At 41.5% G+C, this 46,922-nt stretch carries 36 protein-coding genes and 2 pseudogenes; 15 read left to right on the top strand and 23 right to left on the bottom strand.

The genetic code is table 11. From position 1 onward, the window contains the following. Positions 1–690 precede the first annotated feature (690 nt). Complete coding sequence (locus HWQ40_RS19060; RefSeq protein ID WP_292780407.1) at positions 691–1,062, top strand: DUF2237 domain-containing protein; 372 nt, start codon at positions 691–693, stop codon at positions 1,060–1,062. Between the two features lie 106 nt (positions 1,063–1,168). On the opposite strand, the gene HWQ40_RS19055 is transcribed toward HWQ40_RS19060, so the two are convergent. From HWQ40_RS19055 to HWQ40_RS19030, 6 genes are all read right to left on the bottom strand, one after another. Further along, entirely contained in the window at positions 1,169–3,316 is a 2,148-nt protein-coding gene (locus HWQ40_RS19055) for a response regulator (protein WP_292780405.1), read from the bottom strand. 4 nt (positions 3,317–3,320) lie between these two features. Beyond that, the gene (locus tag HWQ40_RS19050; protein ID WP_292780403.1) at positions 3,321–3,893 is read right to left on the bottom strand and encodes a chemotaxis protein CheB; all 573 of its coding nucleotides are present in this window, start codon (positions 3,891–3,893) and stop codon (positions 3,321–3,323) included. Between the two features lie 64 nt (positions 3,894–3,957). Further along, the gene (locus tag HWQ40_RS19045) at positions 3,958–4,821 is read right to left on the bottom strand and encodes a metal ABC transporter permease (protein ID WP_292780401.1); all 864 of its coding nucleotides are present in this window, start codon (positions 4,819–4,821) and stop codon (positions 3,958–3,960) included. A gap of 45 nt (positions 4,822–4,866) precedes the next feature. Next, positions 4,867–5,646: a metal ABC transporter ATP-binding protein gene (locus HWQ40_RS19040; RefSeq protein WP_292780399.1), complete on the bottom strand. Its 780-nt coding sequence runs from the start codon at positions 5,644–5,646 to the stop codon at positions 4,867–4,869. Positions 5,647–5,796: 150 nt separating this feature from the next. Then, positions 5,797–6,798, bottom strand: a complete 1,002-nt coding sequence (locus HWQ40_RS19035; RefSeq protein ID WP_292780396.1) for a metal ABC transporter substrate-binding protein — start codon at positions 6,796–6,798, stop codon at positions 5,797–5,799. Positions 6,799–7,486: 688 nt separating this feature from the next. Further along, positions 7,487–7,627: a hypothetical protein gene (locus tag HWQ40_RS19030; RefSeq protein ID WP_292780394.1), complete on the bottom strand. Its 141-nt coding sequence runs from the start codon at positions 7,625–7,627 to the stop codon at positions 7,487–7,489. Here HWQ40_RS19030 and HWQ40_RS19025 point away from each other — a divergent pair. The 5 genes from HWQ40_RS19025 (at position 7,609) to HWQ40_RS19005 (ending at position 12,105) form a co-directional block, all read left to right on the top strand. After that, entirely contained in the window at positions 7,609–8,109 is a 501-nt protein-coding gene (locus HWQ40_RS19025; protein WP_292780392.1) for a DUF2231 domain-containing protein, read from the top strand. The two genes, HWQ40_RS19030 and HWQ40_RS19025, sit on opposite strands and share 19 nt — an antisense overlap. Beyond that, entirely contained in the window at positions 8,106–8,723 is a 618-nt protein-coding gene (locus HWQ40_RS19020; protein ID WP_292780411.1) for a DUF2231 domain-containing protein, read from the top strand. Before HWQ40_RS19025 ends, HWQ40_RS19020 begins: the two co-directional genes overlap by 4 nt. A gap of 95 nt (positions 8,724–8,818) precedes the next feature. Then, positions 8,819–9,733 (top strand): cytochrome c oxidase subunit II, encoded by a 915-nt coding sequence (locus HWQ40_RS19015; protein ID WP_292780409.1) that lies wholly within the window; start codon positions 8,819–8,821, stop codon positions 9,731–9,733. A gap of 13 nt (positions 9,734–9,746) precedes the next feature. Beyond that, a complete protein-coding gene (gene ctaD, locus HWQ40_RS19010) occupies positions 9,747–11,408 on the top strand; it encodes a cytochrome c oxidase subunit I (RefSeq protein WP_292780389.1) in 1,662 nt (553 codons plus the stop codon). Between the two features lie 94 nt (positions 11,409–11,502). After that, positions 11,503–12,105, top strand: coding sequence for a heme-copper oxidase subunit III (locus tag HWQ40_RS19005; RefSeq protein WP_292780386.1), 603 nt, complete (start codon positions 11,503–11,505; stop codon positions 12,103–12,105). Positions 12,106–12,219: 114 nt separating this feature from the next. On the opposite strand, the gene HWQ40_RS19000 is transcribed toward HWQ40_RS19005, so the two are convergent. The 3 genes from HWQ40_RS19000 to HWQ40_RS18990 form a co-directional block, all read right to left on the bottom strand. Next, on the bottom strand, positions 12,220–12,816 hold the full coding sequence (locus HWQ40_RS19000; protein WP_292780383.1) for a hypothetical protein: 597 nt from the start codon (positions 12,814–12,816) through the stop codon (positions 12,220–12,222). 202 nt (positions 12,817–13,018) lie between these two features. After that, a complete protein-coding gene (locus HWQ40_RS18995) occupies positions 13,019–14,371 on the bottom strand; it encodes an OB-fold nucleic acid binding domain-containing protein (RefSeq protein ID WP_292780380.1) in 1,353 nt (450 codons plus the stop codon). A gap of 226 nt (positions 14,372–14,597) precedes the next feature. Continuing rightward, positions 14,598–14,723 carry a hypothetical protein gene (locus HWQ40_RS18990; RefSeq protein ID WP_292780377.1) on the bottom strand — a complete coding sequence of 42 codons (126 nt, stop codon included), beginning with the start codon at positions 14,721–14,723 and terminating at the stop codon, positions 14,598–14,600. Here HWQ40_RS18990 and gatA point away from each other — a divergent pair. Beyond that, on the top strand, positions 14,722–16,182 hold the full coding sequence (gene gatA, locus HWQ40_RS18985; protein WP_292780374.1) for an Asp-tRNA(Asn)/Glu-tRNA(Gln) amidotransferase subunit GatA: 1,461 nt from the start codon (positions 14,722–14,724) through the stop codon (positions 16,180–16,182). The genes HWQ40_RS18990 and gatA overlap by 2 nt on opposite strands. 259 nt (positions 16,183–16,441) lie before the next feature. Here gatA and HWQ40_RS18980 read toward each other — a convergent pair whose 3' ends face one another. Together HWQ40_RS18980 and HWQ40_RS18975 are read right to left on the bottom strand one after the other, a co-directional pair. Next, positions 16,442–16,906: a helix-turn-helix domain-containing protein gene (locus HWQ40_RS18980; protein ID WP_292780371.1), complete on the bottom strand. Its 465-nt coding sequence runs from the start codon at positions 16,904–16,906 to the stop codon at positions 16,442–16,444. Between the two features lie 294 nt (positions 16,907–17,200). Further along, entirely contained in the window at positions 17,201–22,672 is a 5,472-nt protein-coding gene (locus HWQ40_RS18975) for a Calx-beta domain-containing protein (protein ID WP_292780367.1), read from the bottom strand. A 516-nt stretch (positions 22,673–23,188) separates the two neighbouring features. Between HWQ40_RS18975 and HWQ40_RS18965 the strand changes: the two genes are divergently transcribed. Beyond that, positions 23,189–24,316 carry an acyltransferase family protein gene (locus HWQ40_RS18965; RefSeq protein WP_292780365.1) on the top strand — a complete coding sequence of 376 codons (1,128 nt, stop codon included), beginning with the start codon at positions 23,189–23,191 and terminating at the stop codon, positions 24,314–24,316. Between the two features lie 279 nt (positions 24,317–24,595). Then, positions 24,596–25,294 (top strand): CAP domain-containing protein, encoded by a 699-nt coding sequence (locus HWQ40_RS18960; protein WP_292780363.1) that lies wholly within the window; start codon positions 24,596–24,598, stop codon positions 25,292–25,294. A gap of 189 nt (positions 25,295–25,483) precedes the next feature. Here HWQ40_RS18960 and HWQ40_RS18955 read toward each other — a convergent pair whose 3' ends face one another. From HWQ40_RS18955 to HWQ40_RS18930, 6 genes and pseudogenes are all read right to left on the bottom strand, one after another. After that, positions 25,484–26,866, bottom strand: a complete 1,383-nt coding sequence (locus HWQ40_RS18955) for a carotenoid oxygenase family protein (protein ID WP_292780362.1) — start codon at positions 26,864–26,866, stop codon at positions 25,484–25,486. 368 nt (positions 26,867–27,234) lie between these two features. Next, positions 27,235–27,783, bottom strand: coding sequence for a hypothetical protein (locus HWQ40_RS18950; protein ID WP_292780360.1), 549 nt, complete (start codon positions 27,781–27,783; stop codon positions 27,235–27,237). Beyond that, positions 27,743–28,201, bottom strand: a pseudogene (locus tag HWQ40_RS18945) (efflux RND transporter permease subunit); the annotation flags it as partial. The gene HWQ40_RS18950 and the pseudogene HWQ40_RS18945, both read right to left, overlap by 41 nt. Positions 28,202–28,226: 25 nt before the next feature. Next, positions 28,227–29,813: an efflux RND transporter periplasmic adaptor subunit gene (locus HWQ40_RS18940; protein ID WP_292780358.1), complete on the bottom strand. Its 1,587-nt coding sequence runs from the start codon at positions 29,811–29,813 to the stop codon at positions 28,227–28,229. Positions 29,814–30,989: 1,176 nt separating this feature from the next. Further along, entirely contained in the window at positions 30,990–32,288 is a 1,299-nt protein-coding gene (locus HWQ40_RS18935) for a glycosyltransferase family 4 protein (RefSeq protein ID WP_292780355.1), read from the bottom strand. A gap of 747 nt (positions 32,289–33,035) precedes the next feature. Then, positions 33,036–33,614 (bottom strand): PEP-CTERM sorting domain-containing protein, encoded by a 579-nt coding sequence (locus tag HWQ40_RS18930; protein ID WP_292780352.1) that lies wholly within the window; start codon positions 33,612–33,614, stop codon positions 33,036–33,038. Positions 33,615–34,068: 454 nt separating this feature from the next. Here HWQ40_RS18930 and glyS point away from each other — a divergent pair, with 454 nt between their 5' ends. Beyond that, positions 34,069–36,222 carry a glycine--tRNA ligase subunit beta gene (gene glyS / locus HWQ40_RS18925; protein WP_292780349.1) on the top strand — a complete coding sequence of 718 codons (2,154 nt, stop codon included), beginning with the start codon at positions 34,069–34,071 and terminating at the stop codon, positions 36,220–36,222. Between the two features lie 84 nt (positions 36,223–36,306). Next, complete coding sequence (gene murD, locus HWQ40_RS18920) at positions 36,307–37,833, top strand: UDP-N-acetylmuramoyl-L-alanine--D-glutamate ligase (RefSeq protein ID WP_292780346.1); 1,527 nt, start codon at positions 36,307–36,309, stop codon at positions 37,831–37,833. Between the two features lie 139 nt (positions 37,834–37,972). On the opposite strand, the gene HWQ40_RS18915 is transcribed toward murD, so the two are convergent. The 4 genes from HWQ40_RS18915 to HWQ40_RS18900 form a co-directional block, all read right to left on the bottom strand. Continuing rightward, entirely contained in the window at positions 37,973–38,197 is a 225-nt protein-coding gene (locus tag HWQ40_RS18915; RefSeq protein ID WP_292780344.1) for a type II toxin-antitoxin system HicB family antitoxin, read from the bottom strand. A gap of 37 nt (positions 38,198–38,234) precedes the next feature. Then, positions 38,235–38,384, bottom strand: coding sequence for a type II toxin-antitoxin system HicA family toxin (locus HWQ40_RS18910; RefSeq protein ID WP_334985354.1), 150 nt, complete (start codon positions 38,382–38,384; stop codon positions 38,235–38,237). 125 nt (positions 38,385–38,509) lie between these two features. Beyond that, positions 38,510–39,118 (bottom strand): hypothetical protein, encoded by a 609-nt coding sequence (locus HWQ40_RS18905; protein ID WP_292780342.1) that lies wholly within the window; start codon positions 39,116–39,118, stop codon positions 38,510–38,512. Positions 39,119–39,294: 176 nt separating this feature from the next. Next, the gene (locus HWQ40_RS18900) at positions 39,295–39,882 is read right to left on the bottom strand and encodes a thylakoid membrane photosystem I accumulation factor (protein WP_292780339.1); all 588 of its coding nucleotides are present in this window, start codon (positions 39,880–39,882) and stop codon (positions 39,295–39,297) included. Positions 39,883–40,169: 287 nt separating this feature from the next. Here HWQ40_RS18900 and HWQ40_RS18895 point away from each other — a divergent pair, with 287 nt between their 5' ends. After that, positions 40,170–41,507, top strand: coding sequence for a Mur ligase family protein (locus tag HWQ40_RS18895; RefSeq protein WP_292780336.1), 1,338 nt, complete (start codon positions 40,170–40,172; stop codon positions 41,505–41,507). Between the two features lie 172 nt (positions 41,508–41,679). Continuing rightward, entirely contained in the window at positions 41,680–42,498 is an 819-nt protein-coding gene (locus HWQ40_RS18890) for a type 1 glutamine amidotransferase (RefSeq protein WP_292780334.1), read from the top strand. A gap of 235 nt (positions 42,499–42,733) precedes the next feature. Here the strand turns inward: HWQ40_RS18890 and HWQ40_RS18885 are convergent, their stop codons facing one another. Beyond that, the gene (locus tag HWQ40_RS18885) at positions 42,734–44,347 is read right to left on the bottom strand and encodes an NAD(P)H-quinone oxidoreductase subunit 4 (RefSeq protein ID WP_292780332.1); all 1,614 of its coding nucleotides are present in this window, start codon (positions 44,345–44,347) and stop codon (positions 42,734–42,736) included. A gap of 790 nt (positions 44,348–45,137) precedes the next feature. Here HWQ40_RS18885 and HWQ40_RS18880 point away from each other — a divergent pair. Then, a pseudogene (locus tag HWQ40_RS18880) lies at positions 45,138–46,186 on the top strand (transposase). 10 nt (positions 46,187–46,196) lie between these two features. Here HWQ40_RS18880 and HWQ40_RS18875 read toward each other — a convergent pair. Next, complete coding sequence (locus HWQ40_RS18875; RefSeq protein WP_292780329.1) at positions 46,197–46,394, bottom strand: type II toxin-antitoxin system HicB family antitoxin; 198 nt, start codon at positions 46,392–46,394, stop codon at positions 46,197–46,199. 286 nt (positions 46,395–46,680) lie between these two features. Here HWQ40_RS18875 and HWQ40_RS18870 point away from each other — a divergent pair, with 286 nt between their 5' ends. Continuing rightward, entirely contained in the window at positions 46,681–46,896 is a 216-nt protein-coding gene (locus HWQ40_RS18870; RefSeq protein WP_292780326.1) for a hypothetical protein, read from the top strand. Positions 46,897–46,922 lie beyond the last annotated feature (26 nt).

The following is a 46,922-nucleotide window of genomic DNA, read 5'->3' as shown; positions in this document are numbered from 1 at the left end:
TCAAGTTTTATTACTTCACTAAACCTGATACAAGTTATTAGTTTTGCTTATTTAAAAGCAAACAACAAAGTAGGAATACGCCGATGTTATGTTTTGTATGACATTACATATCTGGTTATATGGTTCTTTAGAATGTGTGTCTAATTTATGTCTATGATTGCTCAACGGGAGTAACCCTCTGTTCACGCAGGCTTTCGTAGAAAAGGGAACAAGAAATTCTGATGGTTGAAAGCCACTTCTTTTTGCAACAACTGGCTTCTGTATTACACCAAATTAAAAAGGGCTATAAGTATTATTTACTTACTTATCTGGGAATAATAGCTTTGTATATTACCGCTATTCTAAAAAAAATCAACCCTCAGCTTACCACTGAGGGCTTTTTTTTGTTTGGCAAAATGGCATATCTGTAAACTAGAGGGTTGTTATGGTATTGGAGTAGGATACATTCCATGCGAAAAGTACTGACTTGCATTACCCCTGGTAGTTAGCCAGGGGTTTTTATTTAAACTAAGAGCGATCGCTCTTAGATATTCTGCTGAGAAATTTATTTTTAGCGATTTTGAGATAAGTAATTTTAAAATTCTCTGCATTTGGGAATTTAATTAGCGATCGCGATTTTAATTCAACCAGGGAATTGACAATAAATATAAGCTTATATCAAGTGGAAAAATCAAGTACAACGAATTAACGATGACAGACGCTAAAAATGTAATCGATGGAAACCTAGAGGTTTGCTGTACTTCTCCTGTGACTGGGTTTTACCGCGACGGTTTTTGTCGTACAGGTGGTCAGGATTTCGGGTCGCATGTCGTATGTGCCCAAGTGACGTCAGAATTCCTGGAGTTCACCAAATCGCAGGGGAACGACCTAAGCACACCTGTTCCTGATTTTAATTTTCCTGGATTGAAGCCTAGCGATCGCTGGTGTTTGTGTGCTTCTCGTTGGCAAGAAGCTCTAGAAGCTGGCGTTGCTCCACCTGTAATACTTTCAGCAACCCATGCTAGAGCTTTGGAAGTAGTTTCTCTAGACGAACTCAAAAAACATGCCCTAACTTCATCTTGATTGGGCATTGGGCATAAGTCTGGGGGAACAGAGGGGAAAACTACTGTAACTTCTCCTCTGCTCCCCTGCCCCCCTGCTTTCCCCACTCCCCACTCCATAGTCCAAATCAACTCACTGGAACTTCCAGAGGCAGTTCTAATACATTGGCAACCGCAACAATCAATTTATTGGGGTCAATTGGCTTAGATAAATGCTGCTGAAATCCTGCTGCAAGGGCTTCCAAGCGGTCTTCCTCTCGCGTGTATGCTGTTAAAGCGATCGCGGGGATGCGTCCGCCTTTTTCTGGTTCTAAAGAGCGCAGTTTCCTAATAAGTGTATAACCATCTTGCTCTGACATGCCGATGTCGCTAATCAGGATATCTGGTTTTGCTTGTTCAAGTACTACTAGCGCTTCATCAACTGATGCTACCGCAGTGGCAAAAGCCCCATATTCCTCAAACATAAAACTGAGAAAGTTACGGGTATCTGCTTCATCATCTACAACTAAAACTCTTAATCCCGCAAGGGGCGTAGATGCTACAGAGGAGGAAATTTTTCCTGTTGCTTCTCTATTTACCCTATTGTCTTGTAAGAGTGGTAGTCTTACAGTAAAGGTTGCTCCTTGTCCAGTACCTAAACTTTGGGCAAAAATTGTCCCCTTGTGTAGTTCTACTAGATGACGGACGATCGCTAATCCTAGTCCTAGTCCATTGTGCGATCGCGTTGTGGTGCTGTCTGCTTGCCGGAACCGCTCAAATACTTTGGGTAAAAACTCGGAACTGATGCCAATGCCTGTATCGATAACTTGAATTTGGGCATACTGGGATTTTGAACTTTGAATTTTGGATTGTAGATTACTGCTTTCATCAGTATTTGAAGAGTCTAAATTTTCACTATGAGATTCAAATCCAAAATCGTTCGACTGAGCGCTTACACCGAAGTCTGAAATCGAAAATCCAAAATGCTTTGACAGCCTGACTTCTACCCTACCACCTTTTGGGGTAAACTTGATAGCATTAGTTAGTAGGTTCCAGACAATTTGCTGTAAACGGGCTGGATCGCCATAAACTGACCCTATCGAAGTATCGAGGACAGTATTTAATTGAATATCTTTTGGCTCTGCTAGGGGACGCACTGCCTCTAAAGCTGCCTCCATCACCGAGATTAGATTCACTGCCGATACGTTTAACCGTAACTGACCACGGATAATCCGGGATACGTCCAAAATATCCTCAATTAGTTGCATCTGAGATATGGCGTTACGTTCGATCGCCTCCAAAGCGCGGTAAGTGGCTTTTTCGTCAAGTTTCTTGGTGCGGAGGATTTTTGACCAGCCCAGCATTGAGGTTAGAGGCGTGCGGAGTTCGTGGGAGAGAACAGCTAGAAACTCATCTTTCATCCGATTCGCAGCTTCTGCTTCCTGTCTTGCGGTTTGTTCGCGAATCACTTGAGCGCGGACTTCTTCTGCTTGCTTGCGTTCGGTAATATCTTCAAGAGTGCCTACATAACCCAACAAGTCTCCTTGACTGGAAAGCATCGGTGATGAGCGAACTTGAACCCAACGAATGTTACCGTGAGCAGCTTGAAAGCGAAATTCTTCTGAGTATTCTCGACCTTCACAAATGTAAGCAGACCAACTAGCGATCGCTCGTTCTTTGTCTTCTGGATGAACAGATTCCAGCCATCTCTTTTCTAAACTCTCTGACGCTTTCAAGCCACAAATTGCCTGATAGCGGGGATTAGTATATTTACAGTCGCCTTCAGTATCAGTTTCAAAAATACCAACGGGTGAGCAGGTACTTAGTGATCGGAATCGTTCTTCACTTTGCCTGAGTTCGGTATTCACAGCTACCAGTTGCGCTGTTTGTTGCTTGACAGCTTCTGTTTTCTTAAATAGTTCTACAAATACTGTGACTTTAGAAGTCAAAATATTGGGGTCTAGTGGTTTGAGCAAATAATCAACTGCACCCAAGGCATAGCCTTTAAACAGCATTTGGTCGCTGGTGCTAAAGGCAGTGAGAAAGATAATTGGAGTGTGACGCGATCGCCCGCGATTGCGAATTAAGGTAGCAGTTTCAAAGCCATCCATCCCTGGCATTTGCACATCCAGCAAAATCACCGCAAAGTCTTGATGCAGCAGACACCTCAAAGCTTCTTCCCCGGAAGTAGCTCTCACGAGATTCTCCCCTAGTTTTTCTAGGATTGCCTCTAGTGCCAGCAAGTTTTCTAGTTTATCATCTACTAGGAGGATGTTGACTTTGGGTTCCATCTGCATCGGTTTATTTCTGTGATAATTGACAAAGCTTGACCATCTGGGAAGCAATGTTTGAGAGTGTCAAAATCCAGTCTACTGTAATAGCAGAAATTGCTGCCTCTGGCATAATGTCGCTCTCCGCTGTGGCAGGTTCTTGTACAATGGTAATTCCTCCCCGCGCTTTTATTTTCTTAAGACCTTGCATACCATCTTGGTTTGCTCCTGTCAATATTACACCAATAACTTCCTCTATGTAGACATCGGCTGCCGACTCAAATAGCACATCAATAGATGGTCTAGCATAAGAAACAGGCTCATCAGTCGAAAGAGCAAAGTGACCTGGTTCAACCAGTAAATGATAATCTGCTGGGGCTATGTAGATATGTCCCGGTAGTATTTCGTCCTTGTCTTCCACTTCTCGAATTTTCAACAAACTGGATTCTTGTAATAAATCCTGGAGTGTGTTGCTAGACTCTTTGTGACGGTGTTGCACGATCGCGATCGGTACAGGGAAGTCTGCTGGTAAATTACCCAGGACAATTTTCAATGCTGATAATCCGCCTAAAGAAGTACCAATTACCACAATTTTAAACGACACTTGTTTCGCCCTCACACCTGCAGAATGTGGGTTATGTAAATGCAAAAGCTCTTTCATACTGAATTCAGTCAGTGTTTTCCTGCTTCTTTGCTCTTACCAGTAATCCATGTTTAGGTGCAAAAATCATTGCTATGACAAACAACAAGGTTTGTAACACAACTATGCAACCCCCTGTTGCACCATCGATATGATAGCTGATGTAAGTCCCCATAACACTAGAAAATACGCCCGATGCCATTGCAATTAGTATCATGTGGTCGAAACGGTCTGTTAATAAATAAGCCGTTGCTCCCGGAGTAACTAACATCGCTACAACCAGAATAATTCCTACTGTCTGGAGTCCGGCGACAGCAGTTAGCGATAGTAATGATAGTAAAATATAGTGTAGCACTCCTGTATTCAAGCCGATAGAACGTGCATGAGTGGGGTCAAAACAAAATAATAGTAGGTCTTTGCGTAAAACAGCTATTGTTACTAAGGTAATTACACTAATAATCACAGTTTGGATAATGTCTTCATTAGAAATACCTAAGACATTTCCAAACAAAATATGCGTCAAGTCTACGCTGCTTGGAGTTTTGGAAACTAGTACCAAACCCAAAGCAAAAAATCCTGTAAATACAAGTCCGATGACAGTATCTTCTTTAATTCTCGTCTTCGCTTTAATATAACCGATCGCAATAACTGAACCCACTCCAAAGACAAAAGCGCCTACAGCAAAAGGGATATTTAAAACATAAGCAATTACTACCCCAGGCATTACCGCATGGGAAACAGCATCTCCCATCAATGCCCAACCTTTGAGGGTCATAAAACAAGATAAAACAGAACAGACCACCCCAACTAAGGCACTTACACAAATTGCCTTCACCATGAATTCATGCTGTAGGGGTGTGGTTAACCAGTCTAATAATCCGAGAGTATTCATATTTTTATAACTCTAATCCAAGCAATATCAATTAAAAAATCTCAATCAATCAGATTCATTTTGATTTCCACGGATTATCTGACTTTTGCTGAGAGAGAAATCTCCAAGAGAACCGCCAAAAGTGCGTGATAGATTTTCTTCTGTGAATACTTCGGATGTATCACCATAAGCTAAAATAGTCCGGTTAATGAGTACTACTTGGTCACAGAAAGTAGTGATAGAGGCTAAATCATGGGTAGAAATTAAAATTGTATGACCTTCTTCTCGCAATTCCAATAATAAGTCAATCATGGCTTTTTCTGTTTTGATATCTACCCCAGTGAAAGGTTCATCTAATAGTAAAACTGCTCCCTGTTGTGCTAAAGCACGGGCGAGAAAGGCACGTTTTTTCTGTCCACCAGAGAGTTCTCCAATTTGGCGATCGCGCATTGACCACATTTGCACCCTTTCCAAACTTTCTCTCACCACTCTTTGATCTTTCGCCGACGGAATTCGCAGTATATTCATGTATCCATAGCGCCCCATCATCACCACATCATGGACACTTACTGGAAAATTCCAGTCTACCTCTTCCGACTGTGGTACATAAGCAACTAAGCTTTTTTTCTGTACAGTTTTTATCGGGAAGCCATTAATCAAAACCCGCCCTGTAACTGGCTTCAAAAAACCCATAATCGCTTTAAATAGGGTTGATTTACCACTACCATTCATCCCCACTAAACCACTAATTGAACCTGCTTTAATTTGCAAATAAGCACCGTGTAAAGCAACTTTGCCGTGGTAAGCAACTGTCAAATTTTCGACATCAATACTAATAGATTTCACTAAAAATCACCTCTAAGATTAATCATTAGTTTGTAGTGAGCGGCTCCAGCATTTTTTGCGAACACGTAACGTTTTCCAGAGAATAAAACAGGACTAAAGTCCTTACTACAAGCTAATTTTAAATAATTAAATTTATTCTTGCATACTTGCTCACTTTTCCTCTAATCCCTGAGTTAGAGTATTAATATTAAGTTCTAGTAACTTGAGATAAGTTGGTGCTGGCCCATTTGCTGGAGATAGGGAATCAACGTAAAACACTCCACCAAACCTTGCTCCCGATTCTTTAGCTACCTGACGTTGCGCTCCATCGTTGATTGTACTTTCACAGAAAACTACAGGTATTTTATTTTTTTTAACTATATCAATGACTTTTTCTAGCTGTTTGGGAGTAGCTTGTTGTTCAGAGTTGACTGCCCAGAGATAAGCTTCTTTCAAACCATAATCGCGGGTAACGTATGAAAATGCGCCTTCACAGCTTACCATGTAACGCTTGTCTGCTGGAACTACCGACACGGCTTTTCGCAGTTTCTCATCAACTTCCTTAATCTTTTGACTGTATGCTTTGGCATTGGTGTTATAAGTCTCTGCATTCGCTGAGTCCAAATTAACTAATGCCTTACGAATATTCTCTACGTAAATCAAGGCATTTTGTGGTGACATCCAAGCATGGGGATTAGGTTTCCCTTTGTAGGCATCCTCCGTAATTTCTACAGGTTTAATTCCCTCACTTAAGGTAACGTGAGGTACATTAGGAACGCTGTTATACAATTTCTGTGCCCAACGCTCTAAATTCAGACCATTATTCAAAATTAGGTCTGCTTTTTGCGCCCTCACCAAATCGCTAGGAGTTGGTTCGTAACCATGAATTTCCGCCCCTGGTTTGGTGAGAGATTCAACAATCGCCTTGTCTCCTGCCACGTTTTGCGCCATATCTGCAATGACTGTAAAGGTTGTAAGAACTACTTTTTTACCTTTTTTATCTAGGTTAGTGGTGGCACTTGTGGCTGGGTTTGCACTTAACTGTGGTTGAGAATTGGAGGTTGACGGGCTACACCCACCCAAACATAGCCCCAATAGCAGCCCAGACGCTATAACTAATTTTTGCCCGTACTGCGGTAGTTGCATCTGAAAGTTATTGATATTGAATCTCATTATAACAATTTCATAATCTTCTCACTTTTGTCTCACTTTAGCAGAAGTAAGATAAAAATGAAATAATTATGAAAATAATATTAGAGGAAAAAAGTGAACCTATTGCAATAAACTGTATTTCTGTATTTCTGGGTTCTGATTTAACCTGGATTCGCCTTGATTCCTTCCTTTTCTCATTTTACGGCACTTTTTAAGTGGTTCAAATATTTTTGTTGTTTGCATCACAAACCAATATTTTCTTATTGTGAAATACCTTACAGACAAATCTTATGTTTGGAATTTTTTATATTTCAAATAATGCAAAAATCAATACATTGTAAAAATATTTTTTTGTTAGATAACTAACTTTTAAAAGTTTAATATTTATTTTTTTGACAATTCATAAAAATTTACTTAAGCTAAAAGATAGATTAAGCAAATCAACAAACGACAGCGATTTTATTTAGCTACACCAAGAATTGCTGTTACAGACTATTGGCATAAGGAAATGAATCAAAACCAAAATTATTTCATGTAGGCAATTTAACCAGATTTGGCTATAAAAAGCTAAGACATGATTAAGCGTATTGAACCGCGCAGATATTGAACAGAATCCGGTCAATTATGGATGGATACTTGTGGTGATGTTAGTGAGTGTCCATCAATTATTGAAGTTTGACTAGCGATTTTAGATTTTTGGTTAGGTCTTCTAGTTTATATCTCGTCTGGGACGGAATAAATCTAAAAGACGCTTGCTAAGACTGCGCGATCGCCAATCCAAAATCCAAAATTGATTGACCAAAGTGCGGTAGATATGTCCAGGAGAAGACAATGCTTGAGTATTTGACATCTTTGAACGACCACAATTTGCCCTATCCAGATACGATTCATCCCATCGTTGTCCACTTCGTAATTGCGATGGTGTTGTTTTCCTTCTTCTGCGATGTAATTGGCTATTTTACTGGCAAATCCGGTCTTTTTGAGGTGAGTTGGTGGAATATGTTGGTTGCCACGATCGCCATCTTCGTTGCGATTATTTTTGGTCAGTTTGAAGCGGGATTAGCACAGCCTTACAGCCTAGCGAAATCGGTGCTGAATTTACATACGCTAATTGGTTGGTCGCTTTCAGGAATTATTACAGCGATTACAGCTTGGCGCTATGTAATTCGTGCCCGTAATCCGCAAAAAGTACCGATTTATTATTTGGGAGCCGGACTAGTTTTAACCTTGATAGTTGGCTTGCAAGTATATCTCGGAGATCAACTTGTTTGGGTGTATGGATTGCATACCGTGCCAGTGGTGGAAGCAGTAAAGGATGGTTTGTTGCGATGAAATCAGAATTGATTGACCAATTGAGCGGCTCTCTAGGCGCAAACGGATTACCTTACACAATTCCCATTCATCCCAACTTAGTCCATCTGACAATAGGTTTGTTCATCATTGCAATGACCTTTGATATTGTTGGTGTTCTGTTCCCCTTTGAAAAATGGGTCTTCAAATTTTTGGCAATTACTGTCGAACGCGACAACTTATTTGCTGTTGGCTGGTACAACATGTTAGCTGCCAGCATCATCACATTTTTCACGGTGGGAGCAGGCTTTTACGAAATGCTATTGGCAGCACCACCAGCTGATATGAAGAGTGCCTGGGGATTACAGGCAATGGAAACTATGCTTTGGCATGGTGTGGGTGGTGTGTTCTTATTAGCGCTGATTGTTAGCATGACCATCTGGAGAGCATGGCAGCGCTTCGTTTGGGGGAAACAAGAATATAAACAGACAGATAGAGAAGTGCAATGGATCTATCTGTTCGCAGGCATAGCAATCATGTTCATTCTGTACATCCACGGCACACTAGGAGCGCAACTAGCCGCCGAGTTTGGCGTACATAATACCGCAGATAATTTGCTGCGATTAGGTCAAGACCTCAACACAACACTCAAATAAGTCATTTGTCAATTGTCTTTTGTCATTTGTTTAAAGTTACTAACCCAATGACTAATGCTCAATACCCAATGCCCAATAACCAATGACCAATGACCATGAAAATCCAGAAGATTTTAAATATTTTGACGCTGCTTACAGGCGCGATCGCAGTGACTTCCACCAGTCTCTGGATTGGCAAGCAGGTTTACTCCTGGCTTCCCCCCCAAGCAGCAGCCGAATCCCTACTAATTGATGATTTGATTAGCTTCTTAGTAACCCTCGGTGCTTTCATCTTCTTGGGAGTAACAAGTACTCTGATGTATTCTGTAATCTTCCATCGGGCAGTCAAAGATGACTTCACTGACGGCCCCCCAATTGAAGGTAATGTCACCTTGGAAGTTGTCTGGACAGCAATCCCAATTCTGTTAGTGTTTTGGATTGCAGGCTACAGCTACCAAGTTTATGAACAAATGGGAATTCAAGGCCCATCGGAATTAGTTCATTTGCATAATCCGCTGAGAATGGAATCGGCTCATGCAGCACCAGCTAACGCTTTAGCAGAACCTGTAGAAAAAATCGACGTACTAGCTAAACAGTGGGCGTGGGTTTTTCATTATCCTGAAAGAGATATTACCAGTACCGAATTGCATTTACCTAGCGATCGCCGGGTACGTTTAGCGCTGCGATCGCAAGACGTTTTGCACGGCTTCTACATTCCTGCATTCCGCCTCAAGCAGGATATTATTCCCAACCATGCGATCGACTTTGAATTTACTCCCATCCGTCCCGGCAAATACCGATTGACCGATTCTCAATATAGCGGTACATACTTTGCGACGATGCAGGCGAATGTAGTCGTCGAATCTCCTGAAGATTATCAGCAGTGGCTAGCACAAGCTGCAATCCAAAAGCCATCCCTAGCAAATAATCAAGCGGCTTCTGAGTATGCCCAAACATCCAATCAATCAGTCCAAACTGGTTGGGTCACAGTTCCACCTGCTGCACCTCCTCTAGTCAATTCACCTGGTTGAAAGGAAAGTAATCATGACTAATGTTCCTATTGAAGGTATCCTTCTCCCTAATGAGAAGCCTAACCACGAATCTCCGAGTAACTGGAAAGAATACTTCAGCTTTAGTACCGACCATAAAGTTATTGGTATCCAGTATCTCGTTACCTCATTTTTCTTCTTTCTCGTCGGCGGTATCTTTGCAATGGTGATGCGGGGAGAACTGCTAACACCCGAATCAGATTTAGTCGATCGCACTGTCTATAACGGCATGTTCACCATGCACGGCACCGTGATGCTGTTCTTGTGGACATTTCCCTCACTGGTTGGTTTTGCTAATTATTTAGTGCCCCTGATGATTGGGGCGCGAGATATGGCATTTCCCCGCCTCAACGCCGTCGCCTTTTGGATGGTGCCAGTAGTTGGGATTTTGATGATGGGTAGCTTCTTTGTTCCTGGTGGCCCTGCCCAAGCGGGTTGGTGGTCTTACCCGCCAGTTAGTCTCCAGAATCCCACAGGTAACTTAATTAATGGTCAAGTTATCTGGCTCTTAGCGGTGGCAATATCCGGCGTATCTTCAATTATGGGCGCAGTGAACTTTGTCACCACAATTGTCAAGATGCGGGCCCCCGGAATGGGCTTCTTTCGGATGCCCTTGTTTGTCTGGGGAGTGTTTAGCGCCCAGATTATCCAACTATTCGGATTACCTGCACTGACAGCTGGTGCAGTAATGCTGTTACTCGACCTCACAGTTGGCACCGCCTTTTTTGACCCCGCCAAGGGTGGGAATCCAGTTATGTTCCAGCATTACTTCTGGTTCTACTCCCACCCCGCCGTTTACGTGATTATTTTGCCTGTCTTTGCGATTTTCTCAGAAATCTTCCCAGTTTATTCACGTAAACCTCTATTTGGTTACAAAGTAGTTGCTATTTCATCCATCTTGATTGCAGGAGTGAGCGGCATTGTTTGGGTACACCACATGTACGTCAGTGGTACATCAGGATGGATGCGGTTGATTTTCATGCTGACAACGATGTTTGTATCTGTCCCCACAGGAATTAAAGTATTTGCCTGGGTAGCAACTATTTGGGGCGGTAAACTGCGGCTAAATACCCCCATGCTATTTGCCTTGGGCGGATTAGTCATGTTTGTCTTCGCTGGTATCACAGGCATCATGCTTTCCTCCGTGCCGGTTGATGTCCACGTTAACAATACCTACTTTGTGGTGGGACACTTCCACTACGTCCTCTACGGCACCGTGACGATGGGCTTATTTGCTGCCATCTATCACTGGTTCCCCAAAATGACTGGGCGGATGTACTCCGAAAGCTGGGGTAAAATCCACTTCTGGTTAGCCTTCATCGGCACCAACCTCAACTTTTTGCCCATGCACCCATTAGGATTGCAAGGGATGTTACGCCGAGTCGCTTCCTACGCCCCAGAGTATCAATTCTGGAATATCATCGCTAGCCTCGGCGGATTTCTCTTAGGAATGTCCACCTTGCCTTTCATATTCAACATGGTGATTTCTTGGATGCAAGGCGAGAAAGCACCCGCTAACCCTTGGCGAGCAATCGGACTAGAGTGGCTAGTTTCTTCACCCCCCCCAGTAGAAAACTTTGAAGAAACTCCCATCATCATCTCCGAACCCTACGGCTACGGCAAATCAGAACCCTTAACATCCAACCTCCCAGAATAAACGCAAACTATCGGGAAGACGCAAAAACCCTCCGCGTACCTCTGCGCTTCCCTCCGCGTTCCTTTGCGTTTCAAACTCCCCCTCAAAAACCAAAATGGACAGCTATATCAATTCCCATGAATTGCCCCATACAAGCGCAGAACACAGCCACGACGAAGAAGGCAACAAAATGTTTGGCTTCATCGTCTTCCTCCTGTCAGAAAGCGTCATCTTCTTAAGTTTTTTCGCTGGATATGCCATCTACAAAACAACAACACCTAACTGGCTACCAGTTGGTGTTTCTGGACTAGAAATAAAAGAACCAGCAATCAACACAGTAATTCTTGTTGCTAGTAGCTTTGTAATTTACTTAGCAGAACGTGCCCTGCAACGCCATGACTTAGTGAAATTTCGCCTATTTCTCTTGGCAACAATGGCAATGGGAACTTACTTTTTAGTTGGTCAAGCGATTGAATGGAACGGCCTCGCCTTTGGTTTCACCTCCGGGGTATTTGGTAGTACATTCTATCTGCTTACAGGCTTCCACGGTTTGCACGTTTTCACAGGTATTTTGTTGCAGTTGATAATTTTGGTACGTTCTTTCCTACCTGGCAATTACGATACAGGTCACTACGGCGTAAATGCAACCTCATTGTTTTGGCACTTCGTCGATGTTATCTGGATTATTTTGTTTGTCCTGATCTATGTTTGGCAGTAAAGATTGATGGGAAGGAAAACCCAGATAATTTCTCTGGGTTGGTGTATGTGGCATTGTTAATTACTTTTATGCCCCATACACCATTTACTGTAATAACTATATTTGGGTCTTAGTTCAACCTTTCAAATTCAACCTTTCCTCAAACTTTGACCCATCTTGATGAGATAAAAATTTTTCACTACTGTGATAGCTTCTTCGCCATTGTTCAAGCTTATCTATAGATATTGATTTAGATGTGACATTCACACCATTTCCTCGCCAAGCAACTTCTGCATCTGTTGTGAAAACCCCGCACTCTAATTGATCTAGCCTCATATTCCAATATTCGCTAAATCGACCTTTTAAAGTAATAACTTGCTCAAATACCTTGTTTCTATGCTTATTTCTTCTTTTTCGTTCTGTTGCTCCAGTTGCTTCTGTATCAATAAACTTAGTTTCAATTAAAAACAGACTACCTTTAAAAGTCAGGAAGACAAAATCACACTTCCCTAAATCTGTGTAATCTGAAATTGGAGACTTTTCAAATAACAGCAATTCAGCGCACGAGGGAAACAATTCTTTAATATTCAGAAATAAATAAGCTTGCAATAGAAGTTCCTTATCATAAGGAAATAATATCACTCCTTCAAAAAATTTTTGAATGTCCTCGTGAGTTTGGGGTTGAATTTTTTTACAGTATGAAACAAATCTATGTAGCTCGTTGACGATCATCAAGTTCTAACTCCTTCCCCCGGTCGCAGCCTTAAGGGTATTAGCATAAAAAGATACCACTCCCTCAAGGAAATTATCATCCGCATAAGTAACTAAAAAAACGATTAAAATCCTAAATACTTAAGGCAATTTACTGTTGACAGTTCAATCAAATGAATTTTTAAGTTGCTTTTCAGTATTGGTGGATTTTTCACTCCTGGCCTCAGCTACCAGTCAGCGATTTTATATGAGCATGAAAACTGGCGTTTTGTAAGGCTTGAACAGTTATTCGAGAATCTTGTACACAAAATTGCCAACCCAAGCGAACAAGCTTACGAGAAGTTTCAGTTTGGATAATTCCAATCACTGGCATTTTTGCCTTTTCTTTGTCTACTGAGTGGTCTTGTAAAATTGTTTTCAAGTGATGTAAGTAATCGATATTACCTGCTTGCTGGGGATTTAACTCCACCATCACCATTTGTACTGTTTCCACTGGTTCTGCATCTTCGAGAATAAATTGAGTTTGCTCGTCACGTCGATCTACTTTTCCCCAAATAATCAATCTCGTATCAACTTGGAGTATGGAACTAATGCGTTCATAAGTTTTAGGAAAAACTATAGCTTCTGATTGTGTAGTTAGGTCTTCTATTTGCAAGATTGCCATCTGATCGCCTTTTTTTGTCACCACTTTTTTCACGTTATTTAACATGACAACTGCACAAAGCCTCGTTTCTTCTCTTTGATCTGCTAGTTGCGAAAGGTTAATTGGTGTCAAAAGTGGTGCTATTTGTCGTAAGGATTTCAGGGGATGATCTGATACATAAAAGCCTAGTAATTCTTTCTCCTTTTGTAATTTTTCCTGGGCAGTAAAATCCATTATAGGTTTAGATTTTGGAGCAGTTTCAAAGGCATTACTTGCTCTTTTATTCTGAGTCGAAGAAAAGCCGTCGCCCAATAAATCAAATAGATTCCCTTGACCACTAGCTCTATCTTTCGCGCGAGATTGTGCCCAATCATACACTAATTCTGAGTCGTTAATTAACTGTTGGCGGTTGGGTTCAATTTTGTCAAAGGCTCCACAATAAATCAGCGACTCTAGAGTGCGGCGGTTAACTGCACGCAAATCCACGCGATCGCAAAAATCAGCGAGTGTTTTAAACTCTCCTGTCTCATTTCTCGCCTCCAAAATACAGGCGATCGCATTTTGTCCCACGTTACGCACCGCCGAAAATCCAAACAGAATCTTGCCTGCCGTTGGCGTAAAATCAACACCAGAACGATTAATATCTGGCGGATCTATGGAAATCCCCATATTTGTACAGTTAGTAATGTATCTCTGTACCTTATCGGTATCACCACTGTTAGCCGTTAACAGCGCTGCCATATATTCCAATGGGTAATTAGCTTTTAAATATGCTGTTTGATAAGTTACATAACCATAGGCTGTGGAATGGGATTTATTGAAACAATTAGCAGCTATTAAGCCATTTTTAATTGCAAAATTATGGTCACGCTCAACCCCAATGTCATAAACATTTTGTTTGCCTAAATATTTACGTGTGGCTATTTTTATCATCCTACCTTACCTCGAAAAATTTTGTGGAATTGATAAAATTATAATTTTTGTAGTATTAAGAAGGTTGTAATACAAAATTATATCATTAGAAAACACTGCTATACTCTTACACAAAAGTAGCCAATATATATGAAAACTTTGGCAAACTATTCAATAGATGGTTGATAGCCATGTATTTGCTGTTTTTCAAAACTTATTAAACACATTTCAATACATATTAATCCGCTTATTCAGATGAATGGGGAATGGCAAGCAGAGGAGAATAAGCCATGCCCAAAGCCCAATAATCAATACCCAATTTTGACCAATATGTACTAGAATCAATGACTTGAGTCACAAAGAGAGCAATCATGGCATCCATCCGCGAGTTGCACCAACAGCTGGTTAAAAAAGAACGTTCTGCCGTTGAAATTACCCAAGAAGCTTTAGAGCGCATTCAAGCGTTAGAGCCGAAATTGCACAGCTTTTTATGTGTGACGGCAGATCGGGCATTAGAGCAGGCGGGTGCTGTGGATACCAAAATTGCTGCCGGAGAAGAAATTGGGCTGCTAGCGGGCATTCCTGTGGGTATCAAGGACAATATGTGTACCAAGGGGATTCCTACCACCTGCGCCTCCCGGATTTTGGAAAATTTCGTGCCGCCTTATGAATCAACAGCGACGCAAAAACTGGCAGATGCTGGGGCAGTAATGGTAGGCAAAACCAACTTGGATGAGTTTGCAATGGGTAGTTCCACAGAAAACTCTGCCTATCAAGTCACGGCTAATCCTTGGGATTTGTCACGAGTTCCAGGTGGTTCTTCGGGGGGTTCGGCGGCGGCGGTGGCGGCTCAAGAATGTGTAGTTGCTCTCGGTTCTGATACTGGTGGTTCGATTCGGCAACCTGCATCTTTCTGCGGTGTGGTGGGAATGAAACCTACTTATGGTTTGGTTTCTCGTTATGGTTTGGTGGCTTACGCTTCATCTTTGGATCAAATTGGCCCATTTGGAAATACGGTAGAAGATGCCGCAATATTATTAAGTGCGATCGCAGGTTACGATCCCAAAGATTCTACCAGCCTGAAGGTTGCCATTCCCAACTATGCTGCTAGCTTAAAACCAAACTTCAAACCCAGAGGTCAGCTAAGAATTGGTATCATTAAAGAAACTTTTGGTGAAGGTTTAGACTCTGTAGTGGAACAAGCTGTTACCAAAGCAGTAGATCAACTACAAAGTCTAGGAGCGGAAATTCATATAATTTCTTGTCCCCGCTTTCGCTATGGCTTACCCACCTACTACATCATCGCCCCATCAGAAGCATCAGCAAACCTAGCTCGTTACGATGGCGTTAAATATGGGTATCGCGCTCCTGATGCAGATAACCTGCTATCAATGTACACTCGTACCCGTGCAGCCGGTTTCGGTACAGAAGTCAAACGCCGGATTATGATTGGCACTTACGCCCTCTCGGCTGGCTATTATGACGCCTACTACCTGAAAGCGCAAAAAGTCCGCACCTTGATTAAGCAAGACTTTGAAAAGGCTTTTGGCGCGGTTGATGTGTTAGTTTGTCCCACATCTCCCACTACAGCATTCAAAGCAGGGGAAAAAACTACTGACCCTTTGAGTATGTATTTAAATGACTTGATGACTATTCCTGTGAATCTTGCTGGTTTACCTAGTTTAAGTTTGCCATGTGGTTTTGACGAACAAGGGCTACCGATAGGATTACAGCTAATTGGCAATGTGTTGCGAGAAGAGCAACTGTTTCAGGTAGCTTATGCTTATGAACAATCTACTACTTGGCATCTGCGTAAACCGCAAATATCTTGAAAATTGTCATTTGTCATTGGTCATTGGTCATTGGGCAAAACAGTTCTGTTAGCTTTCTTCTCTAGGAGAGGCTGCGCTAACGGGGCGTTTAGTCCGTTCTCTGTTCTGAGTAAAAAAGTGAGATTCCCCACTCAGCACTCAGCACTCCTGAGAGTCATTGGTCATTTGTCATTGGTTATTAATTCTTTTCTTTTACTCGGTAGAGATACTCGGTAGAGACGCGATTAATCGCGTCTCTCCACTCCCTTTATGTTTTTGGTCATTTGTTAGTCTGATTGCTGACTATTGACTGTTGATTATTGTCTTCTGGAGTCAGGGATTCAGCTGTAAGCTGTGGATTAAGTATATGAAGAAGACCAGCAGATGCACCGACCAATAATAAAATATAGGTCAGAATAAGAGGTATGTATGTATTTTGTTTGTTGTCTGAATTATTACGAGCATTTTTGGAGTCTTGACAGACAATATTAGTTACAAGGCTGTACGATAAAGCATTTCCATCCAGCCCTAAAGCATCTCCATAACGACGGATGAATCCTTGAAGAAAAATTGGCTCAGGCAATTCTTCAAATCGATCTTCTTCTAAAGCTTGCAAAATACCTACTCGAAGCATTGTCTGAGAGGCTATTTCTTCTATGCGGATAGATTTTTCTTGTCTTACTTGTCGCAAGCGTGTGGTTATTTCCTTTAGTTGCTCTACTTGAGCTTCATTTAAGAGCGTCACAGTCTTCTCCTGTATGGGCTAATTCTACTATTCATTGAGAAGACTTCAATCCGCATACGTAAATTTACTGAATATTTGATTTTAGGATAAATTTTTTTGATAATGGCTTAATCCTGGATTTTAAAATGCTAGTCCAACTCTATCTAAGTAAAAAATTAGTTACAATTAATACTTTATTTACAATAGAGTTGGTTACAAAAAGTAATAAGCTGCAACTTATAATACAAGTATTTTCCCAACGGCTATCTGGACTGGGATAATTGCAGCGATCGCTAATGTTCTATTCAATAACGATTAGTCATCATTCTTGATTGTGCCAACTCCTTGATTATTATTAAATATGGCATTTGCTGCACCATAGATATTGACAAAAAATGTTTCATTGGGTTCAACTTTATTATCACCTCTGACGCCAATACTAATAACTTTGCTAGTTTCGCCAGGGTTGAAAACAATTGTCCCCAACCCAAAATTGTAATCCGAGTCAGATTCTTTAGCAGTCCCATCACTTGTACTGTAATTTACGACTATCGGTTGATAGAATTCATTAGAGAGGGTGACGACAAAATTAGCATTAGTTGTCATTCCTGTGGTGCCTTCTTTGACTAACACATCTGCAATGCTGATGGCTGGGGGTTGGTCATCATTTATGATAGTAGCCACTCCCAAGCTATCAGTAATCGTGGTGTTTGTAGCACCGAAGAGATTGACAGAAAATGTCTCGTTGGTTTCAGCTTTTTGATCACCTATGACACCAATACTAATAACTTTGCTAGTTTCACCAGGATTGAAAACGATTGTCCCAGAAGCAGAATTGTAATCAGAGTCAGAAACTTTAGCAGTGCCATCAGTAGTGTTGTAATTTACAGTAACCTGCTGTAAACTCGGTGCGGAGAGAGTGACGAGAAAGTTAGCATTAGTTGTTGTGCCTGTGTTACCTTCAGCAATTGAGACATCCGAGATACTGACAGTTGTTGGGTTGTCATCATCAATGATGGTAGCAACTCCTAAACTATCTGCTATCGTCGCATTTGTCTCACCTGAAAGATTGACAGAAAATGTCTCGTTGGCTTCAGTTTGGTTATCGCCGATGACTCCAATACTAAGAGTTTTGCTAGTTTCGCCAGGATTGAAAGTAATCGTCCCTAAAGCCGAATTGTAATCAGAGTCAGCAACTTGAGCAGTACCATCACTCGTGTTGTAATTTACAGTAACTTGTTGATAACTGGCATTGGAGAGAGTAATAATAAAGTTAGCATTATTTGTTGTGCCTGTATTGCCTTCGGTAATTGAAACATCTGAGATGCTGATAGTTGGTTGGTTATCATCGTTGATGATGCTAGCAACTCCTAAGCTATCTGCGATCGCGGCATTTGTAGCACCCAAAAGATTGACGGAAAATGTCTCGTCAGCTTCAAATTTGTTATCGCCTACAACACCAATGCTAAGGGTTTTACTGGTTTCACCAGGATTGAAAGTAATCGTCCCTAAAGCCGAATTGTAATCAGAGTCAGCAATTTGGGCAGTGCCATCACTCGTGTTGAAATTTACAGTAACTTGCTGAGAACTAGGATTAGAAAGACTGATAGTAAAGTTAGCATTAGTTGTTGTACCTGTGTTACCTTCAGTAACTGAAACATCTGAGATAGTGATAGTTGGTTGGTTGTCATCATTGATGATGGTAGCAACTCCTAAACTATCAGTAATTGCGCCATTTGTCGCACCCAAAAGATTGACAGAAAATGTCTCGTCAGTTTCAGTTTTATTATCGCCTATAACACCAATGCTAAGAGTTTTGCTAGTTTCGCCAGGATTGAAAGTAATTGTCCCGGAAGCAGAGTTGTAATCAGAGTCAGCAACTTCAGCAGCACCATCACTGGTGTTGAAATTTACAGTAATCTGTTGAGAACTAGGATTAGAAAGACTGATAGTAAAGTTAGCATTAGTTGTTGTACCTGTGTTACCTTCAGTAACTGAAACATCTGAGATAGTGATAGTTGGTTGGTTGTCATCATTGATGATGGTAGCAACTCCTAAACTATCAGTAATTGCGCCATTTGTCGCACCCAAAAGATTGACAGAAAATGTCTCGTCAGTTTCAGTTTGGTTATCGCCGATGACGCCAATACTAATAACTTTGCTAGTTTCACCAGGATTGAAAGTAATCGTCCCTAAAGCCGAATTGTAATCAGAGTTAGCAACTTGAGCAGTACCATCACTCGTGTTGTAATTTACAGTAACTTGCTGATAACTGGCATTGGAGAGAGTGATAGTAAAGTTAGCATTAGTTGTTGCACCTGTGTTGCCTTCAGTAACTGAAACATCCGAGATACTGATAGTTGGTTGGTTATCATCGTTGATGATGGTAGCAACTCCTAAACTATCTGCGATCGCGGCATTTGTCGCACCCAAAAGATTGACAGAAAATATCTCGTCGGTTTCAAATTTGTTATCGCCTACAACACCAATGCTAAGGGTTTTACTGATTTCGCCAGGATTGAAAGTAATCGTCCCAAAAGCAGAGTTGTAATCAGAGTCAGCAACTTGAGCAGTGCCATTACTAGTGTTATAATTTACAGTAACCTGCTGATAACTAGGATTAGAAAGACTGATAGTAAAGTTAGCGTTAGTTGTTGTACCCGTGTTGTTTTCAGTAACAGAGACATCCGAGATGCTGATAGTTGGTTGGCTATCATCGTTGATGATGTTTACTGTAGCCAAACTGTTAGTAATTGTGGAATTTGCTGGCGCAGTTGTGAGGTTGGGGTTACTCAGGATAACAGTAATATCTTCATTGAGTTCAAATGTGTTGTCACCCAAAACATCGGCTGTAATTGTTTTCGTGGTTTCCCCAACAGCGAAGCTTAAAGTCCCAGATGCAGCACTTCCTCCACCTGTCACTTGAATATTGTTATAGTCACTGCCAAAAATTGCCGCACCGTTAAAAGCATAATTTACGGTACTAGCCACGCCAATACCACCACTGCGAGTAACCGTGAAGCTAACAGCTTGAGTACCGCTATTACCTTCAATTAAAGTTGAAGTGGGAGTGGAAATTGCATACTGAATTGAATCATTAGCAGCAATATTTAGAGTAGTTTCAGTTATTGTCCCCAAATCAGCCCCTGTTAGCGTGCCGAAGTTGAGTACAACTGTTTCTGCATTCTCAGGTAAATCGTCTGGGTTAATAGTAAAAGTAATTAGCTTTGTTAAATTTGAGCCTGTTGCGCCAGCAGCAAAAGAGATGGTAGTGGGGGAAAAAGTGTAATCGTTGCCACTAGTAGCCGTGCTAGTATTTCTGACGACAATAGGAATTGTGACAGCCGTTTCTGGAGAAGCATCTAAGGTAACAGGAATAGTTACTGTAGTGGCGGTACTATCTTCTGTTGCATTGTACGTAGCAGCACCAAAGCTGACTTTTGGAAGCACATATTCAAATGCTCCAATGTCAATTTTCCCGCTTTCAATACGGTTAAAATCCGTGCCACGCTGATCGGTAGTTAAGCCACCGCTGTAAGCCGGATCGCCAGCATTCCTGGCAGGGCTGGAAAAGCTTAGGGCGTGAGTTTGTGTAGAACCACCGTAATCTCCTAACGGTTTGAGTCCGGGATTGGGGTTAATAATATCTGTACCCGTGCCCAGAGTCCCGGATGATTTACCAGCAAGATTGCCAATCAGGTTGTAAGCATTACCATTGAAGTTGATCCCAGAGATATCTGGCCCTTGATTACCTCGGTCAATATTGCCAGCAATGATGCTATTGCTGATACTTACTGTACCGCCAGACCTAAAAATGCCACCACCATTACCTGTGCCATTGTTATCACTATCAGCAGTGTTCTCAAAAATAGTGCTATTACTAACCGTGGCATTGCTGGTGTAGATGCCACCACCAGAATTTTTTGCTGTATTGCTAGAAATAGTGCTATTGCTTATGGTCAGAAGAGTACTGCTGAAGATACCACCGCCGTTATCGTTAGCAGTGTTGCCGGAAAAAGTACTATTGCTAATAGTAGTATTGCTGCTGTAGATGCCGCCGCCCCTGTTACTCGCGGTGTTGCCAGAAAGAGTACTATTGCTGACTGTTGCACTAGTGGTACTGTAGATACCACCGCCGTTACTGTTGGCTGTGTTGCCAGAAATGATGCTATTGCTGACTGTGACACTACTGCTATAAATGCCACCACCACTACTGTTAGCGGTGTTGCCAGAAAGAGTACTATTGCTGACTGTGACATCACTATTACTGTTGATGCCGCCACCGTTGTTATTTCCTGCATTTCCTCCAGTTATCTTCAACCCATCAATTGAGAAGGAGGCAGTGGCATTAAAAACACGAGAAGCATTGTTACCACTAATGGTGAGTTTATTAGCCCCAGTTCCTTGAATGATGACTCCTTCAGTAATACTTAATTGCCCAGAAGTTAGGGTAATAGTGTCGGGGGTAGCATCACCGAATATCCCAGTCGTATCAAAGATGATTGTCTCAATCCCTGGATCGTTATTGGCATTGATAATAGCTTGCCTCAACGAGCCAGCACCGCTATCATTGGTGTTAGTTACTATATAAGTGGTGTTATTTAGTTTGACAGATACATCGTCAATCGCTAAACCATGATCGTTGTTTCCATTATCTATGTCTTCCCAACGCAATATAATCTCTTCACCGTTAGCTATTGGGGTAGCTAGGTTAAATATTACAGGGGTTATGACAGTTTGATTGGCACTTTGATTGCCATTTAGAGCACCTGCGTTTGCAGTTGCAATTGGCCCGGTGAAATCTAGCGATGTCACAGGCGTCCATGTTCCTGTTGTCAAACTTGTGAGAGTTAACCCAGTTTGATAACTGAATTTCAGCTGTTGCTGCGATGTATTACCACCATTACGCCATTGCTCACCCGTGTAACTTACTTGCAACTTAGTAATTGCTGAACCTGTGTTGTTTTGAAGGCGCAACCCATAATAAATAGCTCCTGTAGTACCAGAAGCTACGGAACCAAGTGCCCGATCTGCGTTATTAGCACTACCAAAACTGTACAATCCACCTGTGTTATTACTGCCAGTACCAGTGATGTAATTTGTTCTTGTGGCATACCAGCCTGAAATAGTTGAATCATTAGTCCAAGCAATAGATGTTCCTGAAGCAGCTAATGTGTCGAAGTTTTGAGAGTATGTGCCAGTAAAACTAGCTGGTAAAATAGATTTGTAAGCCTGTATTACTTGTGATTGAAATGCCAGGGAAGTCTCAATTTTCCCCGTCTTCACCTCTAAATCCCAGTCGCCACCTAAAGCTGCACTTCCTGTTTTATTATTGGAAGCGGCAACATCTGCTCCAGTAATTCGGCTAATCTGCTGCACAAATTTTGTGCCTTCACCACTGGCTACGTCACAGCCATAAAGTAGGATGTCAGCTTTCTCAGTTAAAGCACTTGCCCACTTTTGTAACTGATTTTTGTAGCTATCCAGGTTGCTAAGGCTGAAGTTGATTGACCCTAGTTGCAAACTTCCCACACTTCCGTGAGAAACAATGTGAATTGATTGAACTGAATTGGATTCACGTTTTGCGAGAAACTCAGTGATTTGTGCTAAACCGTCTCTATTGGGATCAAGAATAACAACTTCACTGCCGAGTGCGATACCAGACACCAAACTTTGGTAATCTATAACTTTTGGATCTATAAAAACAATATTTGTGCTTGCTTCTAGTAATTTTATAGTAGACTTATTTCTGGTTTTAGGGTAATGATTTTCTGGCAGTTTGATCATAATTATTGTCCTTAAATATAATTTTTTAGCTTTAGTTAGCTTGGTAATATTGAGCGTGCATAACAAAATAGAAAGTGAATGACTATGCATTCGCTTTCATTCCCAAATTAAATCGGTAATTAAACCTTTTATCTAATGAGAAAAAACCGCAATATTTTTAGTTGTTATATAAGCAAGCACGCCTTAAATAAAGTTAGCTATTTTTTAGTTACAGCTTTTGTTTATAGCAATTTATACTAAGTCTAGTGACAAGACAACTGCATTTCCACTTAAATAGCAATAGATTGACTGAAATTTGAGTATATCTAGCTTTATTAACAGTTCTGGTACTACCAATCCTTTTTGGATAGCTAAAACTTTGGTCTGGATGCGATCGCGTACTTCTAATTTGTACAAGATAGTATGGGCAGGAACCTTGATGAAAAACTATATTTAGCAAGTAGACCGATAAATTTTGCTTGATTACCTTCATCAACCGGGGTAACTTAGATACTCATTTAATACAAGATTTCGTCTATGCGCCTGACTTCACTGGATGTTTTTCGTGGCATTACCATTGCTGGAATGATTCTCGTCAATATGGCGGGTGTCGCAGATGATGTATATTCTCCCTTAGCCCACGCCAATTGGCACGGCTGCACGCCAACGGACTTGGTATTTCCCTTCTTTCTCTTCATTATCGGTGTAGCAATGACTTTCTCGCTGTCAAAATACACCGAAGGCAATAAACCAACCTCAGCTGTTTACTGGCGGATATTGCGCCGCGCCGCTATTCTCTTTGCCTTGGGATTGCTACTAAATGGCTTTTGGAATCAGGGTATTTGGACTTTTGATTTGAATAGTATCCGCATTATGGGAGTGTTGCAGCGCATCAGCCTTACTTATCTGCTGGCTTCCCTAGCTGTTCTCAACCTTCCGTGCAAAGGTCAATGGATACTAGCAGCAGTGCTACTCATTGGCTACTGGCTAACGATGATGTATGTAACAGTGCCAGAATATGGTGCGGGAGTTTTGACGCGAGAAGGTAATTTCGGTGCTTATGTTGACCGCCTGATTATTCCCAATGCACATTTATATAAAGGTGATGGTTTCAACTTTATGGGAGATCCAGAAGGACTTTTCAGTACTATTCCCGCCATAGTAAGCGTCCTCGCTGGCTACTTTACTGGTCAATGGATACGCAGTCAACCTGTACAGTCACGTACAAGTATCGGTTTAGGATTATTTGGAGTCGGTTGCTTAATTATCGGTTGGGCGTGGGGGTGGACATTCCCTATTAACAAAAAGCTGTGGACAAGTTCTTATGTAGTATTTACAACAGGTTGGGCGTTACTATTGCTAGCAGCTTGTTATGAACTCATCGAAGTACGGCTGATGCGTCGCTGGAGTAAACCTTTTGAAATTATGGGCTTAAATGCGATCGTTCTTTTCGTTGCATCAGTTTTGTTGATTAAAATTTTAGTCAAAACCACTATTGGCACTGGTAAAGACGCTGCCAGTACCTACAATTGGATTTACCAGAATTTTTTCGCATCTTGGGCGGGTGTGCTGAATGGTTCCCTGTTATTTGCCTTAGTCACCGTGTTGTTGTGGTGGGCTGTTGGTTTTCTGATGTATCGGCAACGCTGGTTTCTGAAAGTATAGCTACGGCTATATAAAAAAGATTTTTGTTGTTATTTACGTTTTCATATTTTCAATGTTACAACAGGTGTCAAGTGATAGATTTGTAACACTTTAGGAACAAAGGCAATTGCAACTTTATCAATATTATTGGCGCGTTAATCTGCGCTTTCTTTAGCAAACTTACTTAAGTCCTGATATCGTTTCTAACGGCAGAAGTGTCTACAGACTTATCTGTGCGTTGAAAATTCTTATTTCTTCTAATTCACTAAATTAATCCATAGAAAAATTGTGAGGTAATCGATGCGTCGCTTGAATTTTTGGGTATTTTTGCCAATTACCTTGATATTGGGCTGCTCAAATCAACTGCTTCAATCTAACCCGTCTGTAGCCAACTCTAACCCAGCAGTACAAACTAGTCCAACTTTATTAGCAAAGGCGAGTTACCTTTCACCGTTGGAACAACAGGTAATTGTTGAAACAAATAAGGTAAGAACAAATCCTAAAGCATACCTTCCAATTCTGGAAAACTATAGAAAGCGCTTTGAGGGGAACCGAGTCAAAATTTCTAATAATACTTATCTGCGAACTCAAGAAGGAGTCAAAGCAGTTGATGAAGCGATCGCATTTATCAAATCAGCACGTCCTGTAGGAGCCTTGAGTGCATCTAAGGGTATGTCTTTAGGAGCAAAAGACCACGTAAAAGACCAAGGCTCAAAAGGTGCTATAGGTCATGATGGTAGCGATGGTAGCAACCCTTTTAGTCGCATCAACCGCTATGGTAAATGGCAAACAACCGCAGGTGAAAATATCAGTTATGGGCCAAACAGCGCTCAAGATATCGTCATGCAGTTAATTATTGATGATGGTGTGCGCGATCGCGGCCATCGAAAAAACATTTTTAACGGTGCTTTTAAAGTCTCTGGTGTTGCTTATGGAACTCATAAATCATATAGAACAATCTGTGTGATTGACTACGCTGGAGGGTATAGGGAAAAATAATTTGAGGAAATTGAGAGAAATATAGCTGGCGATTAGAAATCGCGGCTATACAAACCTAGACGCTTTGCGGCTACTCTTACGAGAACGCTTTCAGCGAACCCGCAGGGTAGTCCGCCTGCGCTGACTCAAAGAATTTGAAACCCGCCTAAGCGGGTTTTGTCTGTGTAAATGCAGTTTCTAACTGCTGAGCTATTCTCCGGCAAACCAAGCACCATGAAACCCATAAGGCACTCGTTGGGGAATTATCACCCGCGCTACAGGTTTAGCCATCACATCTTGGGCATTCACCACTACTAATTCTGAAGTGTTTGAATTCTCATCGTGGACGAAAGTCATCAGCCAACCATCATCCTCAGCCGTTGCACCAGGACGCGGCGCAAATACAGCTTCACCGCTATAGCGCCCCTGTCCAAATTCATGTATTTGGGATTTTCCATTGCTGAAGTCGTATTTGATGATACCTTCAAATAAAGGTACGGGACTGTTTGCCGCTTTGTTAGTGTAGCCATATCGGTTTTGTCGCCCCAATCGGTTTTCGTTGACGCGGGGAAATTCCGAAGCTACATCATCCAACATCTCTTCACGCACTGACCCTGTGCTGAGGTTAAATCGCCAACGATGCAGACGGGGAATATTTGCGTCTGGGTCGGGTTGCGAATCATCAGAACTCAAAACACTTGTAGAACTCATGCGACAGGCAATCAGCACTACTTCGTCTCCCTCTTCGTAAGCGTTGAGAGTATGGAAGACGTAGCAAGCAGGACTTTCAAACCAGCGGATATTACTGTTGTCACCGTGACGTGGTACAATGCCGAAGCGACTGGGGCGATCGCGCTCAAATGCCACTAAAGGTTCTCCCCGTTGCGATCGCTCAGGGTTAAAAGTCAGCGGCAAATCCATGAAAATCGTGTAGTTTTCAGTGATGGCAAAATCGTGCATCATCACCCCTATTGGCAGTTCAATTGGCACTGTTCGCAACAGTTCGCCTTGTGCTGAGACCACACTATATTGCAGATACGGTGGCGCAAACAGAGAATAGCCAAAGAAGATCATTTCCCCTGTAACGGGGTCTACCTTGGGATGGGCTGTGAAGGCAGAAACCAGCTTGCCATTGTAGCTATACTCGCCAATGGTTTCTAATTCAGGCAGTTTAATAGCGTGAGGTTTACCCCCCTCGTTCAGCGCCAACATCTGACCAGCGTGCTGTACTAAAGCAGTATTGGCAGTATTTTTGTAGCGACCGTGGGGGTTATCCATTTGTGGTGGTTCTAACAACCCAGTCCAGATAGCTTTACCCGCTTCTCGTTCTTTTTTCCATCCAACTGTCTGGACGTAGCGGTTACGATAAGTGGCTATGCCGTTGCTAATTTGCACACCATGCAACATCCCATCTCCATCAAACCAGTGATATTGACCGATAGGTGTCCATTGAGGGTTAGGGCCATTCCGCACAAACATCCCTGATAGATCAAGCGGTAATTCACCGATGACTGGCAATTTGTCGGTGGTGATTTCTTTATGGACTGGAGCAAAATTGCCATCGAGATAGGGATTGATTGCTATTGTTACCATTGTCTTGATTTCAGTGTATATTTGTACTATACATTCCAGCTTGTTATCATGCCCACATGTAAATTTTGAGGGCGTTGTGGAATTTTTGCAATCGATCTACAAATTCAATTTTTTCTCTAGTACAGCATGGCGTAAATAAACATACCATTTCAAATGGCGCAAGAGCTTGGAATACAATTATGCGTGACTTTTGACTTTTGACTTCCGCCTTCCGCCTTGCGGTACTAGCTGTTTAATTCGTTTGATTTGTAGGAGTTCCATTCATCTTCATAATAGGGTGTGCTAAAGCAGATATCTAAATATTTATTTAGCGATCGCTTCGGTACTTGCACGTATTAATACAAGGACATTATCTGCTAATCTAACTGCTATAAGTTATTTATTCTAACCGTTGACTTCTGTTTTAGTTTTCCTTTAAGAGTTAAACCAGTGCTGAAAGCACCAAAAGCTACTGTGCCATTATCGTTAATCGGGCCACCACCGACATCAAAGAAGTTTTTATTATCCCTATCGTTAACGATTGATGTAAAGGTAAAATTGCCAGCTTGTGCAGAGTTAACATCTATCGTTACTAGACTTAGGAAAGTAGCAGCTATAGCAGCTAAAATTTTTGGACAACTATTCATGTCAGTATTTACTAACTGCATCACTTTATTTTTGGCCAACTTACTTTTACCATCAAAGTAAAGATATAGTCTATATCCCGACAGGAATAAAACGGCGATGTCTTTAATATCGAGTCCGGCAGTATTTAAGGTACTTGCAGTTAAAAAAACATCCCATAGCAGGAGAGCAAGACCTTGCGCCCTGACGATGAGATAATTTGTTTTTTGCAAGTCCCTAAATTGATTTGCTTCAATCGATAACGAGAGATACTCAATCCTCAGCTTTTGTTGAATATACAGCAGTGCTACCATTTAATGACACTGCTTCTGCTAGTATTTTTTGATGCAGATTTGGTTTGATAAATTGCTCTGGGATCGTCTTAATCACGATATACAAAATTGGCACTACAAACAAACTCAAGAAAGTAGCGATTAACATCCTACCAAAAACTGCTGTTCCCAAAGATTGCCGACTTCCTACACCGACATGCGTGGCAGTAGCCAAGGGAAAAATTCCCAAGAGTGTAGAAAAAGCAGTCATCAAAATTGGGCGTAACCGCTCTTGTGAAGCCTCAATTACTGCTTTGGTCATCGAAAGCCCTTGGTGTCGCAATTGGTTAGCAAATTCCACAATCAAAATCGCGTTCTTACTAGCTAAACCGATCAACATTACTAGACCAATTTGACAGTAAACATCATTTGCAAAACCCCGCATTGATTGAGCAAGAAGCCCCTTGTCCCCTGTCCCTCTTCAGCTAAGGCTTCTGGCTACCAACTTCTTGTGTTTCAGGAGTAATGGGAGCGCCATTGGTTAAGTTAAGAATGCCGGAAACAACAATTTTGTCCCCTACTTTTAGTCCTTTGATAACTTGATAATTATTCCCCTCAATAACTCCTAATTTCACCGGTTTTTGTTGAGCTACTAAAGCTGGCGCTCCAGGTTTAGACTTTTCCTGCGGCGCCTGCGCCACAAATACAAAAGTCTCTCCACCCAAGCGAGATACTGCTGTAACTGGAATTAAAATTCCTGGACGTTCGTTCCAGATCACTTTGGTTTGCACTGACTGAAGATTAACCAGTCGATTTCTCGAATTACCAAAGTTGGCTTTTACCAAAACTGTCTGCGAATCGGAACTAGCGTTTGGGGAGATAAAACTGATCCTACCCGTTGCGATGGGTTTATCTTGGACATCCAGCACTTGCACAGGTAAGCCCAAGCGCAACTTTCTGGCTTCGGCTACGGGAACAGAAATATTCAGTTCTAAAGAGTCGTTTCTGGTTAGTGTAGTGAGTTGATCTGCTTTTTCCACATAATCTCCCACTTTTGCGGGAATATCACCAACAATGCCAGTGAAAGGTGCCAAAACTTTTGTGTATTGCAGTTGGACTTGGGCAGCTTGAACTTGGGCAGCTGCTTGAGTTACTTGCGATCGCGCTTGGGCAATTTCTTCTGGACGAGAACCATTTTCTAGTTGTCTTAAGTTTTGTTTCTGTTGTTCCAAAGCACCACCTAGCTCATTAATACTAGATTTTCTGCTTTGGCGGAGTTGATCTAGGCGTTTTTGGGCTACGACCAGGGCAGCTTCAGCGCTTTGCTGTTCTTTGACATATCCTTCTAAGGTATCTTGGGAAACTGCGCCCTCTTTTCTCAATTGTGCATATCGTTTGGCGCGTGACTGTGCTAGTTCCACATCGGATTTAGCTGACTGAATTTGAGCCTCAGCCTGAGCAATTTCTTCTGGTTGCGATCCCGATTGAGCATCTCTAAAGCGAGCTTGGGCTTGGGCTAACTGCGCTCTAGCTTGGGCAACTTCTTCTTGTCGCGTACCTGCAACGAGTTCAGCAAGACGTGCCTGGGCTTGTTGCAGTGAGCCTCTAGCTTGTAACAATTGAGCTTGGACATTATCACTTTGCAGACTAATAATGACTTGTCCTTGTTGAACGCGGTTGCCCTCTTGGATGAAAATCTCGGTAATTCGTCCTTCAACCTGTGGCTTGATGATTACTGAACGTGGAGCCTCTAAGGAGCCAATAAACTCCGAACTTTCTTGCACGGTTTCAGTTTTCACTGTCGCTAGCTTGACTGGAACTGCTCTAGGTTGACCAGCATTTGCTTCAGCACCACCTGGTGCATTGCTAGCATTACTAGTTTGCCACCAACGCCAACCAAAACCTACACCTGCAATTAATAAGATTATTCCTAACAGTAGGGGCCAACGACGTTTTTGAGGTTGCTTAGGCGATCGCTGTGGCAATTGTTGCGACTCTTGACTAGAATCAGTAACAGCGGGCTGTTCTGTTTCAATCGAAAGGGGAGAGTCAGGGAACTCAGAATGGGACATCTTGGTTTTCTCGTCTTGTGGATTTAGACTTGGGCAATCTACTCTTCGCTAAAAAAGCATTATTTTGATTTGAATAGTTTTTTAGCCCTTTTTTCTCTATGTTGGTAAAAAATATGTCTGGGTATTTGGGCGATCGCTCACGATGTCTAGCACCTAAAATGAACCAATTTTGTTCAGCACATTATGGTTGATTTGTACATTACTTAACTCCGTTCAATTTCTTAAAGTGTAATTTATAATTTTTTGCTAACCAGTATAAACACAGTGCTTTATCTCAGAGAGAAAGCATGGTTCTGTGCCTGTAAAGCGATCGCTTCGGTAATCAGAGCAAGTTAGTAGTTGCTCTTTAGTTCTGGAAATGACGAAATCAATTTACCTCATTGACCCCAGCAACACGAGTAATTTCTCGTGTTGTCGCTGTGGTTAAACCTGCTGTTGCAAATACCTTAGTTGCTAACTAGATCAAGGGTGCATGAGTTTGTGCCGTCTTTGATGCTAAGTTTTCTATAAGTGTTTGCAAGCGCTTGCTTGCATTATAACCAGATAGCAGACAAGATTAGTATTAGTTACAGATGAGTTTATCGCTCTTGAGTAGCACTGAATACTGATCTTAAGGAAGAAAAGAGTCTGGAGCTATGCCAACTCTTGGAGACACTTCTCTACGAACGCGAATAGCGTGTCGGAGACAGAGGCTCCGCCAACGCGTGGCTTGCTTCCCTGTACGGGTACGGTGGGCTACGCCTACGCTGATTAATTCAGCTCTATTAATCATCAAGTTATCCTCACCAAGAACGACGTGCAATCAATCAGTATTCTCTAGATTCCTATTTTTGACCAGTCTCAACTTCCTACAGTTAGTTCACCCGATCGGTTGATCTTTAACTCACCCGAATGGGTGATTTAATTTATCCCAATCAGGGTTTTATCTATGTAGCCAACGAGTGAGAAATCCTCAATCCCCTTCAACCATCCACCTATCCATTACCCGGATCTTTCTTAACAAAAGTGAGAGCGATCGCTCACGTTTTTTCTAACCCTGATTCGTTCGTCGTTTATTCTCAATAAAAATGTATTTTTAGCGAGAATAATAAGGGGAAATTTGTCAAGTATGCTTAACACCTCAGTCTTCAAGATGCTTGCAAAATCTGGGTTTCAACATTGTAAAGAAAGATGTGACTAATGCATAGAACCATCCACAACTGATTTCTTAGAATCGAATTTTGGTAAAATACCTACAGTTGATTTTCGGTTGGTAACAATATGAGAAAAAAGCCACTCATACCGATCGAGAGCTTGCTCTAAGGAATAGTTTTCTTCGGCAAATTGTCTTCCTGTGTTACCTAGCTTCGTCCCTAGAGCCGGATTAGCATATAAATCATGCACCGCAGCAGCCATTGCCTGGGGCGATTCTGGTTCAACAACTATCCCACCACCACTGAGTTCGATCGCTTTAGCAGCAGTACCAGTGGCGGGAACTGAACCCACAATTGGGCGACCACTCGCCAACAACAGTGGTATTTTTGAAGGCATATTGAACGAAATCACATTGTGCTTTTGCACAATTAGCCCGACATCAGATGCTGCTAGCATTTCAGGTAGTTTTTCTCGCGGCTGTAACGGTAGTAGCAAAACATTATCTGCTCCATTTGATAGACAATATTCCTGCAACCTTTGCAATGCTCTTGATTCGCCAACAATGACAAAGACAATATCTTTGATATGACGTAAACAAACGGCTGCTTCTATTACTGTCTCTAAACCTTGCGTTAGAGCAATGTTGCCTGAATAAAGTACTACAAATTTCCCATCTAGTTGATGGTTAGAGATCCAAGAGTTGCTCTGTTTCGGTAACGGGCGAATGAAATTTACATTTACCCAATTGGGAATACAAACGATTTTATTAACAGGGACTCCCTTATTTACTAAATTCTCACGAAATCCATCAGCGATCACACTAATAGTGTGTGCAGTCCGATATGCAAATTTCTCTAAAGCTGCAAGAGTTCGGATCATCCACTTGTTTTTTAATAACCCGATACGCACAGCAGCTTCTGGTAAAATATCTTGCACATTTAGAACTACTGGGCAGTTGTATAACCAGCCCAATGTTGTTGCTGGTAACGTACCTAGTAGCGGCGGTACTGTTAAGATAATCACATCAGGTCGCCCACCTTTAAAGGCTTGGGGTAAGCTTGTGAAAACAAAGCTCAACTCCAGTAACAGCCGATCCACGAGGTTAGGTTTAGACTTAATTCGGACGTAACTTCGTTGAATAGTGACGCCATTTTTTTGTTCAGTAAGATACCATTTATTCTGATACCCATCGTAAATTTCGCGCTGAGGATAGTTGGGCATTCCCGTAATCACTCGCACTTTATGACCTCGCTTTACTAGTCCTTCTGCCAATTCAGTCATTAACGGAGCAATTCCAATTGGCTCTGGATGATAGTTGTAGGAATAAATCAGAATATGCATGAACTATTTGTGAATTTTGTGAAGATAGCATGAGACGATCGGATTACTTATTAATAGCCAGTGGGGGCTGCTATTTTTATTGCTTACAACGTTTTCTTTTGCATGAAGCATAAAGCTATAGGTTTAGAGGCAGAAGGCAGAGGTAGAAACTGTTTATATCTAATTTGTATCTCTGCATTTTATTACCTTATTTATTTACAAATGCTGTATTTTGACTGGTAAAATTGTTTGATTAAAAAAAATGTGTTAAACATTGGTTATAAATTTTCTTTGTGGTTTTCAAAAGAGAATTCTTGTACGGCATAAAACACTTAAAAATCAATATATGACTTTGTATAAACAAGTTAGGCTATTGATAAATATAGACTTTATTTTTTGGCGATTATGACAATAGTTGGTCTGTTTATTTCCGAACTAATGCTTAAATTTACACTTGGGGAATTGTAACATTATATTCACTGTTATGCATATAACCCTCATTCCGCCTTTTCAACTGGCACATGAAATATTTTTAACCAAGTCATCAGTATTGTATTCATTGAGGAGAATCCTACTTTTTAAGTAGTTCAAAGGCGCTGACCAAAACAGTGTTGAGTGCTGAGTAATAAATGCTGAGGTAAAAGTAAAATTAATTTCGCTCATATTTCTAATGAGATTATATTGATAACCCTACTAGTTAACTGAACTAGTAGGGCTAGAATAGAGATTCAGTAAATTTGGCAAGCTCTGACTAGAAAGCCCTAATTTCTAGTAAAAGGCTTGCTTTTTCTTTAAAGTTGAAGCTACACCCAACCCGGCAAATGCTAGCAAACCCAAGAGACAAGCAGGCTCAGGAACTTTGGATACTTGAATAGAGCCAGAATTTTGATCTAGTGTTGTTGACGTTCCTTGTTGATCGACATCCTGACGTAAGAACAAAGAGTCGCCAACCGTTCCCTGGAAGAAATATTCTCCAATCACACCTGTCCCTCCTGCGACATCAAAGGGGCCAAATAATGTTTGAGTGGAAGTATTAAAGTTGAAAGCAAAGAAGCTAGATTCTGACACTCCACCACTAACGGTGTTATAGGTTCCCAGAAGATTTTTAGATGGGTCTAAGAAGGAGACATTCAAGGATTGTAAAAAGTTGGTGGCTCCACTACTAGCTTCTGAAATGATTGTTGGTGCTGTAGTTTCGTCGTAGCTGAATGAACCTATTGCTGAGTAACCAGCATTACCTTGCCAGTTAAAGTTTAATTCAATAGCTTGGGCTGGGTTGTTAGCACCAGCAGCGATCGCAACACTAGTTGCTGCGATCGCGGTGATTTTGGCGAAAATATTTTTCATGGTCATAACTCCAAAATTGATTGTCATGATGCATATATCAATGCATCAATCAACACTAAGCTTACGATAGAAATATATACCAGTAAATACCGCATAAAATCCGGTATCTAATGTAATGAATCTATGAAGAGAAGCACTTGTTTTATAAAGTTTTGCATAAAATGTCAAGTCTATAGCGATGTCTTACGACAAGCCGCCTATGCAATCCACTCTGGCTTAACTTCCATTCCTCATTTATCGAGTTACTCTGAGGGATCTTGCAACAGTAGGGGTTTAATCCCCGTCTGTTTGCATAGGGTGCCGCAGACAAAATGTCTTTAATATTGAATTTTGAATTGTTAACTATGGGGTTTTCCTTTTATTCTCTTCAATGACCGATTCAGCTAAAAATCACGAGCGATCGCCTGAGAATAACTGATAAAGTTGAGCTACGCAAAGTTGAAAACAGTGTCCTATGCCTGGGTTTCTATTAGAAGTTGGTACAGAAGAACTACCTGCAAGTTTTCTCAGTGATGCTTTAGTGCAATGGCAGGAACGCATTCCCCAAAGCCTGGAAGCAAACAGCCTCAAGGGCGAAAGTGTCCAGATATACGGTACTCCCCGGCGGTTGGCGGTATTGATTAAAGGGCTACCATCGCAGCAACAAGATCGAGAAGAAGAAATTAAAGGCCCCCCCGCCCAAGCCGCCTTTAAAGATGGTCAGCCGACAGCAGCAGCAGCAGGCTTTGCCAAAAAGCAAAGTGTGGAACTGGATGCGCTGTCTGTTCGCCCCACTGACAAAGGGGAATTTGTATTTGTGCAAAAAAGAATTCCCGGTCGTCCTGTGGCGGAAATTTTGACAGAACTTGTTCCCCAGTGGATTTGGGGTTTAGAAGGTAAGCGGTTGATGCGTTGGGGGAATGGGGATGCCAGGTTTTCCCGACCAATTCGTTGGCTGGTAGCTTTGTTAGATGAGACGGTGCTGCCTTTAGAATTAGTGAATGGTTCTAAAACGATTCAGAGCGATCGCATTTCCCAAGGTCATCGGGTTTTGCATTCTGAACCTGTGACAATTGCCCAAGCTACTGATTATGTTACCGCCCTCAAGTCTGCTTATGTCACCGTTGACCCAGAAGAACGGGCAAATCTGATTAAAGAGCAAGTAAATGCAGTCGCAGAGAATTTAGGCGGGTATACAGTAATTTACCCCGATTTGTTAGCGGAAGTAACCAACCTTGTAGAATATCCTTCCGCAGTTGTTGGTAAATTTGAACCAGAATTTTTAGAATTACCAACTGAGGTAATTACTGAAGTCATGGTTACTCATCAACGTTATTTTCCCGTATTCAAACCAGGGAGTTTTGAGCAAGAATTATTGCCCAATTTCATCACCATTTCTAACGGTGATCCTCAAAAATCAGATATTGTTGCCGTCGGGAATGAAAGAGTAATTCGTGCTAGATTAGCTGATGGCAGATTTTTTTACGAAGCTGATTTAACTAAGCGTTTAGAAAGCTTTTTACCCAAGTTAGAAAAAGTCACTTTTCAAGAAGAATTGGGTTCGGTACGTGCCAAGGTAGATAGAATAGTTAAAATTGCCGAGCAAATTAGCAGTCAATTAGAATTAGCGGAAAATCAAAGCCAAATAATCCAACGTGCTGCTTTATTATGTAAAGCAGATTTGGTGACCCAAATGGTGTATGAATTTCCCGAATTACAAGGCATTATGGGAGAAAAATATGCCTTAGCTAGTGGTGAAGATGCTGAAGTAGCCAAGGCAATTTATCAACATTATTTGCCAAAGGGAGCCGGTGATATTTTACCTGGAACACTCACGGGTAAAATCGTTGGTTTGGCAGATAGATTAGATACTTTAGTGAGTATCTTTGGTTTAGGCTTAATTCCTTCCGGTTCATCCGATCCCTTTGCCTTGCGCCGTGCTGCCAATGCTGTAGTTAAAATTGTTTGGTTTGATAATTTGCCGATAAATTTAGATGATTTATTAAAGCAAATAGCAACAGACTTTGCAGCAAAATATCAGAAAGATTGGGCATCATTAACCGCAGCATTACAAGAGTTTTTCTTGCAACGCATCCGCACTTTACTACAAGAAGAAAAACAGATTGATTACGATTTAGTAAATGCAGTTTTGGGAGAAAATGATCCAGAATACACAGAACGGACGTTAAAAGATTTATTGGATGTCCGCGATCGCGCCTTATACTTACAACAAATCCGCAACAACAGTACCTTAGATAACATCTACGAAACCGTTAACCGTTCCACACGATTAGCCGCCCAAGGTGATTTGGATACAAAACAACTAGAACCAACAACCGTAGTTCGTCAAGAATTATTCCAAAAGCCCTCTGAGATAGCTTTGTATAATGCACTAATCGAATCAGTACCGCTTTCCTGGGCAGCACAGCAGACACGAAATTATCAACTGTTAGTAGCAGCACTAGCAAAACTGGCTCCGGCAGTGAGTAACTTCTTTGATGGCCCAGATAGCGTTTTAGTTATGGACTCCGATCCAGAAGTCAAGCGTAATCGGTTACATCTGCTGGGATTAGTTCGCAACCATGCCCGTGTTTTAGCTGACTTCGGTGCGATCGTCAAAAATCTGTAGCGTAGGTCAACAAAAACTGGTGTAATTTTTGCCAAGAAACGCTAGTATAGGGAGTGCTTAACCAGGGACACTCTGCTGCAATCTATGTCCAAAGCTACTGTAATTGGATTGGGAAAGTCCGGTATTGCTGCGGCGAGATTGTTGAAACGGGAAGGTTGGGAGGTAGAGCTGAGTGATGGCAACACCTCCAAAACCCTCCTAGAACAACAACAAGAACTCGCTGCCGAGCAAATAACCGTTAAACTAGGACAATCCCTAGAATTGAATGGTGCTAATTTACCCCAATTAATAATCGTTAGTCCTGGCGTGCCTTGGGATATTCCCGTATTAATTAAGGCACGCCAATTAGGTATTGAAACCATTGGGGAAATAGAACTTGCTTGGCGAAATTTACAATCGCTACCTTGGGTAGGAATTACTGGCACTAACGGCAAAACTACTACCACAGCTTTAATTGCTGCCATTTTCCAAGCAGCAGAATTAAACGCACCCGCCTGCGGTAACATTGGCTACGCCGCTTGTGAAGTTGCCCTATCTTGGAGGGGGAGAGGAGATAGGGGAGATAAGGTAGATAAGGGAGATAAGGGAGAAAATTTTACTTCCTCATCGTCCTCATCCCCCTCATCCTCTTCACTCGATTGGGTAATTGCGGAAGTTAGCAGCTATCAAATAGAATCTTCGAGTTCTCTTGCTCCCCGGATCGGAGTTTGGACGACTTTCACACCGGATCACCTCAGTCGCCATCAGACTTTAGAGAACTATTACAACATTAAAGCCAAATTATTACGTCAGTCTGAGTTGCAAGTATTCAATGGCGATGATGCCTACTTGAGCCAGCTTGGTTTAAGTGCTTGGCCTGATGCCTATTGGACAAGTGTCAGAGGAAAAGATTTTCTGATTAGCGAAAAAGGCTTTTACATTGAAGACGGTTGGGTTGTGGAAAAATTGACTGCAACCTCTGCACCAGAACCGATTGTGAAGGTATCTACCTTGCGAATGGTGGGAGAACATAACCAGCAAAATCTTTTGATGGCAGTAGCAACAGCAAGATTAGCGGGAATTAATCGTGATGCGATCGCACTTGCAATTCGGGAATTTCCTGGCGTTGCCCATCGTTTGGAGCATATCTGCACATGGGAAGATATTGATTTCATTAACGACAGCAAAGCCACCAACTATGATGCGGCTGAAGTAGGTTTAGCATCTGTTAACAGTCCAGCAATTTTAATTGCTGGTGGAGAAGCCAAACCAGGGGATGATTCTGGCTGGCTAGCACAAATTCAAACCAAAGCTGCTGCTGTGTTATTGATTGGCTCTGCTGCACCCGCATTTGCCAAACGTCTCCGAGAGGTGGGGTATCATACCTACCATATTGTGGAAACTATGGAAAGGGCAGTTCCCAAGTCGGCAGAATTAGCCAAGCAGTATCAAGCGCCTGTAGTATTGCTATCTCCAGCTTGTGCGAGTTTCGACCAGTACCCAAATTTTGAGGTGCGGGGCGATCGTTTCCGTCATCTATGTCTTGCTTGGGCAGGAGGTTGGAAACCCGCCAGAGTAGAACTTCCAGAACTTGAAAACTCTAGTCAAGAGTCCATAGTTCAAAGTCGATAAGCATTGTTTGTCAACAAGTTCGTAGTAAGCACTTTAGTCTTTATTTTCTAAGTACTAAAGTCCTTACTACAAACTCTCAAAACTAACTTGACAAAATACTAGAAGGATTATTTGGTACTAATTTAGTAGTTTTCTATAATTATATTTTGCTGTAGTTTGCAACTTCAACTTCATGAGCAATGCTTGTAGGTTTAGGAATAGGTAAACCATCTTCTAGCATTCCTTCAATATGAAATTCAATAGCTTCTGCAATCATTTGCTTAACTTCTTCTAAGGTTTTACCCACAGCTACACAACCTGGTAAATCAGGGACATAAGTGCCGTAGCTAGTTCCTCCCTTTTCAATCACAACTGTATAACGCATCAGTCTTCCTCCAATTGAGCTTGTCTCCAGATATTTTTCAGAGTACTGGTACATCTACATTTGGCTTACTAGGCACTGTTACAGTACCAGGTTTATCAGGATGTTTGAACTGTCGATGACTACCTTTAGTTCTAGCAAGATACCAACCATCAGCTTCTAGTCGTTTGATCACTTCGCGTACTTTCATGCTACTACTTATCTGTACAGTTAAAATTTATGTTACAGATAGAGTGCCTTATTAAGAAAGCAAAGTAAACGCAATTCTATCCCTCATTTTGTCGTGGTTTTCAGTATTACTACCCAACATATCAATCAACCAATAGGGCGATTTCCGGGATTGACTGCATGAATATATTCACTACCCGATCGCGGTCTTCCTCGTTTATAATAAGCCTCTTCTGGTTTACCCCACCCTAGCTGCAAAATCATTTCCAAAAAGCTAGAATTTTCCCACTTGCACAAACTTGCCCACTCTGTTCTTTGAACAATTCTTTCTACATCTGATGTGACAATTTGTTGGTGTTGTTTACTATTATTAAAACTCAAGTATAAATCCATCCCTATAGTGACATCATACCAAAATTCTACGATGGAATTTTTAGCGGCTTTTAATATCTCTAAGTCACCATTGAGGGCAATTAACTCACTATCTATTTCGGGATAGTGCAAGTTTTTTCCTTTAACTGTCACTTCCCGCCAAATAATACCGGAAACTCGATTTTCTTTCTGATAATCATGAATTGCAGTTTTGAAATCTTGATACGCAGTAAACTGTTGCAATCCATCAGTGCTGATAAACTGGTCAATTACAGGATTGCCAGAGACTTTTATTTCTAACTTTAAGCGTTTTCCTTTGAGGCAAGCTTGGCGTTCGGCTGCCAAAATTTGAATTAGTTCCTGGGTGGTGTAAACCTTTGACATCAGAATACACTTTAGTTAATTATTGGGCAATGGGGATTGATTACGGACTATAGACTATGGATTAATTTCCTCAATTGTGAATCCAGATATTTCAATATTATGCTTTGACATCGGTAGCAATGTAGTAACAGATATAACTAAAAATTAGGGCAGACCAATTTGGTCTACCCCATAAGTTACTTAGCTAACTCACTACTAAACTCGTTAAAAGCTCGCCGCTTTAGCTGTGTTGTCTCAGTGCGTGGTAATAAATCAAAGATTTTACGAAATTGATCATCTATCTCTTCAAAAGGTACTTGACCCTTTTTATTCAAAACTACCTCACCTGATTTATTAAACACAACGACTTGAGGAACACCCCCAGAATAGTAATATCCTACTTCTGTAGGGTCATAGGTTTGTTTCGGCGGGATAGTATCTACATTTATCGGGATAATTTCTGCGACTCGACCATAGAATTCCTGTACCCGTGAAATGGAAATGGCATATCTTTTGGACTCGCTGCTGTCATCTACGTAAAAAGCCAAAAATACGGGTTTATGTTCCGCTAAAGACTGTGCGAGTGTCTGTTTGGGAGGAACCAATGAACCATTGCCAGCATAAACGACAAAGATGTTGCCATCATATAAATCATTATTAAGACCAGCAGATGCAGGTTGCATACTTATAATGAAAAGACTTACAAGCAACAACAGGCATTTGGACAACCACCTTCGCCAGCTAGTAATTTGTTTATGTAAAAAAAGAAACTTTGTGCTATTCATCAAAAGGAACCTTGCAAGCTACTACTTGTCGTGAGTTTGTGCTGAATTCGGCCAACTGGGCTGGATATGTAATTACGCCCACGCACTATTTTTTAAGATAACGCCTACTGAGATTATCTCTCGCAAGTGGCTGGTATCGCTACGCGCAAGTCAAAACAGAGGTAAAGTAGCGCAACAATCCAAAATTCAAAATTGCGATGACTGGCTTTTTCAGCCAGGATTCGCTAAACTCACAAGATTAAATTTGCACTTTTAATTAGCAACCGCCAGAAGACTAGGGTAGAGATGTGGGAAACAAAATACAATTCATAGATAGGCTGCGATTGGGTTTCGCGGTGTCAGTGGCAAAAAGTGTGACGTTTATTGTGCGAGCGCTCCGTCTGGGTGCTGCTAGTGTATTACCAGGCTCGATTGCTCGTCGCATTGAACCCCGACTTTTACAATTATTGAGTCAGCAAGTTAAAAACGGAGTGATTTTAATTGCTGGTACTAACGGCAAAACCACTACAGCACTGCTTTTATCCACGATACTAGAACGCAAGGGTTTTCGCGTCACTCATAATTCTACAGGTGCAAATCTGGAAAATGGCTTAATGACGGCGCTGTTGGAAAGCACCAACTTACTAGGCACGCTAAATGCTGATTACGCCATTTTGGAAGTTGATGAAAATATTGTACCAAGAGTATTAACGCCACTCCAGCCGCGAATCATTCTTTGTTTAAACTTGTTCCGCGACCAACTAGATAGGTACGGCGAAGTAGACACAATTAGTAAACGTTGGACAAAAGTTATTTCTACACTACCAGCAGAAACGGTGGTAATTCCTAATGCTGATGACCCAACTTTATCTAACCTGGGTCAGCAGCTACGCCAACGGGTGTTATTCTTTGGTTTGAATGAACCAGAACATTATCTGGAAGCTATTCCTCACGCTGTTGATTCTATTTATTGTCCCAAATGTGGACATTCCCTAGATTATAAGGGTGTTTATTTGTCTCATTTGGGAGATTTTACTTGTCCCAAGTGTGGTTTTAGTAAAAGTAAACCGACTTTAGAAAGTAATGAATGGTCGCAAATTCTAGTTGGTTTGTACAACAAATATAATACTTTAGCTGCTGCAACTGCGGCTATTGAGTTAGGAGTTGATGAAGCAACAATTAGAGATACTATTAACAATTTCCAAGCTGCTTTTGGTCGGGCTGAAGATTTAGTAATTAATGGTAAACGAGTGCGAATATTGTTATCCAAAAATCCTGTAGGAACGAATGAAACCATTCGCGTAGTTACTCAAAGCACAGATAAAACCACACTGCTAGTATTGAACGATCGCACGCCCGATGGCACTGATGTATCCTGGATTTGGGACGTAGATACTGAGAAATTAGTCGAACGGGGAGGCACTTTAGTCGTGAGTGGCGATCGCGTCTATGATATGGCACTACGTCTACGTTACAGCCAAAAGTCACCTGAGAGTAACTTAAATTTAATTGTAGAAGAAGATTTGCGACAAGCGATCGCAACTGCATTAGAGCATACACCAGAGAATGAAACTTTGCATATTCTACCCACCTACTCAGCCATGCTAGAAGTACGAGAAGTTCTGACTGGTCGGAAAATTCTTTAAATTTTTCATTGGGCATTGGGTATTGGGAAAGAGGAGGCAGGAGGCAGAAGTTCTTTAATTTTGAATTTTGAATTTTGAATTTTGAATTGATTTCTCCCTCATCTCCCTCCATTCCCTACTCCCCATTCCCCATTCCCCATGCCCCATTCCCTATTCCCCATTCCCTAAATTTATGACTTCTCAAAATTTGGAATTAACAATTGGTTGGCTTTATCCGATGCTGATGAGTACTTATGGCGATCGCGGTAATGTCATTACTATAGAACGTCGCGCTCAATGGCGGGGATACGATGTTAAAGTGTTACCCTTAGATCAAAATTCCACTGCCGCAGATATTAAAACTGTAGATGTCATAGTTGGTGGTGGCGCACAAGACCGCCAGCAAGAGATTGTCATGCGTGATTTGCAAGGTGCGAAAGCTGATGCAATGCGCGAAAAAATCGAAAATGGAACACCGGGAGTATTTACTTGTGGTTCACCCCAATTACTGGGACATTATTATGAACCAGGCTTGGGACAACGAATTGATGGTTTGGGAATACTCGATTTAGTTTCTGTGCATCCTGGTGAAAATACTAAGCGCTGTATTGGCAACTTGGTAATTGAAGTGACAGCTTCACGTCTGGCGCGAGATTTAAAAGAGATGACGGGTAGCACACCATATTTGGTAGGCTTTGAAAATCACGGCGGACGTACCAAGTTGGGGAAAGTGGAAGCTTTAGGGCGAGTTGTGTACGGCTTGGGAAATAATGGTGAAGATGGGACAGAAGGAGCATTTTATCAGAATGCGATCGCTACTTATTCTCACGGTCCTTTGTTACCGAAAAATCCCTTTGTTGCCGATTGGTTAATTCAAACAGCGCTGCGGCTAAAGTATCAGCAGGAAATTACCTTAGAACCTTTTGACGATAGTCTCGCTGTAAAAGCACGAGAAGCGATGTTTAAGCGCTTGAAAGTGAATTTACCAAGTGCTGCTGCGACGACAGTTTAACTTCAGTTCGTTGATTAAGCCTCTCCTCGTGTTGTGGAGAGGTTTGAGAAAGGGTCAAATTTGACATAAAGCAGACGGCAAAATGACTCAAGCATTAGCCAAACAAGTAAAATTTCTACCAACTGGAGTTAAACAGTAAAGCAAAAAGTAATCATCAATTCTCCCACAGCATTGCGTTCGATGCGAAAGTCGCGGATTTAGAATTTACTTGCAGACCCCTTAATGGGAAGTTAATTTACTCAGAAATGTTAATCGAACTTTCAACTTGAGAAGTAGCCAATGTTGGTGCAGAGAAAATACGCGAGTACAGACTTGATGGTTGTTGATGAGCAACAACTGGTAGAACTTGACGCGCATGGGCGGCTAATTCTACTGCTTTCACATCATAAGTCTGCGTTGCTAATTTGGGATAAAACCCGATTCCAATGATTGGCAGTAGCAAACAAGCGGTAATAAATATTTCGCGGGGTTTGACATCAGATATTACAGCATCCAAGTGCAACTCTTTATTTTGCTCCCCGTAGAACACTTGACGCAGCATCGACAGTAAATAAATCGGTGTCAAAATCACGCCAACTGCTGACAGCAGCACGACTACAACTTTGAAGCTGGAACTGTAAACATCACTGCTGGCGATACCCAGAAACACCATCAACTCACCTACAAAACCACTCATTCCGGGTAAAGCAAGAGAAGCCATTGAACCAATGGTAAATAGAGCAAAGGTTTTGGGCATTACCTTAGCCATACCGCCCATTTTATCCATCATCAAGGTGTGGGTGCGATCGTAAGTCACGCCAGACAGGAAGAACAAGCTAGCAGCAATCAAGCCGTGAGAAACCATCTGTAGCACTGCACCGCTGATACCCAGCTCTGTGTAAGAGGCAATCCCAATCAGCACAAACCCCATGTGGGCAATTGAAGAGTAAGCCAAGCGGCGTTTGAGATTGGTTTGAGCAAAGGCACAGCAAGCACCGTAGACAATGTTAACCACACCCAAAACTGCTAACACTGGAGCAAAAGTCACATGGGCATTGGGCAACATTTCCACATTGAAGCGGATCAGAGCATAACCACCCATTTTTAACAACACACCAGCCAAAATCATCGAACCGGGTGCTGATGCTTCACCGTGGGCATCAGGTAGCCAAGTGTGTAAAGGGAAAATCGGTAACTTTACACCGAAGGCAATTAAGAAACCTGCATAAACCAACAATTCTAAGGTTTTGGGATATTCTTTCATTCCTAGAGTTGCCATATCGAAAGTGACGGTATCTCCAGAGAAGACAAGTGCAAAACCGGCAATCAAGATAAATATTGATGCAGCGGCGGTGTAAAGAATGAATTTGGTAGCGGCATAACGGCGGTTTTGTCCTCCCCAAATGGAAATCAGCAGGTAAACCGGCACTAACTCGATTTCCCACATCAGGAAGAATAACAGCAAATCTTGGGCAACAAATACGCCAAGCTGGGCGCTGTACATCGCTAACATCAAACCATAAAATAATCGCGGCTTGGTGTTAACTTTCCAAGCCGCGAATATTGCGAGGGTATTTATTAAGCCTGTCAGAAGCAGCAAGGGCATCGATAAACCATCAACCCCCACAGCCCAATGCAAACCTAACTGCGGTATCCAAGGATAGTTTTCTATAAGTTGGAGTCTTGAACTCTGGAAGTCGTACTTATACCAAAAGGTATAAATCATCAGTGCAAAATCGGCAAAAGCAACTCCCAGACCATACCAGCGGACAGTTCTACCTTCCTTGTCTGGGATTAGGGGGATGGCTAAGGTAGCCACCAAGGGTAAGAGGATTATGGCTGTTAGCCAGGGAAATTCAATAGCATTCATCACTTCTGACAATCAATTTGCCTTATCACTTTTGATTTCATTATATTAAGGAATTAATACTTTTGTAAATATTCTTTAACTCTAGAATATTAAATTTTTGACAGAGATAAGAACATATACTCATTGAATGTCAAATTTTCAGAATAAATAAGAATAAATACTTATCGAGTTTTGACGATTCCATTCTAAATGTAAACTTTTGCAACGTCAACAAAAAACGGCAGCTAAAGCCACCGTTACAATACAGTTACATTTTCTGCTTCAGCCCAATTGTCAGGGCTATTTAGTCTACGCTTCTAAGTTGAGTCATAGACTTAACCCCCAACCACTTCCCAACTAGCGTTGGACAGGGTGCTTTCATACATACAACGAGAAAAAAATAATAATGATTTGTATAGGGTGGAGAAAAATGGATAACTAACAAGTATGAATCTCGTCGAACAATTGCAGCAAGTCCCAGACTATAGACACATCCGGGGACGAAGACATGAATTATGGTTGGTATAAAAAATTAGTGAGATGGCGATCGTACAGCAATTAATATCCGAAGTCTACGATGGGCTACCTTATGCACTTTTATGTAAATTTTCTTGAGCTACCCAATAGCCAAAACTTTGTTTAATTACAAATCAAAATTAATTAATGCAACCTAATAACTATTTTTTAAGGTTTCTTCTAATGTAAAAGGAGATTCTTTAGGAAAGAAATTTATTTTAATCCCTGTTTCCTCGTAAGGATTCCGGTGGCAGAGTATTGACAAAGAGGACAGTTGAGGTGGAGTATCACAGATATGAACCAGAACCTGCCTCAAAATTTAGACCGAGAAAGCTTGACCCAGTTATCGAGACAAGAACTGGTAGAGATAATCATTGAGCAGAGCAAGGTAATACGTGAGTTACAGAAAATCATCAAAGAACTACAGCAAGAAATAGAGCGTTTAAAAGTCAGCAGAGATTTAGACAGTTCTAATTCGTCGAAACCACCATCTGGAGATATCCACAAAAAGAGCGAAAACAAAAAGGTACCCCCGCAAGAAGAATCAAATCAACCGAAAAAGAAACCAGGGGGACAGCCAGGACATCAAGGTAAGACTCGTAAAGGTTTTGGCAGAATAGATCGTTATGAAATTTTACGACCTACTGATTGTGTCTGTTGTGGACAAAAAGCATTTGCTCCTGCGGCAGTAAAAGTAGAAAAACGCTCTGTAGCGCAATTAGTGGAACGTCCCATTGAAGTAGTGGAGTATCAACGCCATACCTGTGTGTGTGAGTGCTGTGGGAATATACAAACTTCCCAGTGGCCAGAAGATATCATCCCAGGACAAGATTTAGGGGTGAAATTACAGGCGTTTTTAGGATTCCCGGTCTTCACAACCAAGCTATCAGCGAAGCTTTTGTTGACTTAATTGATGAAGCTTTTAGAAATTACGCTCAATGGTTTGAAACTCTCGATTCGGGCATTTACAACGATTGGGTCAAACAATTCAAATTCAAGTTGCAACAAACACTCGATGACTGGGTTGACTTAGCCTCAGCTACGGCAGGTAAGTTTTTACGTTCTTTGCGTGATAAAGCTTCCCAATGGTGGTATTTTCTTGACCATCCTGAAGTTCCTCCTGATAACAATCAAGCCGAACGTTCGCTTCGCTTGGCTGTCACAAAACGTAAGGTAAGTGGTGGTTCCCGTTCGATGGAGCGGTTTCAACACACTGCCAATTTGTTGACGGTGGTGCAGACTTGTCGCCGTCAGGGCAGATCTGTCATTGATTTTTTTGCACAAGCTCTAATTGCTGACTCTAATAATTTTCAGTCTTGCCCTTCATTACTTCCACAATATTAGACCTGAATCCTTACAATTCTTCTATAGTGAGTGAAGCATGGTAAATATCAGGTTCTATTTTATAGACTTCCAAAAAAGATGCGATCGCTTCATTAAGTTGCTTGATTGCTGCTTCTGGATTTATCCCTTGTCCTACCAGTCCATTTTCTAAGCATAAAGCAACCCAATAACCCGCACTCTTTCGCAAAACTGTTGTGTAGAAGTCCATAAATGTGTAGACGAGAAGAAACTTTATTCCGCATTCATTGCAAAATTTCATCAAACAAGGTGCTAATCTCAGAGGAATTAGACTTTAACAGTTTACAAATATCACACTTTTAGGTTAATTAAAAGGACAATACACCTTTGTTTACTCCCATATAGTAAGTTGATAAATCTAGTATCTATACTTGTAAGCAAATTTATAATATTATGTTAAGTTACACTTAAGCTAAAATTTCTACTTAGCTGTTTGTGAATTTTATCTCTCTCCAAAACTTTAGAATAAGGTATAAATGATGGAGACGATTCCAATCTTAGTGAGCTTGCCCGACAAAGACGAAGAAGTAAAAGGCATTTTTTCTCCTGATGCAGAAGTAATTTTACGCGATATTCCCACGGAACTGCTTCGAGATAACTTAAACAAGTTATGCCAAGGAGTAGACATCTCCAAAATAGTATATTTTGTGATAAAAGAACATCATGAGAAGTTTTTTAACACGAAAATATGAGTGACATACTGAATCACATTGAGGAG

This window comes from Nostoc sp. NMS9, assembly GCF_017114995.1.
GTDB lineage: Bacteria > Cyanobacteriota > Cyanobacteriia > Cyanobacteriales > Nostocaceae > Nostoc.
This window is presented reverse-complemented; position numbering and strand designations above follow the sequence as displayed.

Coding starts and splice junctions, on each gene's coding strand:
- HWQ40_RS19060 (WP_292780407.1), top strand. CDS start 691: ATGACAGACGCTAAAAATGTAATCGATGGAAACCTAGAGGTTTGCTGT.
- HWQ40_RS19055 (WP_292780405.1), bottom strand. CDS start 3,316: ATGCAGATGGAACCCAAAGTCAACATCCTCCTAGTAGATGATAAACTA.
- HWQ40_RS19045 (WP_292780401.1), bottom strand. CDS start 4,821: ATGAATACTCTCGGATTATTAGACTGGTTAACCACACCCCTACAGCAT.
- HWQ40_RS19035 (WP_292780396.1), bottom strand. CDS start 6,798: ATGAGATTCAATATCAATAACTTTCAGATGCAACTACCGCAGTACGGG.
- HWQ40_RS19025 (WP_292780392.1), top strand. CDS start 7,609: ATGCTTGAGTATTTGACATCTTTGAACGACCACAATTTGCCCTATCCA.
- HWQ40_RS19030 (WP_292780394.1), bottom strand. CDS start 7,627: ATGTCAAATACTCAAGCATTGTCTTCTCCTGGACATATCTACCGCACT.
- HWQ40_RS19020 (WP_292780411.1), top strand. CDS start 8,106: ATGAAATCAGAATTGATTGACCAATTGAGCGGCTCTCTAGGCGCAAAC.
- HWQ40_RS19015 (WP_292780409.1), top strand. CDS start 8,819: ATGAAAATCCAGAAGATTTTAAATATTTTGACGCTGCTTACAGGCGCG.
- ctaD (WP_292780389.1), top strand. CDS start 9,747: ATGACTAATGTTCCTATTGAAGGTATCCTTCTCCCTAATGAGAAGCCT.
- HWQ40_RS19005 (WP_292780386.1), top strand. CDS start 11,503: ATGGACAGCTATATCAATTCCCATGAATTGCCCCATACAAGCGCAGAA.
- HWQ40_RS19000 (WP_292780383.1), bottom strand. CDS start 12,816: ATGATCGTCAACGAGCTACATAGATTTGTTTCATACTGTAAAAAAATT.
- HWQ40_RS18995 (WP_292780380.1), bottom strand. CDS start 14,371: ATGATAAAAATAGCCACACGTAAATATTTAGGCAAACAAAATGTTTAT.
- gatA (WP_292780374.1), top strand. CDS start 14,722: ATGGCATCCATCCGCGAGTTGCACCAACAGCTGGTTAAAAAAGAACGT.
- HWQ40_RS18990 (WP_292780377.1), bottom strand. CDS start 14,723: ATGATTGCTCTCTTTGTGACTCAAGTCATTGATTCTAGTACATATTGG.
- HWQ40_RS18975 (WP_292780367.1), bottom strand. CDS start 22,672: ATGATCAAACTGCCAGAAAATCATTACCCTAAAACCAGAAATAAGTCT.
- HWQ40_RS18965 (WP_292780365.1), top strand. CDS start 23,189: ATGCGCCTGACTTCACTGGATGTTTTTCGTGGCATTACCATTGCTGGA.
- HWQ40_RS18960 (WP_292780363.1), top strand. CDS start 24,596: ATGCGTCGCTTGAATTTTTGGGTATTTTTGCCAATTACCTTGATATTG.
- HWQ40_RS18955 (WP_292780362.1), bottom strand. CDS start 26,866: ATGGTAACAATAGCAATCAATCCCTATCTCGATGGCAATTTTGCTCCA.
- HWQ40_RS18950 (WP_292780360.1), bottom strand. CDS start 27,783: ATGGTAGCACTGCTGTATATTCAACAAAAGCTGAGGATTGAGTATCTC.
- HWQ40_RS18940 (WP_292780358.1), bottom strand. CDS start 29,813: ATGTCCCATTCTGAGTTCCCTGACTCTCCCCTTTCGATTGAAACAGAA.
- HWQ40_RS18935 (WP_292780355.1), bottom strand. CDS start 32,288: ATGCATATTCTGATTTATTCCTACAACTATCATCCAGAGCCAATTGGA.
- HWQ40_RS18930 (WP_292780352.1), bottom strand. CDS start 33,614: ATGAAAAATATTTTCGCCAAAATCACCGCGATCGCAGCAACTAGTGTT.
- glyS (WP_292780349.1), top strand. CDS start 34,069: ATGCCTGGGTTTCTATTAGAAGTTGGTACAGAAGAACTACCTGCAAGT.
- murD (WP_292780346.1), top strand. CDS start 36,307: ATGTCCAAAGCTACTGTAATTGGATTGGGAAAGTCCGGTATTGCTGCG.
- HWQ40_RS18915 (WP_292780344.1), bottom strand. CDS start 38,197: ATGCGTTATACAGTTGTGATTGAAAAGGGAGGAACTAGCTACGGCACT.
- HWQ40_RS18910 (WP_334985354.1), bottom strand. CDS start 38,384: ATGAAAGTACGCGAAGTGATCAAACGACTAGAAGCTGATGGTTGGTAT.
- HWQ40_RS18905 (WP_292780342.1), bottom strand. CDS start 39,118: ATGTCAAAGGTTTACACCACCCAGGAACTAATTCAAATTTTGGCAGCC.
- HWQ40_RS18900 (WP_292780339.1), bottom strand. CDS start 39,882: ATGAATAGCACAAAGTTTCTTTTTTTACATAAACAAATTACTAGCTGG.
- HWQ40_RS18890 (WP_292780334.1), top strand. CDS start 41,680: ATGACTTCTCAAAATTTGGAATTAACAATTGGTTGGCTTTATCCGATG.
- HWQ40_RS18885 (WP_292780332.1), bottom strand. CDS start 44,347: ATGAATGCTATTGAATTTCCCTGGCTAACAGCCATAATCCTCTTACCC.
- HWQ40_RS18875 (WP_292780329.1), bottom strand. CDS start 46,394: ATGGACTTCTACACAACAGTTTTGCGAAAGAGTGCGGGTTATTGGGTT.
- HWQ40_RS18870 (WP_292780326.1), top strand. CDS start 46,681: ATGATGGAGACGATTCCAATCTTAGTGAGCTTGCCCGACAAAGACGAA.